This window comes from Microcystis aeruginosa LEGE 91341 (genome assembly GCF_015206885.1).
Lineage (GTDB): Bacteria > Cyanobacteriota > Cyanobacteriia > Cyanobacteriales > Microcystaceae > Microcystis > Microcystis aeruginosa_H.
In genome coordinates this window covers 1-41,106 of record NZ_JADEXY010000018.1, presented here as the reverse complement: position 1 = coordinate 41,106, position 41,106 = coordinate 1, and the positions used below count along the sequence as shown (strand labels likewise).

Annotated in this window: 34 protein-coding genes and 3 pseudogenes; 21 read left to right on the top strand and 16 right to left on the bottom strand. The window is 43.5% G+C overall.

Annotation, left to right across the window (positions count from 1 at the left end):
- Positions 1 to 348: 348 nt before the first annotated feature.
- Both IQ234_RS04875 and IQ234_RS04870 read left to right on the top strand, forming a co-directional pair.
- A complete protein-coding gene (locus IQ234_RS04875; protein ID WP_193956244.1) occupies positions 349 to 1,311 on the top strand; it encodes a protochlorophyllide reductase in 963 nt (320 codons plus the stop codon).
- Positions 1,312 to 2,058: 747 nt separating this feature from the next.
- Positions 2,059 to 3,303: an RNA-guided endonuclease InsQ/TnpB family protein gene (locus IQ234_RS04870; RefSeq protein ID WP_193956243.1), complete on the top strand. Its 1,245-nt coding sequence runs from the start codon at positions 2,059 to 2,061 to the stop codon at positions 3,301 to 3,303.
- Positions 3,304 to 3,485: 182 nt separating this feature from the next.
- Here IQ234_RS04870 and IQ234_RS21530 read toward each other — a convergent pair whose 3' ends face one another.
- The 3 genes from IQ234_RS21530 to IQ234_RS04860 all read right to left on the bottom strand — a co-directional run bounded on the left by IQ234_RS21530 (position 3,486) and on the right by IQ234_RS04860 (position 4,461).
- Positions 3,486 to 3,608, bottom strand: a complete 123-nt coding sequence (locus tag IQ234_RS21530; protein WP_255520648.1) for a hypothetical protein — start codon at positions 3,606 to 3,608, stop codon at positions 3,486 to 3,488.
- 81 nt (positions 3,609 to 3,689) lie between these two features.
- Positions 3,690 to 4,178, bottom strand: coding sequence for a DUF3368 domain-containing protein (locus IQ234_RS21715; protein WP_147069847.1), 489 nt, complete (start codon positions 4,176 to 4,178; stop codon positions 3,690 to 3,692).
- Between the two features lies 1 nt (position 4,179).
- A complete protein-coding gene (locus IQ234_RS04860) occupies positions 4,180 to 4,461 on the bottom strand; it encodes a UPF0175 family protein (RefSeq protein WP_193956242.1) in 282 nt (93 codons plus the stop codon).
- Positions 4,462 to 5,059: 598 nt separating this feature from the next.
- On the opposite strand from IQ234_RS04860, the gene IQ234_RS20970 reads away from it, so the two are divergent.
- From IQ234_RS20970 to IQ234_RS04835, 4 genes and pseudogenes are all read left to right on the top strand, one after another.
- A complete protein-coding gene (locus IQ234_RS20970; protein WP_228008375.1) occupies positions 5,060 to 5,935 on the top strand; it encodes a hypothetical protein in 876 nt (291 codons plus the stop codon).
- 172 nt (positions 5,936 to 6,107) lie between these two features.
- Positions 6,108 to 6,368: a hypothetical protein gene (locus IQ234_RS04845; RefSeq protein ID WP_193956241.1), complete on the top strand. Its 261-nt coding sequence runs from the start codon at positions 6,108 to 6,110 to the stop codon at positions 6,366 to 6,368.
- A 5-nt stretch (positions 6,369 to 6,373) separates the two neighbouring features.
- Positions 6,374 to 6,781: pseudogene (locus IQ234_RS21710) on the top strand (type II toxin-antitoxin system VapC family toxin).
- 43 nt (positions 6,782 to 6,824) lie between these two features.
- On the top strand, positions 6,825 to 6,968 hold the full coding sequence (locus IQ234_RS04835; protein ID WP_193956240.1) for a hypothetical protein: 144 nt from the start codon (positions 6,825 to 6,827) through the stop codon (positions 6,966 to 6,968).
- A gap of 114 nt (positions 6,969 to 7,082) precedes the next feature.
- Here IQ234_RS04835 and gltS read toward each other — a convergent pair whose 3' ends face one another.
- Positions 7,083 to 8,291 (bottom strand): sodium/glutamate symporter, encoded by a 1,209-nt coding sequence (gltS, locus tag IQ234_RS04830; RefSeq protein WP_193956239.1) that lies wholly within the window; start codon positions 8,289 to 8,291, stop codon positions 7,083 to 7,085.
- A gap of 138 nt (positions 8,292 to 8,429) precedes the next feature.
- Complete coding sequence (gene dnaK / locus IQ234_RS04825; protein WP_193956238.1) at positions 8,430 to 10,334, bottom strand: molecular chaperone DnaK; 1,905 nt, start codon at positions 10,332 to 10,334, stop codon at positions 8,430 to 8,432.
- A 360-nt stretch (positions 10,335 to 10,694) separates the two neighbouring features.
- Between dnaK and IQ234_RS04820 the strand changes: the two genes are divergently transcribed.
- Positions 10,695 to 11,876 (top strand): RtcB family protein, encoded by a 1,182-nt coding sequence (locus tag IQ234_RS04820; protein ID WP_193956237.1) that lies wholly within the window; start codon positions 10,695 to 10,697, stop codon positions 11,874 to 11,876.
- An 80-nt stretch (positions 11,877 to 11,956) separates the two neighbouring features.
- Positions 11,957 to 12,568, top strand: a complete 612-nt coding sequence (locus IQ234_RS04815) for a 4Fe-4S single cluster domain-containing protein (protein ID WP_193956236.1) — start codon at positions 11,957 to 11,959, stop codon at positions 12,566 to 12,568.
- A gap of 256 nt (positions 12,569 to 12,824) precedes the next feature.
- Here the strand turns inward: IQ234_RS04815 and IQ234_RS04810 are convergent, their stop codons facing one another.
- Positions 12,825 to 13,589, bottom strand: coding sequence for a YebC/PmpR family DNA-binding transcriptional regulator (locus IQ234_RS04810; RefSeq protein ID WP_193956235.1), 765 nt, complete (start codon positions 13,587 to 13,589; stop codon positions 12,825 to 12,827).
- Between the two features lie 425 nt (positions 13,590 to 14,014).
- Here IQ234_RS04810 and IQ234_RS04805 point away from each other — a divergent pair, with 425 nt between their 5' ends.
- The 6 genes and pseudogenes from IQ234_RS04805 (at position 14,015) to IQ234_RS04780 (ending at position 20,205) form a co-directional block, all read left to right on the top strand.
- Positions 14,015 to 14,500, top strand: coding sequence for a pentapeptide repeat-containing protein (locus IQ234_RS04805; protein ID WP_110578537.1), 486 nt, complete (start codon positions 14,015 to 14,017; stop codon positions 14,498 to 14,500).
- A gap of 171 nt (positions 14,501 to 14,671) precedes the next feature.
- On the top strand, positions 14,672 to 16,603 hold the full coding sequence (locus IQ234_RS04800; RefSeq protein WP_193956234.1) for a transglycosylase domain-containing protein: 1,932 nt from the start codon (positions 14,672 to 14,674) through the stop codon (positions 16,601 to 16,603).
- Positions 16,604 to 16,845: 242 nt separating this feature from the next.
- A complete protein-coding gene (locus IQ234_RS04795) occupies positions 16,846 to 17,799 on the top strand; it encodes a DUF4365 domain-containing protein (RefSeq protein ID WP_193956233.1) in 954 nt (317 codons plus the stop codon).
- 93 nt (positions 17,800 to 17,892) lie between these two features.
- Positions 17,893 to 18,336 (top strand): annotated as a pseudogene (locus tag IQ234_RS04790) (transposase family protein); the annotation flags it as partial.
- 411 nt (positions 18,337 to 18,747) lie between these two features.
- Positions 18,748 to 19,323 carry a Uma2 family endonuclease gene (locus tag IQ234_RS04785; RefSeq protein ID WP_061431414.1) on the top strand — a complete coding sequence of 192 codons (576 nt, stop codon included), beginning with the start codon at positions 18,748 to 18,750 and terminating at the stop codon, positions 19,321 to 19,323.
- A gap of 72 nt (positions 19,324 to 19,395) precedes the next feature.
- A complete protein-coding gene (locus tag IQ234_RS04780; RefSeq protein ID WP_193956232.1) occupies positions 19,396 to 20,205 on the top strand; it encodes a DNA adenine methylase in 810 nt (269 codons plus the stop codon).
- A 527-nt stretch (positions 20,206 to 20,732) separates the two neighbouring features.
- Here IQ234_RS04780 and IQ234_RS04775 read toward each other — a convergent pair.
- The 7 genes and pseudogenes from IQ234_RS04775 to IQ234_RS04745 all read right to left on the bottom strand — a co-directional run bounded on the left by IQ234_RS04775 (position 20,733) and on the right by IQ234_RS04745 (position 28,855).
- Positions 20,733 to 22,401: pseudogene (locus IQ234_RS04775) on the bottom strand (family 2A encapsulin nanocompartment cargo protein cysteine desulfurase).
- Positions 22,394 to 23,326 (bottom strand): family 2A encapsulin nanocompartment shell protein, encoded by a 933-nt coding sequence (locus IQ234_RS04770; RefSeq protein WP_193956231.1) that lies wholly within the window; start codon positions 23,324 to 23,326, stop codon positions 22,394 to 22,396. Before IQ234_RS04770 ends, IQ234_RS04775 begins: the two are co-directional and overlap by 8 nt.
- A 76-nt stretch (positions 23,327 to 23,402) precedes the next feature.
- Positions 23,403 to 24,362 carry a serine O-acetyltransferase EpsC gene (epsC, locus tag IQ234_RS04765; RefSeq protein WP_193956230.1) on the bottom strand — a complete coding sequence of 320 codons (960 nt, stop codon included), beginning with the start codon at positions 24,360 to 24,362 and terminating at the stop codon, positions 23,403 to 23,405.
- 349 nt (positions 24,363 to 24,711) lie between these two features.
- A complete protein-coding gene (gene cysK, locus IQ234_RS04760) occupies positions 24,712 to 25,692 on the bottom strand; it encodes a cysteine synthase A (protein ID WP_193956229.1) in 981 nt (326 codons plus the stop codon).
- A 335-nt stretch (positions 25,693 to 26,027) separates the two neighbouring features.
- The gene (locus IQ234_RS04755; protein ID WP_193956228.1) at positions 26,028 to 26,180 is read right to left on the bottom strand and encodes a hypothetical protein; all 153 of its coding nucleotides are present in this window, start codon (positions 26,178 to 26,180) and stop codon (positions 26,028 to 26,030) included.
- Positions 26,181 to 26,328: 148 nt separating this feature from the next.
- On the bottom strand, positions 26,329 to 27,186 hold the full coding sequence (locus IQ234_RS04750; RefSeq protein ID WP_193956227.1) for a glycosyltransferase: 858 nt from the start codon (positions 27,184 to 27,186) through the stop codon (positions 26,329 to 26,331).
- Between the two features lie 64 nt (positions 27,187 to 27,250).
- Complete coding sequence (locus IQ234_RS04745) at positions 27,251 to 28,855, bottom strand: glycosyltransferase 87 family protein (protein ID WP_193956226.1); 1,605 nt, start codon at positions 28,853 to 28,855, stop codon at positions 27,251 to 27,253.
- Between the two features lie 240 nt (positions 28,856 to 29,095).
- On the opposite strand from IQ234_RS04745, the gene IQ234_RS04740 reads away from it, so the two are divergent.
- Entirely contained in the window at positions 29,096 to 30,748 is a 1,653-nt protein-coding gene (locus IQ234_RS04740; RefSeq protein WP_193956225.1) for an ArnT family glycosyltransferase, read from the top strand.
- Between the two features lie 2 nt (positions 30,749 to 30,750).
- Positions 30,751 to 31,716 (top strand): glycosyltransferase family 2 protein, encoded by a 966-nt coding sequence (locus tag IQ234_RS04735; protein ID WP_193956224.1) that lies wholly within the window; start codon positions 30,751 to 30,753, stop codon positions 31,714 to 31,716.
- A 44-nt stretch (positions 31,717 to 31,760) separates the two neighbouring features.
- On the opposite strand, the gene IQ234_RS04730 is transcribed toward IQ234_RS04735, so the two are convergent.
- A complete protein-coding gene (locus tag IQ234_RS04730; protein ID WP_110578522.1) occupies positions 31,761 to 32,126 on the bottom strand; it encodes a DUF1815 family protein in 366 nt (121 codons plus the stop codon).
- A gap of 612 nt (positions 32,127 to 32,738) precedes the next feature.
- Between IQ234_RS04730 and rpe the strand changes: the two genes are divergently transcribed.
- Positions 32,739 to 33,446, top strand: a complete 708-nt coding sequence (rpe, locus tag IQ234_RS04725) for a ribulose-phosphate 3-epimerase (protein WP_193956223.1) — start codon at positions 32,739 to 32,741, stop codon at positions 33,444 to 33,446.
- Between the two features lie 48 nt (positions 33,447 to 33,494).
- On the opposite strand, the gene hisN is transcribed toward rpe, so the two are convergent.
- Positions 33,495 to 34,301 carry a histidinol-phosphatase gene (hisN, locus tag IQ234_RS04720; RefSeq protein WP_193956222.1) on the bottom strand — a complete coding sequence of 269 codons (807 nt, stop codon included), beginning with the start codon at positions 34,299 to 34,301 and terminating at the stop codon, positions 33,495 to 33,497.
- 555 nt (positions 34,302 to 34,856) lie between these two features.
- On the opposite strand from hisN, the gene IQ234_RS04715 reads away from it, so the two are divergent.
- The 3 genes from IQ234_RS04715 to hypF are packed head-to-tail and all read left to right on the top strand — an operon-like array spanning position 34,857 to position 38,393.
- Positions 34,857 to 35,351 (top strand): hypothetical protein, encoded by a 495-nt coding sequence (locus tag IQ234_RS04715; protein WP_193956221.1) that lies wholly within the window; start codon positions 34,857 to 34,859, stop codon positions 35,349 to 35,351.
- Between the two features lie 52 nt (positions 35,352 to 35,403).
- Positions 35,404 to 36,078, top strand: a complete 675-nt coding sequence (locus tag IQ234_RS04710; protein WP_193956220.1) for an ATP-dependent Zn protease — start codon at positions 35,404 to 35,406, stop codon at positions 36,076 to 36,078.
- Between the two features lie 50 nt (positions 36,079 to 36,128).
- Positions 36,129 to 38,393: a carbamoyltransferase HypF gene (gene hypF, locus IQ234_RS04705; RefSeq protein WP_193956219.1), complete on the top strand. Its 2,265-nt coding sequence runs from the start codon at positions 36,129 to 36,131 to the stop codon at positions 38,391 to 38,393.
- Positions 38,394 to 38,481: 88 nt separating this feature from the next.
- Here hypF and IQ234_RS04700 read toward each other — a convergent pair whose 3' ends face one another.
- Positions 38,482 to 38,775 (bottom strand): hypothetical protein, encoded by a 294-nt coding sequence (locus IQ234_RS04700; protein WP_193956218.1) that lies wholly within the window; start codon positions 38,773 to 38,775, stop codon positions 38,482 to 38,484.
- A gap of 365 nt (positions 38,776 to 39,140) precedes the next feature.
- Between IQ234_RS04700 and IQ234_RS04695 the strand changes: the two genes are divergently transcribed.
- Positions 39,141 to 40,871 carry a diflavin flavoprotein gene (locus IQ234_RS04695; protein ID WP_193956217.1) on the top strand — a complete coding sequence of 577 codons (1,731 nt, stop codon included), beginning with the start codon at positions 39,141 to 39,143 and terminating at the stop codon, positions 40,869 to 40,871.
- Positions 40,872 to 41,106 lie beyond the last annotated feature (235 nt).

Here is a 41,106-nt window from a genome sequence, read left to right as displayed (position 1 = left end):
GTGGGAAAGTGGGGAGTGGGGAAGTGGGGAGTGGGAAGAATAAATAAAAATAATCTCCTGACTCCTATCTCCTGACTCCTATCTCCTGACTCCTGACTCCTGACTCCTATCTCCTGACTCCTATCTCCTGACTCCTATCTCCTATCTCCTATCTCCTATCTCCTATCTCCTGACTCCTGACTCCTGACTCCTGACTCCTATCTCCTATCTCCTGATAAGTGAACACTCACTAAAATTTGAAGTTATGTAAAGGGAAGCCTGGGGTCAGGTAAGACAACCGATAAAATTTATAGTCGGAATCCCTTGGATATTCCCTAGACCAGAGCGATTAACGAAAACTATCAAAAAATGGTACAAGATCAAAAACCCACGGTGATCATTACTGGGACAACTTCTGGAGTCGGTCTCTACGCCGCTAAATCCCTTGCTCAAAGAGGTTGGTTTGTGGTTATGGCCTGTCGGGATATCCCGAAAATGGAACAGGCGGCCAAGGAATTAAACATTCCCCGGGATAACTACTGTATTGAATTTATCGACCTCGGTTCCCTCGATAGCGTCCGGCGCTTCGTCAAAAATTTCCGGGCCTTGGGCAGACCCCTAACCGCTTTAGTCTGCAATGCCGCTATCTATCTGCCTTTGCTCAAAGAACCCTTAAGAAGTCCCGACGGTTATGAATTGAGCATGGCCACCAATCATTTAGGTCATTTCCTGCTCTCAAATTTGCTCTTGGAAGACCTAAAAAATTCCCCTTCTCCCGACCGGCGTTTAGTCATTCTCGGCACTGTCACCCATAATCCCGATGAATTAGGCGGTAAAATTCCTCCTCGTCCCGATTTGGGTGATTTAGAAGGGTTTGCCAAGGGTTTCAAAGAGCCGATTACTATGGCCGACGGCAAAAAATTTGAATCGGTCAAAGCCTACAAAGATAGTAAGGTGTGTAATGTTCTCACCATGCGGGAACTGCACAAACGCTATCACGAATCCACGGGAATCACTTTTACTTCCCTCTATCCTGGTTGTGTGGCCGATACACCCCTTTTCCGCAATCATTACCCCTTTTTCCAGCAGTTTTTCCCTTGGTTCCAGAAAAATATCACCAGTGGCTATGTTTCCCAAGAATTAGCCGGGGAAAGAGTCGCCATCGTGGTGGCTGACCCCGAATACCGTCAATCCGGCGCTTACTGGAGTTGGGGCAACCGTCAGAAAAAAGAGGGTAAATCCTTTGTACAAAGGGTTTCTCCTCAAGCTCGTGACGAGGAAAGAGGCGAAAAAATGTGGGAATACAGCGCTAAATTAGTTGGATTAGCCTAATTTCTGATTTTGAGATTAAAAAGGGACACAAGGTAACTTGTGTCCTTGTGGAAACGGGGAGCGCTGGGACAGGGAGAAACAGTCCATAACTGGGTTTTTAAAGTTTGATTGGCAGTTAATGATACTACTAAAAACCGATTTGTTATTATTCCGATTTGACTGCAAGCTTTTAATGCAGGTGCGGCTTATCGAAAATTTGGGTTAAAACCCCGTCGTTTTACGACGGCTTTTCCTGATTTTTGATGTAGCACTTAAGAACTTCCAGTGGCGCACCTCTCAGTTATCAGTTATCAGTTATCAGTGGGTAAGTTATCAGTTATCAGATGTGAGTTATCAGGGTTCTTCGTTATTTGGTATGGTTCGATAGGGGAGCATAAATCGACTAAATCCTTATCTGGCAAAAGACTTAATTGATTAGTTCGCTCTAGAGCAAAAACAATTGACAAAAATCGCTAAATGCCTTTCTATATAAGGGTTACATCCCTTATAACCCCCGTCCATTGCATAACACAAACCGAAGAGCCGTTATCAGTTATCAGTGGGTAAGTTATCAGTTATCAGATGTGATTTTTTAAGTGTGCAGTATTAAATAGAATTTTCCTACTGTCTTTTTACTGTTTACTGATCACTGATTACTGATCACTGATTACTGATCACTGATTGTAGAGTGTCTTTCTTTTCGTAGATGACTTGATATAATTAGCAGACCTAGTTACAATAGAATGCAGACGCACATATTTTAACCCAATGAAAGCGAGGTATCAATACCGTATTTACCCAACAGACCAACAAAAGAGGCTTTTGTCTCAGTTGTTCGGGTGTGTGCGCGTTGTCTGGAACGATACCTTGGCTCACTGTCAAGAACTCTATCGACAAGGGGAGAAAAAGCCAAAATATACTGAGTTATCTAAAAGACTAACTCAAGTCAAAAAAACAGAAGAAAGACGGTGGTTAACTGAGGTTTCTTCTATCCCTTTACAGCAGTCTTTGAGAGACTTAGAGACTGCTTACTCTAACTTCTTTGCATCTTGCAAGGGAGAGAGAAAAGGAAGAAAAGTCAAACCTCCTAAATTTAAGAAGCGTAAATCTAAGCAATCAGCAAGATTTACTGACAATGGTTTTACCGTTAACCAGCACTGCGTTACTTTAGCGAAAATCGGCGATCTAAGAATAGTTTGGAGTCGTCCATTACCTTCTAAGCCTTCTAGTGTCACCGTGATTAAAGATGCAGCAGATCGCTATTTTCTCAGCTTTGTTGTCGAGATTCAGTCCGAAATACTTCCTAATAAAGGGGAGTCCGTGGGAATCGATCTAGGGATTGCTACTTTTGCGACTCTCTCAACAGGGGAAAAGATAGACGCACCGAAACCGTTAAAGAAACAATTAAAACGGCTAAGAAAGGCACAGAAAAACCTTTCTAGAAAACAGAAAGGAAGTAAACGACGGGAAAAAACTAGGAAACGAGTAGCTAAAATCCACGCAAAGATTAAAGACGCTCGCACTGATTTCTTGCATAAACTATCTACTAGAGTTGTTCGTGAAAATCAAACGATAATTTTAGAGGATTTAAACACATCGGGAATGGTTAAAAATCGCAAGTTATCCCGTGCTATATCAGATTTAGGATGGCGTTCTTTCCGAGATATGCTATCGGCAAAATCTGATAAATATGGGCGTAATTTTCTGATAATTTCTCGATGGGAGCCAACGTCTCAGCGATGTTCCTGTTGTGGGAATATCGGCGGTAAGAAAGCATTAAATATCCGTGAGTGGGAATGTCTTTTCTGTGGGACTTTCCATGATCGAGACGTGAACGCCGCAATTAATATCAAGGTCGCCGGTGGGCAATCGGAGACCTCAAAAAACGGACGTGGAGGAAAGTGTAAGACTTCTGTTAAAGAAGCATCATCCCGTGAAGCGTCAACCCAGCGGTCGGTCGTTCAATTAAGTTTGTTTGATCTGCCGGGAATCACCGTCCGGCCCCGGCGGTGAGGATGTCAACCAACCCACATTCCGCACCCTAGTCGTTGAAATCAAAAGTTGCTCTAGCCCTTGTATAGTAAGGCTTTTAGCGATTACTAAGAATTATGAAGTGTCACACTCTATTCAGCGATCGCCAGCTTAATGAGAGTTTCTCTCAATAATTTGGTATCAGAGCTATCAGATTTTTAGGGCTAATTGTGCATCTGCTGGGCAAACAAAGTGGTATCATGCCAAGATTTTTCGAGATTTTCAATAAAATCTACTGGGTTAATTTTCCATTGGGTCGGTTGGTCTGGTCTAATAAGATATTCCATTAAAAACTTCTCCTTTAATTAATGTTTTTAGGGTACATGAGTGATGATGTTTACGTCCCTTTATCAGCAATTATTGAATAATTACAATGATTCTTGTGCGGTAGATAAAACCTCTTGATATAGTCTTGGATTAATACGTTTACCCTGAGTAATTAACGCCTCTAAAACTTCCTGAACGCTAGTAATTAATCCTAGTTGTTTGGCGACTAATAAGATACCTAATGTACCAGTAATTTTTAGATTTCGAGATAAAGCAACTCGCCTAGCTTCTAAATCATCAATCAATAATTGATCGGCTTCTAATTCTTCAGCTAAAATCATAGCAGCACATTCACCCCAACCTAAATTAGTTATCGTTTTCAAAGTAGAGACTTTTTCTGAACTGCTAATTGTTCGTCTCTCTATCCAGTCTGCTAATTGAACTAAATTAACTGCTGGATGAGTTCCTGTTGTTACCTCATGGTAAACTTCTTGAGGAATAATAATTTTCCCGTAAATATCATGAAGTAAATTAAGTTTTCCAACTTTTGCTAATTCACTTAAAGGGGTAGTATCAGAGACAATAATCACGTTACTTTTTATATCTCTCTAAAATTTGGAGAGTCTCAGCCACTTCTTGTTGTAATTCTTCTTGGGTTTGCATAGGGAATGAACAAATATTATAGTGATCCATTAAATCAGAAAGTTTATGGCGATCTATCTCTAATAATTCTGCGACACGTCCCGCACTAATATCACCATGACGAAGTAAAGTCATAACATAGGCTTCTTTAGCTTTTTTCTCAGCTTCCAGATGATGAATTTCTGGAACTTTAGGTAAAGTTAGAGTGAATTTAATTTCTGTTGTCGTCATTTAAGATTTATTTTGAGTAGCCTATAATTATTTATAACACTTATTTACCGCGACCGATGCCGATAATAACCCCTTAACCCTACAATATCACCGCAGGTAATCCTAACCTCGATGGCGACGGTATCTCCGCCTTTACCATCAATAATAGCGGCCAAATTGCCATGGCTGACTCCGATGACAAGGCTGTAGTCATCTCTCTAACCTAACTGATCACAAAATAACTTGATTATCTGGCTAACTTGACAAAAGTTTATCAAAATATAGCCTTAGCAACATAAATCGGCTTATTCCTGGGTAAATCCTTGCAGGAGTGGCATTATACCAGATATTGTCTCTCTGCTCGATTTATTTAATAAGCTCTGCTGATGAATGAAAAAAAAAAAAAAAAACGGGACTTATGATTATTCGCCTCTACAATCTAAGCATTATCCCTAACCAGTGCTAAATTTTCTGACATCCAAGCTTGATTAATAGTTTTGGTGTCTTTAGAGGCAGTTTTCTCGACTATTCGCTTACTTATCAACTTTATCTAACTCGAACTAAGTTTCGGGTGGATTCCCTATTGACTCTGTACCATCTTTTTCACACGAGGTATATCATGGCTATCATCTACGTTAAATCTGGTGCGACTGGTAATGGTTCCGCTTGGAATAATGCTTATGGCAGTTTAGCAAGTGCGCTAACTGCGGCACTTGCTGGCGATGAGATTTGGGTGTCTGCGGGTACTTATAAACCGACGACGGGGACTGACAGGAATGCAACTTTCACCCTAAAAAATAATGTCGGGATTTATGGGGGATTTGCCGGAACAGAAACTGCTGTTGATTCGGTTTTTAGTCGAAATTATGCTAACCGAGGTAGTGGTGGCGCGGTTTTCAATAAATTGATGAAACTGTGTAAGAAAATCAGTAACGTTTTAGGCTTGATTTCTGGAGTTACCCTTGCAACTGCTGGAATGCTTCTTGTTAATTCTAATCCTGCTTCGGCTTCCCAGTTATGGAATTGGTATTTTTATGGAAGGATTCAGGGAAACATTTACGCGGGGGGCTCTGGAACTTTTACGACGGATGATGGTGACTTTAATGGCGTATACCTCATCACTGGCATAACTGGAAGTGTTTATGATGGATTCGCACGCAATATAACTTCTCTTGACTACTCAGGACAATATAAACTTCAGTCCTCACATCCTCAAACTTCAGGTTTTCGCTTCTTTACTCAAATTGGATGTTATTGTACACACTCGGTATTCTGGGATCCCAATGCAGGTACCCTTAATGAACAATATGTATTCTACAACGGAAACCCATATTATCAAGCAACGCGAGTAGCTTTTTATGCTATTAACGTCTCCCCTCCCCCACCACTCCCGCCACCGATTTCTGTTCCCGAACCTAGTAACCTTATTGGTTTTATCACTCTTAGTGGTTTAATGCTAGGCAATGCGGTTAAAAAAGCGCGGAAGTCGGGCTAGTTTTCCTCGCAGGAGGATATGGCTTTAAACGGGTGATTTCTCGGTTATTGAATCGGTAAACTTTGATTGAGGATGAATTTGGGACGTAAGCGACGGATTTTACGTCTTTGTGTTATAATTCAAAGGCAGGCTAGAATTTTAGTAAGACAACGTTAATCTCTAAGGTTTATCAATGACTCAAATATTGCTCGAAATTCCTGATGAATTAATATCTCGTTTACAAGAACAAAAATCCTCGGTTCAAGAGATTGTCATCAAAGCCTTGGAAAATTATCTTCAAACTAAATTACCAGATATTACTAAAACTCGCACTTGGGAACTTTGCGGAAGTTTAGAAATTAACCAACCTGAACCTAAATATATTATCGGACAAGATAATCATGGTCAAGTTGTTACTAACTACGCTGAAAACATTGATGAAACTCTCTATTAAAATTTGTGACTAAAGAAATTTTTGTCGATACTTCTGCTTTAATTGCTTTTTTTATTAAATCTGAAACTTATCACGAAACCGCTCAAAATTATTGCCTAGAAAATCCTCATAATGGTTGGATTATTCTAGAATCAGTATTTGATGAAACGGTTACTTAGATCCAGAGTAAGGTTTCCAGTAAAGCCTCAATTCAAGTAGGTCAAATACTAAGAGAAGATCATCATTATATTAATCTATCAGATAGTGACGATCTGGCAACATGGGAGGCTTTCTGTAAATACAATGATAAAAAATGGAGTTACACAGATTGTTCTATTTTAGTTATGGCTCATCGCTTGCAAATATTCGAGGTATTCGCTTTTGATGATCATATTCGTCAAATGGCAGGATTAGGAATTATTTGTGTACCATAAACCAATAAAAATACAACCTCGCTAATGTTAACCCCGTTCCCTTATGGGAGCATTCTTGAGACGACTAGCACTTAACGCTCTTAACCAAGAATCGAGTTACCGACGTAGTCTGGCACAAAAAAGTAAACGGGCGGCCATGGATAATAACAATATGATAGCTGTGCTGAAAGCCTTTTGTCAAGCCTAATTGAAATGCTCTTACCCTGGCTGTATTATTCCGATTTGACTGCAAGCTTTCGCCAATCTTGTCGAAAAAGATTAGTCAACTTTCCTCAATAATTACTTGATTTGGCGAAAATTTTTAAGTAAGAAAATTCAAAAATTGCTGGATGATAAAAGCATTAAACAAATCAATAAAAAATGCCCCCACCAAAGGAACAATAATAAATGCCTGGGGAGAAGCCCCAAAATGTTCCGTCACCGCCGTCATATTGGCGATCGCTGTGGGAGTTGCCCCTAGAGTTAAACCCAAATAACCGGCGCAAACTACTGAGGCATGATAGTTTTTTCCCATTAAGGGAAAGACCAGTAAAACAGTATAAATAATACTGAGTGAGAACTGCACTAATAACAGGATAGCAATCGGTCCGGCCAAATCAATCAATGTCCATAATTGTAAACTCATCAAGGACATAGATAGGAACAAACCGAGACTAACATCAGAAATTAAGGCTAAAGAGGGCGTATTAGCAGGCCAACGAAAGCGTTTCAATAGCAAAGGTACGGTATTAGTCAGGATAATTCCTGCCAATAAACAGCTGACAAAATCTGGTAATTTTAAACCGAGGGTAGTTACCCAGTAGTTAATCTGAATACCCAAACCGATAGTTAAACTAATCACCAAGATTGAATGGAGCATTGTATTGTAATCGATATTGACATTTCTCTGGCTTTGTTTAATTCCCACTGTTAAATCTTGATCTTGATTATTGGCTCGCAGTCGATTTTTCGTAATTAACCATCGAGCCACCGGTCCGCCGATAATTCCCCCTAAAACTAGCCCAAAAGTAGCACTAGCTACACCGATTTCTGCTGCTTTGACGATGTCATAATTATCACGAAAAATAGGAGCCCAAGCAATGGCAGTCCCGTGACCCCCACTCAAAGAAACGGAACCAGCAATCAAACCGATGGGTAAATCCAATCCCATCACTTTTGCCACTCCTAGACCGGCTAAATTTTGTAGAATGAGATAAACCACGGCAGTTATCAATAAAATTAGCAAGGGTTTCCCCCCTTGCAGCAGGGTTTTTAGTTTTGAGGACAGACCGATAGTAGTAAAAAAAACGATTAACAGGGCATCCCGAACATTAAGGGTAAATTCAATTTGCCATTTAAAAACAGCAAAAAATAGACCGAAAAATAAGGAAGCCAAGACACCACCAGCAACGGCATCAGGAATGTTATGGTATTGTAGAAATTTGATATTTTTGGTTAAATACTTACCGAGATAGAGGACTAGAATAGCAATAATAATTGTCTGGCGTTCGCTAAATTGGTAAATTTCCATTTTCTTAATCTTAGTCCTCCAAGATGGTTCACTTAAGTTTAGTCCTAATTTTCGGTGACAGACTTATCTTTAAGAAAGCTGCAACAAAAAAAGGACACAAGTTACCTTGTGTCCTTCCCGAAGCTAAGAACTTAATTTTTATTTAGCGTCGGAGAATTCCGCATCGATGACATCATCGCCACCACCAGCACCACCAGAGGGGCCATTGTCATCATTGCCACCGGGGGGATTGCTAGAGGCTCCTTGCTGATACACACTGCTGCCGATCGCGTAGAGGGCTTGTTGTAATTCCGGTAGGATGGTTTTGATCTTACCATCATCGTCTTGAGCGATCGCTTCTTTCAGGTCTTTAATCAACCCTTGGGCTTTATTTTTCTCAGATGGAGGAACCTTATCGCCTAACTCTTCCAACTGCTTCTCAGCTTGATAAACCAAGGAATCAGCTTGATTTTTGCGTTCAATACGTTCGCGACGTTCCTTATCCACCGAGGCGTTCGATTCTGCCTCATTTACCATGCGTTCCACTTCATTTTGGGGCAAGGTAGAAGCGCCGGTGATGCTGATCGATTGTTCTTTTCCTGTACCTTTATCCTTAGCGGTGACATTGAGAATACCGTTAGCATCGATGTCGAAAACCACTTCGATTTGAGGCACACCACGAGGAGCGGGAGGGATGCCATCGAGTCGGAAAGTTCCCAAACTCTTGTTATCTTTGGCCATTTCCCGTTCCCCTTGCAGGACGTGGATTTCCACGTTAGTTTGTCCATCCACTGCTGTGGAGAAAACTTCCGATTTTTTGGTGGGAATAGTGGTGTTGCGGGTAATAATCCGCGTCATCACACCGCCGAGGGTTTCCACACCCAAAGACAGGGGCGAAACATCAAGCAGAAGAATATCTTTGACTTCACCGGCGAGAACACCACCTTGAATGGCAGCACCGACGGCTACCACTTCATCGGGGTTAACGCTTTGGTTAGGATCTTTGCCCAGAACTTTTTTAACTAATTCCTGGACGGCGGGAATCCGGGTTGAACCACCGACGAGAACCACTTCATCGAGGGCAGATTTATCGATTTTGGCATCACGGATGGCATTTTCGACGGGAATCCGACAGCGATCGATTAAATCGGCGCAAATTTCCTCAAATTTAGCTCTAGTTAAAGTGGTATCTAGGTGTTTTGGTCCTTCGGCGGTAGCGGTGATGAAGGGCAGGTTAATTTCCGCTTGGGTAACGCTAGAAAGTTCAATTTTGGCTTTTTCTGCCGCTTCTGTGAGACGTTGCAGGGCTTGTTTATCTTGACGGAGATCTATTCCTTCAACTTTTTTGAATTCTCCGGCTAGATAATCAACGATTTTTTTATCGAAGTCATCACCACCGAGATGAGTATCTCCAGAGGTGGCGAGAACTTCAAAAACACCATCACCCACTTCTAGAACCGATACGTCAAAGGTTCCCCCACCCAAGTCAAAAACGAGAATGGTTTCGTTAGCTTTTTTGTCTAATCCGTAGGCAAGAGAAGCGGCGGTGGGTTCGTTGATAATGCGGAGAACTTCAACCCCAGCAATTCTCCCGGCATCTTTGGTGGCTTGACGTTGGGAGTCATTAAAATAAGCGGGTACGGTGATGACTGCTTGGGTAACGGTTTCGCCGAGGTATTTACTGGCATCTTCCACCAGTTTCCGCAGTACCTGGGCGGAAATTTCTTCGGGGGCGAATTGTTTGCCCTGGGCGGGACAGTCTAATTTAACGTTGCCGTTGCCGTCCTGGAGAGTTTTGTAGGATACTTCTGTGGCTTCGTTGGTGACTTCGTTGAATTTCCGGCCGATGAAGCGTTTGACGGAATAAAAGGTATTTTGCGGGTTCATTACCGCTTGACGTTTGGCGATTTGTCCTACTAAGCGATCGCCACTTTTGGCGTAGGCGACGACTGAGGGCGTGGTTCTAAACCCTTCGGCGTTGGCGATAACGGTGGGTTTACCCCCTTCCATAACCGCGACGCAGGAGTTAGTCGTCCCTAAGTCAATTCCAACTACTTTTCCCATAATCTTTGTGCTGCTCCGATACAACTTATAGTGACTTCTAGAATCGGAACTGTACTCGGTTTTTAGGCGATACCCACCCCTATCAGTTCCTTCGTTATCTCTATAGTGCAAAATAACCCCGCTTTCTCGATAGTGTAGGTATCCGAACCTTTTTGGTAGTATTGCAGTAGTCGGTAAACCTGCGGTGAAAGTGAAAAATTCTCCCGGGGGGCAGTCAGAGCGAGTAATTTAGATAGTCAACAGCTTATCCTCTGGTGCTAAAACACGATCGCCGATAACAATTTATCTAAATTTATCGCAGAATCTCAATTGCGTTATTTTGGTTGTATCGGCTTTTTATTTGATTATTTCATAAAAAATATGACTTACGAAACTCTGGAACTTTCCACCCCGACACCGATTTTATCTTGGGCTGGCCATGAATTGGGACCACAAGAAACCCAAATGGCCAAAAATGTCGCTTCCCTACCTTTTGTTTATAAACACATTTCTTTAATGCCAGATGTTCATTTGGGTAAAGGTGCCTTAGTCGGTTCGGTGATTGCCACCAAAGATGCCGTAATTCCTGCCGCTGTCGGAGTCGATATCGGTTGCGGCATGGCTGCCCTAAAAATGCCTTTCACTGGTGAACAATTGCAGGGAAAACTCAAAAAAATTCGCCTCGATGTGGAAGAAAATATTCCCGTCGGTTTTGCTGAAAATAAAGAAGTAGATCGGGAAGTGACCAAATGGCCAAAATGGGCGGAATTTAAACAGATTCATCGAGGGGTACAAAACCTAGAGAAAAAAGCCCTTAAACAAATGGGTTCTCTGGGGGGTGGTAATCACTTTATCGAAATTTGTTTAGATACAGAAAATCAAGTTTGGTTAATGCTCCATTCCGGTTCTAGAGGTATTGGTAATCAACTGGCCCAATGTCATATTAATACCGCCAAAGAGTTAGCCAAACTAGCAGAATGTAAATTACCCGACCTCGATCTGGCCTACTTTGTCGCCGGTACAGAAGAATTTACCGCCTACTGGCATGACTTACAATGGGCCCAGGAATATGCCCGTTATAATCGGGAAATTATGATGGCTAGATTTAAACGCATTGTTGAAAAACATCTAGCGGGAGGCAAACCAACTAAACCCGTCTTAGTAGTTAATTGTCATCACAATTATGCCGAAAAGGAAATTCATTTTGGGGAGGAGGTTTATGTCACCCGCAAAGGAGCCGTCCGCGCCAGAGAAACCGATTATGGTATTATCCCCGGTTCCATGGGAGCGCAATCTTATATTGTTAAAGGCAAAGGAGAACATAATAGCTTCTGTTCCTGTTCCCACGGGGCTGGGCGCTTGATGTCGAGAAATCTGGCTAAAAAAACCTTTACTCTTGATGATTTAATCGCCCAAACCCAAGGGGTTGAATGCCGCAAAGATGAGGGGGTTATTGATGAGATTCCGGGGGCCTATAAACCGATCCAACAGGTGATGAATCAACAGGCGGATCTAGTGGAAATTGTCGCCACTCTCAAGCAGGTGATGTGTGTCAAAGGTTAAAAATCATGGCCAGAGCGATCGATTTTTGTCGTTTTTTCTCTAGCATGAAAAAGATAGGAATCGATCGAGGATTATAAGCGATGAGTCTGACTATTGCTGCCGAATTAGCACAAATTCCCGCCCATCATCTCAATATCATGGGCTATGTGGATGAATCCGCTGTTAACGGTCCCGGTTGTCGGGCCGTGGTCTGGGTACAGGGTTGTTCTCGCGAGTGTCGGGGTTGTTTTAATCAAGCTTCCTGGTCCTTCGAGATCAATCAATTAATTACTGTTGAGTCTCTAGCTGCCAAAATTTTGGCTAATCCCCGCAATAGCGGCCTAACTTTCTCCGGGGGTGAACCTTTTTGGCAAGCAAAAGCCTTGACAGAATTAGCTAAATATGTTAAGGAAAAAGGCTTAAATGTGATGTCCTTCACGGGATTTACGATCGAACAATTGCGCTCAACCCAAGCACCGCCCCACTCTCAAGAATTATTGGCCCAGTTAGATATTTTGGTGGATGGGGCCTATATGGAATCCCTCGCTATTCATTCCTCCGATTCTCCCGTTTCTTCTAGCAATCAACGGATTCACCTCCTCAATCCCGCTCTGGAAGATCAGATTAATTGGGCATCGGATCAAGTAGAAATTCATATTCTCAAAGACGGAACCCGAATTTTTACGGGATTTTGGGGACAGATTATCTCTTGATCAGGCCCAGAATCAGTAATCAGTGATCAGTAAGGGACTTGCGTGGGAATAATATCCCAATCGATCGGAGGGCGCAAGCTTTGCGCCCCTACAGTAACGGATTTTGTTCACAATGTAGGGGCGAACTGCGTTCGCCCAAAAGGTACATTATCAAAGCGCAAGTCCCTAATCAAGATTGTCCAACTACTTACTCTCACTTCATAACCCTCACTGAAAACTCAAATCTGATCAGTGATCACTGCCTAGGAATTTAGGATCACAGATCCCCTAACATCAATTCCTCGACTAAATCAAAATTAGCCGTTACCGATTGCACATCATCAAGGGATTCTAGGGTGTCGATTAACTTGAATAAAAAACGGGCCTGGTCTCGATCGCTTACTTCTAGGGTATTAGTGGGAATCCAGCGTAATTCTGCTTCTTTGACCTTAAATCCCGCTGCTTGCAGAACCTTATTCAATCTCTCCAGGTTAGACACCTCAGTAAAAACTTCTGCTCCTTGACCTTCCTCCTCGCTGTCAAAAAACTCGTAGGATTGGGCCTGGCCCTCTAGGGAAGCTTCTAAAAGCTGATCCTCATCAATAGTTCCCTCAAGGCGAATTACCCCCTTATGGTCAAACATCCAGCCCACACAGCCCGTTTCACCTAAATTACCGCCATTTTTGCTAAAAGCCGCCCGCAGATCCGCCGCCGTGCGATTGCGATTATCGGTCAGTGCTTCGATCAGGATCGCCACACCCCCGGGACCATAACCCTCGTAGCGAATTTCCTCAAAAGCTGAGTCATTTTCCCAAGTTCCCGCCCCTTTAGCGATCGCTCTTTCGATATTGTCATTAGGAATACCGGCCGCCTTGGCTTTTTCGATCGCCGTGCGTAGCTGAAAATTGCCCGCCGGATCGGGAACACCGTTACGCGTAGCCACGATAATGGCCCGGGATAACTGGGTGAAAGTTTGCCCTTTTTTGGCATCAACCCGGGCTTTTTGTCGTTTAATATTTGCCCATTTACTATGACCAGCCATATCTATCTAAGATATCCAACATCAAAAATCTAGCAGATCGATCGCTCTTGGTAAATCCGGGGATAATTGTCAACGAGTGCCGGGTAATAGACCTCTTGTGAAAACTAAAAATTGTTGTTAGGGTTAGGAGTCAGTAGCCAGTAGCCAGTAGCCAGGAGCCGGTCGTCAGGAGCCGGTCGTCAGGAGAATTAAGAATGAATAATAATTAAATAAATGGTCTATTTACAGATTTTAGGCAGTTTAATTCTTATTTTTGCCGTTTTTGAACCATCAAAAATTAATTATGCAAGAGGTCTAATGATAATAAATCCTGTGCAGAAACTATAGGGGGGCGGCCAGTTCGAGCATTTGTACTAAAATTCCCGATATGCGGTTTAAATCCAGTACAGCTTATTATAGAAAAGGTTGATTGATCAGGTGGCAATATGGCGCAATTTTCTCGCAAAACTCTACTAACCTTGTTTGCTAGTATATTAGTATTATTATCTTTCTTGGCTCCAGCCCAAGCGCTAAGTTATAATAACCGTAATTTGACCGATAACGACTTTGCGGGGCAGGATTTGCGCGATTCCACCTTCGATCACTCTAATCTGCGCGGTAGTAACTTCAGTCATGCCAATCTGGAAGGAGTGCGCTTTTTTTCTGCCAACTTGGAGGGGGCCGACTTTAGCGATGCCAATATGAGAAACGTGGATTTAGAATCGGCCCGTTTAACCAGAGCCAACTTTACCAATGCCGTTCTCGAAGGAGCTTTTGCCACTAACATTTTAATCAAAGGTGCAATTATCGACGGGGCCGATTTTACCGATGCAATTATTCGCTCTGATGTGGAAAAATATCTTTGTGAGATAGCCACAGGAACTAACCCCATAACTGGCAGAAATACCCGCGATACCCTGTTTTGTCCCTGATATGTAACTATGCTGCTCCTAATCCCCCTGCCATGGCCGATCGAAACTAGAGCCAGATCGGCCATAATTGCTGTAAGCTAGTATTCGATTTTTTAACAAAACCTTTAGAATAGACTTTCAAGCCAGTTCGATCGATCAGTACCCTCTTGGAAAAAGGAAATTGTAACCATCGTGTCCACCAGTACCCTCGGCAATCAAGATAAAGAGCAGCAGTCCAGTAGTTCCCCCGATAGCTTTTTCCAAGGAGTCTCCAGAGTCGCAGGGGGAACCGCTCTCGGCCTTTTGATGGTATCCACGGCCGTGGTGACGGGGGCTGTGGTAGGATTAGCGATTAGTTACCGCAATCTACCCGATGTGAGGATTTTACGCGGTTACGTTCCCACAGAAACCAGTTATATCTACGATGTTAAAGGCAGACCCCTGACCGGCTTACACGGGGAAGCGAATCGGGAAGTGGTGGAACTCGATCAAATCTCTCCCAATCTAAAACGCGCAGTGATGGCGATCGAAGATAGCCATTTTTATCACCATCGTGGTATTAATCCTAATAGTATCGGTCGGGCAGTAGTCGCTAACTGGAAAAGTGGCGGTGTGGTGGAAGGTGCATCTACCATCACCATGCAGTTAGTCAAAAATATCTTTCTTTCCCATGCTCGCACCGTTAGCCGTAAATTAGCCGAAGCAGTCCTAGCAGTACGAGTAGAACAGGTTTTTAGCAAAAATGACATTCTGGAAATGTACCTCAATAATATCTATTGGGGTCATAATAATTATGGAGTCCAAACCGCCGCTAAAAGTTATTTTAATAAACCCGCCTCCGAGTTAAATTTAGCAGAATCGGCGATGATGGCCGGATTAATCCAAGCGCCGGAAGTTTATAGTCCTTTTAATAATTATAAAACCGCCAAGGAAAGACAGGCACTGGTTCTCAGTCGGATGCGTAGCTTAGGTTGGATTACCCCCGCACAGGAGGAGGCCGCTTTAAAGGAACCGCTGAAACTGGGTAAACCCACCGCTTGGCAAGAAAGTAAATTACCCTACGTTACCGATGCAGTGGTGGCAGAATTGCGGCAAAAATTTGGCAAAGAAACCCTAACTAAAGGGGGAATGCGGATTCAAACCACAATCGATCTCGACTTTCAAAACATGGCCGAGTCCACCATTCAAAAGGCCTATAATAGCTTGCGTGGTCGCGGTATTCGCACCAAAGACCTACAAATTTCTCTAGTTGCGGTGGATCCGCGCACCCATTTCGTCAAGGCGCTCGTTGGTGGCGTTGATTACAATAAAAGTCAATTAAACCGGGCCATTCAATCCCGTCGTCAACCGGGGTCAGCTTTTAAACCTTTCGTTTATTATACTGCCTTCGCTAGTGGTCGTTTTACCCCCGAAACGGTGGTTAATGATGCTCCCGTCCGTTTTCGCGAGGCCGGCGGCTTCTATAGCCCAAAAAACTACGGTGGCGGCTTTTCTGGTCCGGTTTCCCTGCGTAGCGCTCTGATGCAGTCTCTGAATATTCCCGCGGTTATTCTTGGTCGTCGTGTCGGGTTGAATAAAGTCATTGAAGTCTGTCGTCTGCTGGGTTTCGAGAGTCCTTTAATTGCCGTCACCTCTTTACCTTTGGGATCCGTAGATGTGACCCCTCTGGAAATGGCGGGGGCCTACGCTACTTTTGCCAGTAATGGCTGGCATTCCGAGCCTACCTTTATCATGCGTGTTACTGATAGCCGGGGTAACGTCATGCTCGATAATACACCCAAACCGAAGCTAGTTTTAGACCCCTGGGCTACCGCTTCCCTCAATTCTGTCCTACAGGGAGTTATTCAGGGGGGAACAGCTACTTCGGCCCAAATCGGTCGTCCGGCAGCGGGAAAAACCGGTACTACCGATAACGAGAAAAATGTCTGGTTTGTCGGTTATGTTCCCCAATTAGCCACCGCAGTGTGGATTGGAGATGACCGAAACCGCACTTTAGGTAAAGGTATCACCGGTGGTGGTTTTGCCGCTCCCATTTGGCGCGATTTCATGGCACAAGCGCTGAAGAATGAACGGGTAGAATATTTTCCCTCTCCCTCCAAATTCCGCAAACCAACGGTTAAGTAGATGGTTAATCTAATTGGTTATGCTGGCGAACATTTTCGTGAAATAGTATGAACTTTGTTAGTCGTTGATCGCCATTGGAAGTACAATGAAGTTGTCAGTCCAATCACCCTAAATCGTGATTTTAGACGGAAACTGTCAGTCTAATAAATAGTTAGGCTGCTAAATCAGCATTGATGTTCATTACCTGCCGTCCCTCTCAATTGAAGCTGAGTTAAAATTGTAGGAAAATCTCAAGTGCCACAATGACCAGGTTACCTAAACGTACTAATTCTCAAAAGATCGGTGTCACTGCTGCCGATCTACTCAGTTCTTTTTTTGTTGAATTCTGCAACGTTATTCCTGTCCCTCAAGAGAGAGATTTAGGTATCGACTTCATTTGTGAAATTATGCAGGGGGGACACCCAACTGGAAAGTTGTTTAATATTCAATGTAAAGGGAAAGAAGAAGCCAAATTAGAAAGTAATTTAATTACAGTTCCCATTAAAGTTGCAACCCTCAATTATTGGTTACTTCAACCAAATCCAACATTCCTGATTGTCGTTGATTGTCAAAACAGTTGTTTCTATTGGTCTTTTCCGCAGGATTTTCTCCGTTCACATAATAAAAATTGGCAGGAACAACAAACAGTCTCAATTCCAGTTCCTATCCAAAATCAGTTTGAGAAAGCTATAAACATATTACCTAGCCAAATTGTTTCAATAGTTAATTCACACGCCACTGTTGCTTCTAAAAACGGTGATTATCTCGGAACATTGACACTTGGAGATGCCATAAATAGAGCAGCTATTGATTATGGCTTATATGTGCTGAGTTCACCCTTCCATCGCCCTTTTCAGTATATGGGGATGTCTATCGCAGATGCGGCAAGGGCAGTTGGCGGTAAACCCAATAAAGTAGGCAACATTATCATTGACTCCGAGCAAGCTAATATGCTGTTAGAGGCAGAAGGAAATTTTATTAATTATGTAGATATTGAACTAAAAAAAACTGCACCTTGGAGTCAGATCCGACCGTTCGATTCTGAGGTGATTTTAGGAATACTTAGTATTAACCCATCTGAGCTAGAACTAGCTCGTACACAAACACACTTCCACACTTATTACGACCACAAGAGAAAGTTAAAGATCAGTGTATCTTGTCAGTATGATGGCGCACCACTATCTGTAGGATTTAGCAGCAAGTATTATGGGACATAAAATAAATAACCTGTTTTGTTGCATTTCGTCCCAACTAATTAGTAGGTTCTATGTGAGCATGGTATAATGGCAATACAGAACCGGAGGTGAGTTATGTGGATAAATTTTGATCAACTCCTCGATTTACCAAATGTAACAGTGGTCAATTATCAAAAAATTGATCAGACAATTTTCCTAAAGCTTGCTCTTTTAAATGAAACAATTGAATGTCCGAATTGCCATCAAATCTTGGACAGAATCAATCAGACAGAGTATAATCTAGTCAGAGATTTATCAATATTAGGCAATCCGGTATATTTAGAAGTGCCACGCCGCCAGTTTCATTGTCAAAAGTGCCAAAAGTATATTGGCGAAAGATTGAGTTTTATGAGATTAAGACAGCATCATACAATCCGCTATGAATCGATGATTTATGAGAGAGTAAAAAATTCTAGTATCGAAGAAATAAGTCGAGAAGAAGGGTTAGGATTGGAAGAAGTTGGGTTAATATTTAATCACTTTGCTAAAGAACTAGAAAAGAAAGAGTGGGAAGCGCCATAACCAAGGTGAGAGCATCTGAAAAGCTATTGACAATTGGCCAATTTTGTGATCTCTGTGGGTATTTCCAGTGATACCAGTCAGTCAGAATAGTGGTTCTTCGGTTTGTGTTATGCAATGGACTGGGGTTATAAGAGATGTAACCCTTATTTAGAAAGGCATTTGGCGATTTTTGTCAATTGTTTTTAATCTAGAGCGAACTCATCAATTAAGTCTCTTGCCAGAGAAGGATTTAGTCAATTTATGCCCCCCTATCGAACCATAACAAGTAACGAAGAGCCAGAATAGTTAAGAAATCGACCCATTTGATTGAGATGGCCAATTCTCCTCAAATATACCTGAATCGTCGGTAAGCAACCCAGATAAAGTTCATTTATAATAAAGTCACAAAAAAAACCTTTGCTTGAACCGATGACGACTTCCTTGACTGAGAGTCTCACCCTTGAAGATTTCCTCAAATTGCCATATTTGGAGGATTCTCCAGCATGGGAATACTTGCATGGAGTCGCAATTCAGAAACCCATGCCTAAGACTCGACACTCTATCCTGCAAAAACGTCTTTTAGCTGCGGTTGACAGCCACACTGTTGATTATACAGCCTTACCTGAGTTGCGATGTACCTTCGGCGAGCGTTCGATCGTTCCTGATGTGGCGGTAATTGCATGGAATCGAATTAACCTCAATCAAGCAGGTGAACCAGAGGACGACTTTAGGGAAGCACCTGATTGGACTATCGAAATTCTTTCACCGGATCAAAAGGTAAACCGTGTAATTGACAACATTCTACACTGTTTAAAACATGGCAGTAAATTAGGATGGATGCTTGATCCAGATGATTATTCTGTTTTAATGTTTACTCCCCAACAAGAGCCGGAAGTTTGCAGAGGGGATCACCAGCTTAAGGTAATTGCAGGGGTTCAGTTGACACTGACTCCACAACAAATCTTTGCCTGGTTAAAAGTTAGTCAAGCTAGACAAAGTAAGTAGAAGTCTGGGGAGAAACACGAGGACTAACTTGGTCGTTAGAAGAAATTCAATAACAAACGGATTTAGTATAAAATGTCAAAAATTAAAAGTCCCTTGCGTTATCCGGGGGGGAAATCCCGGGCGATTAAGCAAATTCTGCCGCAAATTCCTGTGAATATTAGGGAATATCGAGAACCTTTTTTTGGTGGTGGTTCAGTGTTTTTTGCTGTTAAACAACTCTTTGAGCAACAAATAAAAACCTATTGGATTAATGACTTAAATTATGATTTGTATTGTTTCTGGCAATGCGCTCAAGAAAATATTGAGTTATTGGTAGCAAAAATAACAGAAATTAAACAGAAATATGATAGCGGACGAGAATTATTTCAAGATTTGACAAGGGAAGATTTAAAGTTAACCGACTTTGAGAAAGCAGTGCGTTTTTTTATCTTAAATCGGATTACTTTTTCGGGAACAGTCGATTCGGGGGGGTATTCTCAAGCGGCTTTTACCAGTAGATTTACTGATTCATCAATGGCTAGATTAACTCAAATTGCGCCGTTATTAGCATCGGTAAAAATTACTAATCAAGACTACGAAGAATTATTATTTGCTGAGGGAAAAGAAGTTTTTATCTTTCTCGATCCCCCCTACTATACTGCCACAAAATCCCGTTTGTACGGTGTAAGAGGTAATTTACATACCAGCTTCGATCATCAACGTTTTGCCGATAATATGCGTCAATGTCAGGCTAAATGGTTAATTACCTACGATGATTGTCCAGAGATACGAAAACTCTTTAATTTTGCCCATATTATCGAGTGGAATCTTCAGTATGGCATGAATAATTATAAACAAGGAGCGGCAGCATCTGGTAGAGAATTAATGATCAAAAATTATTAGTGCCAGATTGTAGTTGAGTATTTATCAGCCTTCCTAGGAAAGTCAGACAAATCCGTTTTTAATAAGATAATTAGGGTCTGCTGAAAAAGTTTTTCCTGGGGGTAGGAGTCAGGAGTCAGGAGTCAGGAGTCAGGAGTCAGTAGCCGGTCGTTTCAGGCTTTGTTGCCCTTGTTTTTTGTACCAAGCGATGTACTACAAGAAGGATAATGCAAGGTTTTTGAAAGTCCCAATCCTATTTTCGCAGCATGAACATCGGACTTTAACAGGTCAAAAGCCTTATTTTAAAAGGGTTTTACCATTATTCAGCAAGCCCTAATTAACTCCCAATCCAACTTGAAAAACCCGCTCTCCACCCTCCTATACATTTTAAATAGGTGGCAGTTTATAGCGGTGTGCAGTCGTATGAGGTACAGTGTCACGAGCTATAAACCATGCTAGGCAAAGCTTGGTTTGTATCTCACTCAAGCGCTTACCGCTATAGGGGAACTGGAATAGGTGTACAAGCTGCCCCACCCATGACCGTCAGTTTATTGGTGTTGCAGACGTTCCAACGCGGCCACCAGCGCATCCACTTCGGCCTTAGTATTGTAGAAAGCCAAGGAAGGGCGCACCGTTGCCTCTAGACCAAAGCGTCGCAGAATGGGTTGAGCGCAGTGATGGCCTGCCCGCACGGCAATCCCTTCCCGATTCAGGGCCTGTCCAATCACTTCCACATCAAATCCCTCCAGCACAAAGGAAAGCACGGCAGCCTTATCGGCTGCCGTCCCAATCAAACGCAAGCCCGGGATGGTTGTCAGTCCCGCAGTGGCGTACTCCAGAAGTTCATGCTCGTAATTGGCAATGGTGGTCAAACCAATCTGCTGAACATAATCCAAGGCCGTCCCTAAGCCAACGGCATCGGCAATATTGCCCGTTCCGGCCTCAAAACGAGTGGGAGCCGCCTGATACACGGTGCGCTCAAACGTCACATCCACGATCATGTTGCCGCCGCTTTGCCAGGGAACCGTGGCATTCAACAGGTCTTCTTGACCATAAAGTACCCCGATCCCTGTGGGACCAAAGACTTTATGTCCGGAAAAGACGAACCAATCACACCCTAATTGTTGAACATCGATCGGAATGTGGGAAACCGATTGAGCGCCATCTAACAAGACTTTGGCCCCGACCCGATGGGCTAAGTCAATGATTTGTTTAGCCGGGGTAATGGTTCCCAAGGCATTGGAAACATGGGAAAAAGCCACCAGTTTTGTGCGGGAGTTGAGTAATTGTTGGTACTCTGCCAGTAAAATCTGCCCGTGGTCATCGACGGGGACAACCCGCAATTTTGCTCCCGTTTGGGCGGCTAGTTGCTGCCAAGGCACAATATTGGCATGGTGTTCTAGATGGGTGAGGACAATCTCATCCCCCGCTTGTAGGGTTTGTTGTCCCCAGCTTTTTGCCACCAGATTAATGCCTTCCGTTGTTCCCCGCACGAAAATGATTTCGTTGACAGAGGAGGCATTGAGAAAACGGCGTACCGTTTCTCTGGCCGCTTCGTAAGCATCCGGGTCGCGAGCCGCTAATTCATGGGCGGCACGATGCACATTGGAATTTTCATGGCTGTAGAAATGAACGAGGCGATCGATGACTGCTTGGGGCTTTTGAGTTGTTGCGGCATTGTCGAACCAGATCAAGGGTTTGCCATTCACCCGTTCTTGCAGGATGGGAAAATCCAGGCGAATGGTATCAACATCAAAGAAGCTAGGTCGTTGAACGCTTCGCCCGCTTGCCTGGGGGACAAAAAGGGGATCGATCGCTGGGACTTGAACAAGCTGGCCCGGTTTGGCCACTACCGCCGGAAGGTCGGGGATTTTTGTTTCTAACTCTTCGATGAAGTAGAAAGAGGGGGTGGCTAAGGGTACAGTAAAGGGTTTACCCTGAGCTACGTCGAAGGGAACTGTAGGCCGTTCGCCCACAGCAGCCGGGGAGGTGGCTGCCGTGGATGGCACCAGATCATCCCGGTCTGTACTCAACCCCTTGGCCCGCGACGCTCCAAGGTCGTGCCGTTGTAGTTCTTGAATTATCGTCTGGGCGAGATGCTCAAGAAGATCAGGTTGGAATAAGGGTTTAAGAGAAATGTTCTCGACCTCAGTTAGGGCAGTGGTGGGCGGGGAATTCCCCCCCGCCTTTTCACCGGATCAGTTCAGGGTTAGTCATAGTCGTAGATGTGGTATTGGTTGACATCAACGTTCTCCAGTACGGCCGCCGCGTCGTCGGTCAACACTGCCAACGAACAGTAGAGGGAGACCAGGTAAGAGGAGATCGCCTTGCGACTAATCCCCATAAATCGCACCGACAAGCCAACTCCCTGTTGACCGGGTAAATTGGGCTGATAAAGACCGACTACCCCTTGACGGCTTTCTCCTACCCGCAATAACAAAATATTGGTTTTGCCTTGCTCATTCACGGCCAACTTATCGGAAGGAATCAAAGGCACGCCCCGCCAAGTAATAAACTGAGACCCGAATAATGACACCGTAGCAGGGGGTACACCCCGTCGGGTTGCTTCTCGGCCAAAGGCGGCGATCGCTTTAGGATGGGCGAGGAAAAATGCCGGTTCCTTCCACACCTTGACCAGCAACTCATCCAAATCGTCCGGCGTGGGCGCACCATTGCGAGGTTGTACTTTCTGGGAATCAACAATATTGTTCAGCAATCCATACTCATGGTTGTTGATCAACTCATTTTCTTGACGTTCCTTCAGGGTTTCGATCGTCAGCCGCAATTGTTCATGGATCTGATCGTGGGGACTGCTGTAGAGATCGGACACGCGAGTGTGAACATCCAGTACCGTATTCACCGCACTCAAGAAATACTCCCGGGGGGTCTCTTCGTAATCCACAAAGGTTTCGGGCAGCTCCCGCTCGTCTCGTTCAGAGCAGGCCACCTCAACCCGGGAAGCATCCCTGACTTTATTGAGACGATAAATCCCCGCCTCAACGGGTAGCCAATGCAAGAGGCGAACGAACCACCGGGGTGAAATGGTCAATAACTGAGGAACGGTCTTCGTGGCATTGGCTAACTGCCGAGCGGCAGCATCTCCCAAAGCCAGTTGCAATTCATGATCTTGGCTATACGTCATCGAGTTAAATCCTCCAATTTAAGAAAAAGTAACAAAGCGACTGTCATGGCCGAACATTTACAGCCCGGACAGCCCCTCAAATTCCAGAGCCGTCATCAAACATTTCCTGTCGTAGTTGCGCCTGGGAGATAAAACCCCCCGGCGGCACACTGCGGGTTAACCAAACATTTCCACCGATGGTGGCACCCCGACCGATAGTTACCCGACCGAGAATCGTTGCACCTGAGTAAATCACCACATCATCTTCAATAATCGGATGACGGGCTTGACCTTTGATTAAACTGCCCGATTCGTCCCGGGGAAAACTTTTCGCCCCGAGCGTGACCGCTTGGTAAAGGCGCACGCGGTCGCCAATCACCGTGGTGGCCCCAATCACCACCCCCGTCCCATGATCGATAAAGAAACTATTGCCAATCGAGGCGCCGGGGTGAATGTCAATCCCCGTTAAGGAATGACCAATTTCACTGATAATCCGCGCCAACAGGGGCGATTCCAACCGATACAGGGCATGGGCAATGCGGTGATAAGTGATGGCCGTTACTCCGGGATAACAAAACAACACTTCATCTAAATTTCTGGCCGCCGGATCACCTCGATAGGCCGCCGTGATATCGGTTTCCAGTAGAGCTTTCAGATGGGGTAATTGAGTGGCAAAGGCTTGTACCGTCCCTTGGGCGTGTGTCTCAATCTGGTCTGCCTCTAAGTGCAACTGTGACCCCAGCAACCACTGTTCGCGACAAACCTGATGATGCAGCAGTTGCAAGACTTCATTGAGGGTATGACCGATAAAATAGCGGCTGGATGTTTCGCCTAAATCGGGATTGCCAAAGTGATAGGGAAAAAGAACGGCACGCAGTCGATCAACAATCCGAAATAAGGCCTCACGGGAGGGCAAGGGGAAATGGTTTCGTGATTGATACCAACTGTGGAACGACTCGCCACGAGGTTTGGACAATTGAGCGATAATCTCATCGAGATCCAAGGACAGGGTCGGTTGGGAGAGAGCGCTGGAACTGCTCGGATACTTGCTCGTCATGGGAAATTTTGGGTCTGAAACCCCGCCGTAGAACGGCGGCTTTACGTTAGAATTAAAAGGCCAGTCTCGAAAACCAAGTGGACGGCGCAGCACCTTGAAAACTCGGCTTAGGGGGTTCCGACCAGAAAAGCTTGGCCGGGTAAAAAGTCGCGCGCAACAAGTACAAGAAGCTATAGGCGGTCAACGTACCGTGGGACACACGGAATCGGGCTTCTGAAATGGGGCGAAAGTCTGTGGACTCTGTGTAAGACAGTACATGGTTTTTTAACTGTGGTATGCGACGGTGGTGGAAGCAGAAACTTAAATCGTGAGGTTTAGGAATCGCCGCACTTTTAGGGCGGCGAGGATGTCAAGCCACTAACCCTTGCTCATTAAATACCCCTTGGAACAGGATGGAACTCAAGTACCGTTCTCCGGAATCTGGCAAAATCACGACAATGGTTTTGCCTTGGTGTTCGGGTTGTTGTCCCAAACGAGCGGCGACGGCAGCGGCGGCACCGCAGGAAATGCCGGAGATAATCCCTTCTTCCTTAGCCAATCTTTGGGCATAAAGAATGGCCTCTTCGTTGGAAACGGTTTCAATCCCATCCACGAGGGATAAATCCAGAACTTCGGGAATAAACCCCGCCCCAATGCCCTGAATTTTGTGAGGGCCGGACTTTAGGGGCTGACCTGCCCTAGCTTGGGATAGTATCGGGCTGGCTTCTGGCTCCACCGCTATCGATAAAATCGGTTTTCCTTGGGTTTTTTTGATGTAGCGCGAAACTCCCGTAATGGTTCCGCCCGTTCCCACACCCGACACGAGAATATCGATCGCCCCATCTGTGTCCTGCCAAATTTCGGGGCCGGTGGTTTCCTCATGGATGCGGGGATTGGCAGCATTGCGGAACTGTTGCAACAACACATAGCGATCGGGATTAGATGCGGCAATTTCTTCTGCCTTTGCCACCGCTCCGGTCATGCCTTTAGTCCCTTCTGTTAACACCAAATTGGCTCCATAGGCGAGCAACAGTTTGCGCCGCTCTAAGCTCATGGTTTCAGGCATGGTCAGGGTCAGGGGAATCCCCTTAGCGGCGGCTACAAAGGCCAGGGCGATGCCTGTATTGCCACTGGTGGGTTCCACCAGTTCTTTGCCCGGCCCCAATAGTCCCCGTTGTTCCGCATCCCAGATCATGGCCGCACCAATACGACATTTGACCGAATAGGCTGGATTACGACCTTCAATCTTGGCCAGAACCGTGGCGTGATTGTTGCCAACGATTCGATTAAGGCGCACTAGAGGAGTCCGCCCGATCGACAAACTGTTATCCGCGAACCATTTCTTACTCACAAAATGGCAACTCCATGATTAAAATACGACAGTTCACCAGATTGGCTCATCTTGAATTCATTTAAAATTCATTTTGAATCCATTTAAGATTCATCCTAACCTATGCACTATCAACCTCTGGTCAAGCTAAACAAATCTTTACAATCAAGCGGGGTCGGCCGCTGTGGCTGAAGAATCAAGGGATAGGAGAGGGGGAATTGGAGATAAGCCACTCCCCCCTTTCCCATAGCTTTTAAACAGAATTTATAGCGTTTCCTAAGCTAGTGAGGTACGCCTATTTTTCTTCTCTTTTTCCTTTTGCTCTTTGCCTAAAACCCATAAGTACCGAAGCAAAATTAATTTCCTAGTCGAGACAGGAGACAGGTTTTGCGGGTTGGGGTTTTGGGGTTTTGGGGTTTTAGTTCAATTTCCCCACTTCTCCCCGCAACGGCTCGACTGAGCGTCGCCGAACGTCGCGCACGAAGTGGTCTCCCCAATTCATAATTCATAATTCCCACTCCCCCCACACCCTGCCCCCACGAAAAACTTTTTGTCGCAAACCCTAATTAATTGTGCTTAGATACTTAACTTTTGTACCTCAGCAGACTGAAAAACGCTATAGTATGAATACTGCCTGAAGCGGCAAAAATAAGGGTTTTAACCTAGACGCAGTTTAGTGATAATTCTTTGACAATAGAGTTGAATTCCTTCTAACTTAGCTAGGGAGAATTTTGGTTTAATGGGAAGGATCAGTAAAGACATAAAACTCATCCGCAGCAAGCGATAAACAAGGAGAGTTAAAGTCGTATGTTTTTCGAGACTGAGAAGATAACCATAGATATTATGGGTTAGTCTTAGATAACCATAGCGACGGGTAATAGAAGATGGTTCATGAATGATTTTAATCTGATTGGTAACAACAACTAAATAGCCTTGATTTGCGTATCTTCGGGAAAAATCAAAGTCTTCGTAGTAGAGAAAGTAATCGGGATCAAAATGGGGACAAGTGGAAAAATTAGAGAAGTTAATTAATAAACTGCATCCCGTCACCCAGTCAGGAATAAGATAGGGTTTATCTCCATAGTCTAAGGATTCCTCTACCACGTTAATTGTGCCGATTTTAGCATTAAATTTTCCCCAACCAAACCAGATTTTACCATCCGGTTCGTAAATTTCTGTACCAGCGATGGCAACTTCGGGATATTGCTGAAAAAATTTGCTTGCTTTCTCCAGAGAGTCTGGTAATAAGTAAGCGTCGGGATTAACTAACCAAGCGATAGCTTCTCTGTCTTGTTGATAAATCCAATTAAGTCCTAGATTACATCCTTTCCCAAATCCTAAATTTTCCCCCGCTTCAATAATATTGACTCTTTCCGCTGCTAAAGATTGGATATTTTTATCTTCAGTGGAATTGTTAACAATGATAAGAGTAGCAGATAAGTTATCGTTGAGGGAAGCGATTAAACGCTTAATTAATTCCGCGCAATTGTAGTTAACCGTCAATAGATAAATCATTACAGATGAAAGGTAGGAGTCACTGGTAATTAATAATTGTTAGAGAATAACTTTCCCGTGAGAATTACTTCTTCTGAAGACGACAGAGATGATACTTTTCAATTTTACTGGGAAAGGGTTGACAACTTTGGAAGTCAATAACGAGATTTTCCTTGGCTAAATCCTCCACTATATCAGGGGATTTTTTATTAAAGTCTGTCTGAAGAATGTAGAGAGATTCTGGGGGAGTATTAGCAATAAATGTCTCGGCATTTTTTCGCATTAAAGTTCCCTCACTGACTCCCATATTTCCTCGCAATCGCACAAAACGAGTCGAAGCGGGAAAATGGGGAACTAGATAACCCGTTCCTTCATCTCCCCACATAACAATCGTGGAATTTTCGTAGGGTTTTAATGCTTGACTATCGATACCAAAATAATTATCTGACCATCCCATTCTCCACCAGTCTAAGGGTTTTACTGTAGCAGCAATTAAGGTAAAAATAGCGATAGAGATTATAAAAACTGTCCTTTTATGAGGATAAATATAGGCAATAATCAGGATAATTAAAACTGGTGTGATTAACTCTAAAACCATCAAGTAACGATAGATAGAAAAACCCTTTAACCAGATCAGATAGGCACTGCAATAAAAAGGTAATAAAAATCCGAGAATGGGCAAATGGACTAAATTATTTTTTTGCTCTAGAGAACGGCGAGAGGTGTACTGATAAATAATCACTCCCAGAAGAATAACAATTAAAACATAGGCAATAGAAAAACGAGTCTCTTTAAATTTTACCTCAGCCACTAGGGTTTGTTCCTGCACAAAATAAAAGGGATAAAATAAAAATTGCCAAACATCTTTCGGTAAAAAGCGTGCATCTTGCAGGTTAAAATCCGTTTCGATGTAGGGAGATTGAAAAATTTTGTTAAAAAAGGGAAAAAGGGGATTAGCAAAATTAGTCCACATCAGGATTATCCAATAACCCATCGTCAGGGAAAATCCCACAGCCATAGATAGAATCAAGGTCAGAAGATTACGCAGCTTTTCCCTGATGGTATTGGTTAAAAAACTAATCGCCACGATTAAACTGATACTATACAGTGCCGTGGTCAATTTTAGTCCTGTTGCTAGTCCTAAAAGCAATCCTGCGAAAATTATAGTTTTAAGCTTAACTGGTTGATTACGACCAAGACAAGCAATAATTAAAAATAATCCTGCCAAAACAAAAACACTGCTGGTACTATCACCGATACTGGTTCCCAACTCTGATAGAAATGCTGCCCCAAAAATACTGGTAATTGCTGCTGCTACGCTTAAAGTTATCTTGTATCTTTCGGAAACTTTATCGAAGGAGTGATAAGTGATTAAATGAACTAACCACTGATTTAATCCATGGAAACCTCCCAAGAAAAAACCGACCACCACAGGAGGTAGTTTTAGGTAATGGATAGCAACGAAAAAAGGAACATCCATCAAAGGATTAAAGAAAGTTTGTATCTGTGCTGGGAGGACATCATACTTAAAACGTCCCGTTAACAACATATAGGGATTATAAAAATGATAATTGCGTAAATCCCAGCTAACATCTTGACCTAAGATAACTGAGATAATTCCTAGTGCGATAAAATAAACTACTGCCCAGAGGAGGGGATGAGTCAGGTTGAACCGTTTTAATAATGCCATAATTTAATCAATAATTCTGGTGAATTTGACGAGAAAAATAACCAGTTTTTGTGCCATTAGACTAATTAGTAGCTCTGGGACGAGTCGGCCTTTTAGCTGATAGCTTTTTACTTGATATACCATGTTTGAGTAACAAATACAAACAGAAACTTTTAACTCCCAAAAACGTCTTTCGGCAAGTTGACCAAATTTTGATATACTAAGGTGATAAAATTGCCCACCATGCTGACTCGATCGCCAATGAAGTCTAGAAAAGGGTTAATCTCAGTCAAGCAAGCTTATCTAAAAATTCTATCGGTCATCCTAGTTCTGGCGATAATTGGTTTATCGGTAGTCGGAAACTATGGTATCACTTGGGACGAACCGATCGAAGTGGATATGGTCAATCATAATCTCGAATATATCCGAGAAAACAAGCCCATATCAGAAATGTCCCGTCATTACGGCTTTTATTTTAACTATATCTCCCAACTCATCTACGAAACCAAAGAAAAATCTTTCCCTGCTACCCCCAATCTTCCCCCCAATCCCACTGATAAGGATAAATGGCTATCGAGGATCTGGCAAATAACCCGGGTTAAGCACGTCGTCACCTTTCTTTTTTCCCTGATTACCTATCTATCGGTGGTGGGAATCGTCGCTATCCTAGCAGGAATCGAATCCGCTTGGTTAGGTGCGCTAATTTTAGCCCTATTTCCCGCTTTTTGGGGTCATAGCTTCTTTAATCCCAAAGATATCCCCTTTGCAGCCATGTTCACCCTCGGAACCTTCGCTGGTTCCCTATTGCTGGATAAATATTTTCAGTCCGAAAATCAGGCTATTAAACTAGGATTTAACCGTTTAACCGTTTATTCTTGCCTCTACGGGATTCTTGCTGGTTTAATCACCGGAATTCGCATCGGTGGCTTTTTTATCCTCTTTTATCTCATCTTCGCTCATCTAGTGGCCCGTTGGGATATCAAAACCCTTCCCAAAACCGTCTGGCGTTTTCTGCCCCTATACGCAGTTATTATACTTTTTTGGGCAATAACCACCTATATTGTCCATCCCGCCGCTTGGAGAAACCCGATTACTTGGTTTATCGAAGCGATAACCCTCATGTCAAAGTATAACATCTGGGATAATACGGTTCTCTTTAACGGTCAAAATATCCCCGGTCGTTCCCTGCCTTGGTACTATCTACCCCGGCTATTTTCCCTCACTACCCCCGTCCTCCTGCAAATCGCCACAATCGTCGGTGTAATTTGGATTTTGACAAAAATGACCAAATTAACGCCAAGCCAGCGTGCTTGCGCCATAATCACCCTAATGCAAGCGTTTTTACTGCCTACCGTTGCTATACTGCGTCAATCCACTCTCTACGACGGCATCCGTCACTTTTTATTTGTCATTCCCGCCCTAGCAGCGATCGCATCTACGGCCATTATTTGGACATATCATAAACTCAAGCGAAAGTCAATAAAAATCTTTCTAACGACCCTGCTAATCCTCAACTTTAGCGTCATTGTCTATGACATGATTAGCCTGCATCCCTACGAATACACCTACTATAATCGCGCCTACGGAGGCTTAAAAGTGGTCCAAGGTCAACAGGAAACCGATTACTGGGGATTAAGTCTCAAGGAGGGGATGGAATGGCTTAATCAAAATGCCGGCGCTAACTCTACCATTGTCGTTGCCGGTCCGATGTTTGCGGCGGAAATGGTAGAGAATCACCAACGAAACTTTACGATGATCTATCGAGATGACTTTGCTTGGGGAAAAGCTCCCGACCCCGATTATTACATGGGTTTATCCCGATACGATTATTTCCAAGCTTTCCCCCATTGTCCCATTGTTCACGCCGTCCAACGCCAGGACACCCCCCTAACCATCATTAAACGTTGTCGTTAGCCATGATCGAAATGACCGCTATTCCGCCGATTTCCTTGCAAAACTACCGTATCGCTGCGATTATTCCCTGTCACAACGAAGAACTAACGATCGCTAAAGTTGTCTCCCAATTCCAAACTTTTTTACCAGAAGCGGCAATTTATGTCTATAACAACCGCTCTAGCGATGATACCGTGACCGAGGCCCTGAAAGCGGGGGCGATCGTGCGTCAGGAAACCCAACCGGGAAAAGGCAATGTTGTCCGGCGGATGTTTGCCGATATCGAAGCGGATATCTATATTCTCATCGATGGTGATGATACCTACGAAATTGCGGCAGTACGTCGCTTAATTGAACGAATGCTGCAGGAACAGTTAGATATGGTTGTCGGTGCGCGTCGGGAAGCGGTAAAATCCTCCCAGGCTTATCGTCCGGGTCATCGCGCCGGTAATCTATTTTTAACGGGATTCGTTAAATTTCTGTTTGGAGCGCGTTTAATCGATATGCTCTCCGGTTATCGTGTCTTTTCTCGTCGTTTCGTCAAATCTTTTCCCGCTTTGTCCAATGGTTTCGAGATTGAAACCGAGTTAACTATCCACGCTTTAGAATTAAAAATTCCCTTCGCTGAAGAACCAACCCTCTACGGGGAACGTCCCGAGGGTTCCCAAAGTAAGTTAAAAACCTTTCAAGATGGCTGGCGGGTATTGGGAACCGCTATCCTACTTTTTAAAGAAATTCGTCCTTTTCTCTTTTTTAGCCTTGTCTCGCTAATTTTGGCGGTTATTTCCCTCCTCTTAGCGATTCCCGTCCTATTTGAATACCTCGAAACTGGCTTAGTACCACGTTTTCCCACCGCTATTTTATCGGCCTCGATCATGCTTTTAGCCTTTTTAAGTTTGACCTCTGGCATGATCCTCGATTCCGTCTCCCGGGGACGAAAAGAGATGAAACGAATGGCCTATCTAGCTAACAGTTGGCTGAAAGTTTAGGGAAAAAAGTTCCCTAAACATACAAGTTTAGGTCACATCTCTGGTTAAACCGTCTCTAACCGTTGCAGCACTGAGGAGGGTTTTTTGTCAACAAATTCCGCCGGCGGAATTTGATATTTAATCAGATTGGCTAATTCTTGTAGTTGGCTGATGGCTTCCGCGCCTTCGAGTTTCATTAACTCTCGATCATCGCGCATTTCTGTCCAGGTGATGCCGTAATCGGACACGAGAAACCGAATTAGATGGGTTTCACCCAATCCCACCATAAAAGATGCGCTATTCAGTTGACCGCCACAGGTGTAGCAGGATGCTAGATAACCTTGATTTTCTAGTGCGATCGCTAAAGCCTGTAAATCCATGACTAAGTCTTTGACCAGTTGGCGATGCTGTTCTGCAAGTCGTTTAAACACAATTTTCCTCCTGATAACACTCCCCAATTATAAAACCTTAACACTTTTTTAAGATTCTTTTTTGAGAAAATAAGGTAAGCGAACTAAGTTTTCTTACGGATGGTAAGTAACAAAATGTAAAGAACCCGAAACCTAGGGTAGCGTGAATTCCTGAGATAGCCAAGTATATATAGCGGTTCTCGCACCTGTGCGGCACACTTAAACCTTTGCTGATTAAGCTGTTCAGGATCGGGAATGTACCTCTTGTGAATCAGAAACGCTATATAACCACAAAGCCACCAGTTTATCCATCTTTCCACCCCCTCGATCTCAACTATTCCCATCATGCCTATTTTTAAAGTTTATGATCCAGTTTCGACAAAAAAGTTCGTAAATCTAGATTGACAATTACATATACCTATGCTTCTATGCCGGATGCGGAGGGGGGGAGTGGGAATTATGAATTATAAATTATGAATTATGAATTATGAATTGGGGAGATAGAAGAAAAAAGCTGTCTCCTGTCTCGGAGTCTCCTGACTCCTGATTACTGATCACTGATTACTGATCACTGATCACTGATTGCTGATAAGATTGTTACGAAAATATAAACACGAAATTCTATAGTTAGCCATGACCCAAAACGGAAGCTCGAAGTCGATCATTGTCTCTCCCTCGATCCTATCGGCGGATTTTAGTAAATTAGGAGCCGATATCGAGGCTGTGGATAAGGCAGGAGCCGATTGGATTCACGTTGATGTGATGGATGGTCGTTTTGTCCCGAATATCACCATTGGACCCCTGATTGTCTCCGCTATTCGTCCCTATACGAAAAAACCTTTAGATGTGCATTTAATGATCGTGGAACCGGAAAAATATGTGGCTGACTTTGCGAAAGCGGGTGCTGACATTATTTCTGTTCACGCTGAACATAATGCTTCTCCCCACCTCCATCGTACTCTTTGCCAAATTCGCGAACTCGGTAAACAAGCGGGTGTGGTATTAAATCCCTCCACTCCCTTAGATTTAATCGAATATGTGCTGCATTTGTGCGATTTAGTCCTAATTATGAGCGTTAACCCCGGTTTTGGTGGCCAGAGTTTTATCCCGGAAGTTGTCCCCAAAATCCGTCAATTACGTCAAATCTGCGATGAAAAAGGCTTGGATCCCTGGATTGAAGTGGATGGCGGCTTAAAACCGGCTAATACTTGGCAAGTTCTCGAAGCGGGTGCTAATGCGATCGTAGCAGGTTCGGCGGTATTTAATGCCCCTGATTACGCAGCGGCGATCGAAGGTATCCGTAACAGCAAACGTCCCCAACCTCAATTAGCCACCGTTTAATTGTCGCAGGGGTGGGTTAGCTGTTGATTAATTATCTTAGTATTGGCACTAACCCACTCTGCTGATTTGTTCTAAAACCTGCTCCCATAAACCCGAATTAGAGACGGCTAAAACTTCGCTAGAATCAGTTTGTAGGGGATTACCCGACCAATCGCTAATTATTCCGCCCGCACCTTCAATAATCGGGATTAAAGCGCAAAAATCGTAGTATTTCAGGTCTGATTCCAGGATTACCATCGGCATGGCAGTGCAGCCAGTGGCTAACATCATATAGTTATAACAATCACCCCCAAAAGCGGTGCGTTTACAGACGCTTTGCATCTGACGAGCGATCGCTTGCTGTCGTTCTGTGATAAACATTAAGGGAGTGGTGGAGGCTAAACAGGCATTTTTTAAGGCAAGTTCTCGATCTTGACAGTAGGGATTAACAATCATCTGGTTATTATAAAGACTCGCTTTTCCCTTCACTCCTAACCAGCGATCGCCTAAAATCGGTTGATCGACAATTCCTAAAATCGGTTGATTTTCTGCCACTAGGCCGATTAAAGTCCCAAAAATCGGTAATCCCTTGACAAAAGAGGATGTGCCATCGATCGGATCCAATACCCAATAACGACCACTTTCGGAGGGAATATTGGCTCCTTCTTCCCTAATAACGCCATCTTCAGGCAATTCTCGCCGAATAATCGCCACCATCGCCTCCTCAGCTTCTTGATCGGCGATTGTTACTATTGAGGAAACTTGATCGAGTTTGGTTTCGGTTTCTAGATGAGGCTGCCGAAAATAGCGCCGGATAATCTCTCCAGAAGCGTCCGCTAATTGATGAGCTAGTTGGATAGTGCGATCGATATTCATGAGCAGAAACAATACAGCAGAATTTAGAAGACAGGAGACAGGAGACAGGAGTAGGGAAGTGGGGAAGTGGGGGATTTAGCGGAAATTTCCCGATCACCCTAAATCCCTATTGCCTCTTGGATAGTGCGATCAATATTCATCAATAAAAGTTATCCATAGAGGAAAACAATAATATTTATTTATGGTAAAGGGGAGATGGGGAATTATGAATTATAAATTATGAATTATGAATTATCAGTGGGGAGATGGGGGAAGTGGGGGAAATTTGTCTATTACCCTAAATCCCTATTGCCTCTTGGATAGTGCGATCAATATTCATCAATAAAAGTTATCCATACAGGAAAACGATAATATTTATTTATGTTAAAGGGGAAGTGGGGAAGTGGGGAAGTGGGGGATTTAGCGGAAATTTCCCGATCACCCTAAATCCCTATTGCTGTGTCGAACCTAGAACTATCAATGGGTAACAGCTTGATTTTGACTCCATAATTAAGTTAGTCAACGATCGATTTAATCTCAAGACGAGAAAAAATTAATCTATTAGGAGTTTAGCTGATGACGGCTTTTACGGAAAATGACCTAAAAAGGTTAGAAGATTTGATTATCAATGGACAAAAAGCGATCGAAACTCGTTTAACCTCTTTGGAGAGTGGACAAAAAGCGATCGAAACTCGTTTAACCTCTTTGGAGAGTGGACAAAAAGCGATCGAAACTCGTTTAACCTCTCTGGAGAGTGGACAAAAAGCGATCGAAACTCGTTTAACCTCTCTGGAGAGTGGACAAAAAGCGATCGAGAATAGCATCGGAGAGATCAAAAGAGAAATTCAAGTCCTAGAGATAGGACAGACGGAAATCAAGGGAGAAATCAGGACTTTAGACGCAAAAATCACGGGTTTAAATGAAAGAGTGCAACTCATAGAGGCATCCGTGGGAAAAATTCCCGATTTAGCCGAAAAAATTGGGGAAGTAAAAAACTGGAAACAGATCGGTATATCGATTGTGACTGCTTTTGTGGGTGGGGTAATTGGTTGGTTGATTCGGGGAAAATAAAACTAGTCCATGTAACATAGTATTAAGCATTTGTATATTTTTATTAATTTTTATGGAACAGACAGCCTTAAATCTGATCGCGATTACCGTTTTTTCGATCACTCTTTCCGTATTTGTCACTCCTTTGCTGTCTATTTCGCCTTTTGTCCCCGCTTTGGCTACTTTTAGCCTCTTGGGATTAGTTACCGTCGATACTCTCACCTTTAATAACCGGGGCGTGACTTTACTACTGGATGCTCTTTCTCCCAGTAAACACCGTCAAAGAGTTATCTACCACGAAGCTGGACATTTTCTCACCGCTTATATTTTGGGTATTCCGATCGCCAGTTATAGTTTGACCGCTTGGGAAGCCTTTCGTCAAGGCCAGGAGGGAGTCGGCGGTGTTCAATTTGACCTAGCAGATTTAGAGCAAAAAGTCAAGAACTTTACCGATTTTCCCGCTTTTTTAGAGCGAATTTCTACGGTGTGGATGGCGGGAATTGCTGCCGAAACCTTAGTTTATGGTAAAGCGACAGGGGGAGAAAGTGATCGATTTTATCTGCAATCGGCCTTAAAATTAGCGGGGGTTCCTGAGAATAATTATGCTCAAAAAGAGCGCTGGAGTTTATTACAGGCAAAAACTCTTTTAGAAAAACAACAGACTGCCTATCAAGCTTTAGTGATAGCTATGGAAAAAAGGGCAAGTGTGGAAGAATGCTGTCAGGTGATTAGTGAAAGTTTAGTATAACGGGAAAAGTAATCAGGGATAGATTTGATGATTTCTCCGTTAAATTATTTATGAATAATCAGAACAGTCAATCCGATCAGCGATTAGCTTTAATTGTGCGCGGAGCAGTACAAGGGGTCGGTTTTCGTCCTTTTGTTTATCGATTAGCAACGGAATTAAACCTAACTGGTTGGGTGAATAATACAGCAGCCGGAGTTTTTATTGAAGTCGAGGGCGATCAAGAAAAACTAGAAACTTTTTTGACTCGATTATCTTTAGAAAAACCCCCTCGATCGCTAATTGAAAATATTGAGACTCAATGGTTAAATCCTGTCGGTTATCAAAACTTTAGCATACGCCAGAGCATCGGCGGTGAAAAAAATACAATTGTTCTGCCGGATTTAGCCACTTGTCCCGATTGTTTAGCCGATATTTTTGACCCGAATAATCGTCGTTATCGCTATCCTTTTACTAACTGCACTAACTGCGGCCCTCGCTACAGTATTATCGAGAGTTTACCCTATGATCGCAGTGCCACAACTATGAGGGGTTTTAATCAGTGTCCCGAATGTCAAAGGGAATACGAAAACCCTCTAGATCGCCGTTTTCATGCCCAACCGAATGCCTGTCCTCGTTGCGGACCCCAAATCAGTCTTTTAGACAGTCAAGGAACTGTATTAGCGGAAAAATATCAAGCTTTAATCGCCACTGCTAGAGCAATTAAACAGGGAAAAATTATAGCGATCAAAGGGTTAGGAGGATTTCACCTAGTTGTCGATGCAAGAAATACGGAAGCAGTGCAAAAATTGCGACAACGTAAACAGCGACTGGATAAACCTTTTGCCGTGATGTATCCTAATCTTGAGTTAGTGAAAAAACATGGTTATGTATCTTCTTTAGAATCGCAATTATTGCAGTCTCCTGCATCGGCAATTGTCCTGATTAAACAAAGAAAAAATTATCTTTCTCCTTCGGTTTCTCCGGGTAATCCCTATCTAGGAGTCATGTTACCCTATACTCCCCTACACCATCTTTTATTAGCAGAATTAGGCTTTCCTATTGTAGCAACCAGTGGTAATCTAGCCGATGAACCTATCTGTATTGAGGAAAAAGAAGCTTTAGAAAAATTAGGAACCATCGCCGATTTATTTCTAGTTCACAATCGTCCCATAGTTCGACCAGTGGATGACTCTATTATCAGGGAAATGGCAGGAAAAGCGATGATTTTGCGGCGAGCGCGGGGATATGCTCCCTTTCCCGTTAAAGTTAATGAGGGAGATTTTCCCCCGATTTTGGCCGTGGGAAGTTATTTTAAAAATACCGTGGCTATCTACCAAAAAAATCAAGTTTTTATCAGTCAACATATCGGCGATTTAGATACAGTTAATGCTGTTAATCATTTTGAAAATATCCTCGATAGTTTAAAAAAATTATACGATTTTGCACCCGAAATTATTGCCTGTGATGCTCATCCTGAATATCTAGCGACGAAGTATGCTTATAGCTTAAATTTACCCGTTATTCCCATTCAACACCATTACGCTCACGTTTTATCCTGCATGGCAGAACATCAGCTACAACCTCCAGTTTTAGGGGTTGCTTGGGATGGAACAGGATACGGTTTAGACGGCACAATTTGGGGGGGAGAATTTATCCATATCACTGCCGATTCTTGGCAGCGAGTCGCCCATTTTAAACCCTGGCCATTACCCGGAGGAGAAAAAGCGGTTAAAGAACCCAGACGAGTGGCTTTAGGATTACTAGAAGTTATGGAAAATACCGATAGGATAAAATCAGCTTTTAGTGAACAGGAATGGTCTATTTTTAGGCAAATGTTAACAAAAAAAATTAATTGTCCTTTAACTTCTAGTGTCGGGCGTTTGTTTGATGGTGTGGCGGCGATTCTAGGTTTATGTTATCAATTAAGTTTTGAGGGACAGGCAGCAATGCAGCTAGAATTTGCCCTTGAGAGCATTAAAACGGAGGAATATTATCATTTTTCTTTGTCCGCCGACTCCCCCATAGTTATTGATTGGAATCAGATAATTTTAGGAGTTGTTGAGGATTTAGAAAAACAAGGACAAATCGGCATAATTGCCGCTAAATTTCATAATAGTTTATGTGAGATTATTGTAGAAATTGCTCAGAAAATAGGTAGAGAAAAAATTCTGCTGACGGGAGGCTGTTTTCAAAATCGTTATCTGACGGAAAGAACAATTAATCGCCTACAAGCTTCGGGATTTCAACCCTACTGGCAGCAAACTGTTCCCACTAATGATGGTGGTATTAGCCTCGGTCAAATTATCGGAGCTTTTTCTAAACTTAAACAGTTTTAGATAGGATAAAATTAACTTCTTGGTTAGGATAGGCAAGAGGTAGTTATAAACCACAGAGACAGAAATAACAGAGAGAGACGATTTTTTTCTAGACTGTTAAACGATGCCACTCAACGATTTTATTGCCTACTTTCAAAATAATTGCTTGACCTAAACCCAGTTCTTGTGTCACATTAACTAGATGGGCGAAATTTTGATGAGTGATTGCTAGTCCCTGCAAACAGGCTAGAAAATCGAGACAGAGAACCGTAGAAAATTCCCAAGTTTGTCGGTAAACACGGCAATTGTCCGGTAAAAAAGCCACAAGAGTGCGAAAATGACTCAAAGCGGCTTTCTCAAAATTGGCGCTAGTGCAGTCAAAAGACGAGTGCTGATGGCTCATAAAAACTTTGCCTGATAGGGAAAGAGCAGGGTTTCCCTCAGACTAGCACTTCCCTTCTGGGGATCACCTTCCCTTTAGAATTTCTCAATAGACTGGCAAATCCCCCCAGAGGGGTATCCTTACCCGCGAACAAATTGCTAGAAGCTAGGTTTCTTCCCGGAGATGGTGTACTTTAGATATTGATGTCCTTCTGGCTGGCAAGATAACCTGTAAATTTTCCCACTCGTCCCCAGCGATAAAAGGCTGTATTTAGTCAAAAATCAAGTGTTGACTTTGATGCCAAACTTGCCTAGTAAAAAATGATGACAGCCTCAAGTTGCCGCTTAACTAATTTACTACTTAACTGATAACTGGTAACTAAGATTATGAATAATGCAATTGTCAAACCGAGAGATGTACAAGTAGCACCGATTGCCGTGGATACTTTTGTCTTTCGTTCCCGCACTTGGGACCGGTTAAAATTCGAGATCGAATACGGATTACAAAAGGGAACTACGGCCAATAGTTATCTGATTAAAGGTGAAAAGGTCGCTCTTTTTGATCCGCCAGGGGAATCATTTTCGTCCATATTTTTAGAGGCTTTAACTAAAAGAATCGATCCGAAAACTATTGATTATATTATTCTCGGTCACGTTAACCCCAATCGTGCCGTCACCCTCAAGGCACTTTTAGAAATCGCGCCTCAAGTCACTTTTGTTTGTTCCAATCCGGGGGCAATTTCCCTGAAAAAAATTCTCGAAACCGAAGCATTAAATCTGTTGGTTGTCAAGGGGGAAGAAATATTAAATTTAGGAGCAAACCATCAATTAGAATTTATCCCCACTCCTAACCCCAGATTTCCCGATCAACTCTGTACCTACGACAGTAAAACCGATATTCTCTACACCGATAAATTGTTCGGAGCGCACGTTTGTGGCGACCAAATTTTTGATGAGGGTTGGAGCGTTTATAACGAAGATCGGCGTTATTATTTTGATTGTCTCATGGCTCCCTATGCCAGCCAAATTAGCAACGCTTTGGAGAAATTAGCCGCTAAATCGCCCTTATTTTATGCTGTTGGTCACGGTCCTCTGGTGCGTTACGCGATGCACGAATTGACCCTTTCCTATCAACAATGGTTAGCAGTACAAAAGTCCCAAGAGTTGACAATCGCCCTGATTTATGCTAGTGCCTACGGCAACACCGCCACCCTCGCTCAAGCGATCGCCATGGGGATCACGAAAGCGGGAGTAGCAGTGACGGCGATTAATGCCGAGTCCGCTGAACCGGACGAGATCAAAACGGCGATCGAAAAAAGTGTCGGTTTTATCTTTGGTTCCCCCACTTTGGGAGGACACGCACCGACTCCCATCCAAACTGCCTTGGGGATTACCCTAGCAAATGGCGATAAAAGCAAGCTGGTGGGAGTTTTTGGCTCCTACGGTTGGAGTGGGGAAGCGGTCGATATTTTAGAAGGTAAATTCCGGGATGGTGGTTATCGCTTCGGTTTTGAGCCAATTCGGGTTAAATTTAAACCCACGGAGGCAATTTTAAAGACCTGTGAGGAAGCGGGAACCGATTTCGCTCAAGCAGTCAAAAAAGCTCGCAAAAGCAGACAACCGAAAACTAATGTTAACCAATCCCAAAGCGATCGGCGATCGCAGGCTCTGGGCCGTTTGGTGGGTTCTCTCTGTATCGTCACCTGCGAATTGGGAGAATTGCGCGGCGCCATGTTAGCCTCTTGGGTGTCACAAGCGACGTTCACACCCCCCGGATTGACTATTGCCGTGGCGAAAGAACGAGCGATCGAGTCTCTGCTTTATACCGGTACGCCTTTTGTCCTTAATATCCTCCAAGAAGGTCAACATTTGGCTTTAATGAAGCATTTTCTTAAACCTTTTACTCCAGGAGAAGATCGTTTCGCTAATATCGAAACCACTAAAGCTGAGAACGGTGGGCCGATTCTGGCCGAAGCGCTCGCTTATCTGGAATGTCGGGTGGAACAACGAATGGAGTGCGGTGATCATTGGCTGCTTTATGCGATCGCAGAAAAAGGCAAGGTTTTACACCAGGGTTTAACCGCCATCCATCATCGCAAATCCGGCAGTTATTATTAATTTGTCGTTATGATCATTTCAGGGGGTGTTTTCAGGCAGGATAACTCACCCTGATTGGTCTAAAAATAGACCTCTTGCAAAAATCAAAAATCTTCCGTTAGGTGAGGAGTAAGGAGGGGTGCATCTCATTTTTGCAAATCTACCAAGTTGGGATTTTTACGGGGACACTCTCGGCTAAAATCGGGCATTACTTCCGATTTTATTACTCAATCCAAGCCTTTGGGGGGTTCTACCC

Bases quoted from the DNA above. Each gene is read 5' to 3' on its own strand.
- IQ234_RS04795 (WP_193956233.1), top strand. From the start codon at position 16,846: ATGACCAGGTTACCTAAACGTACTAATTCTCAAAAGATCGGTGTCACT.
- IQ234_RS20970 (WP_228008375.1), top strand. From the start codon at position 5,060: ATGGCTATCATCTACGTTAAATCTGGTGCGACTGGTAATGGTTCCGCT.
- IQ234_RS04715 (WP_193956221.1), top strand. From the start codon at position 34,857: ATGACGGCTTTTACGGAAAATGACCTAAAAAGGTTAGAAGATTTGATT.
- IQ234_RS04875 (WP_193956244.1), top strand. From the start codon at position 349: ATGGTACAAGATCAAAAACCCACGGTGATCATTACTGGGACAACTTCT.
- rpe (WP_193956223.1), top strand. From the start codon at position 32,739: ATGACCCAAAACGGAAGCTCGAAGTCGATCATTGTCTCTCCCTCGATC.
- IQ234_RS04785 (WP_061431414.1), top strand. From the start codon at position 18,748: ATGACGACTTCCTTGACTGAGAGTCTCACCCTTGAAGATTTCCTCAAA.
- gltS (WP_193956239.1), bottom strand. From the start codon at position 8,291: ATGGAAATTTACCAATTTAGCGAACGCCAGACAATTATTATTGCTATT.
- IQ234_RS04805 (WP_110578537.1), top strand. From the start codon at position 14,015: ATGGCGCAATTTTCTCGCAAAACTCTACTAACCTTGTTTGCTAGTATA.
- IQ234_RS04755 (WP_193956228.1), bottom strand. From the start codon at position 26,180: ATGAATTATGAATTGGGGAGACCACTTCGTGCGCGACGTTCGGCGACG.
- IQ234_RS04810 (WP_193956235.1), bottom strand. From the start codon at position 13,589: ATGGCTGGTCATAGTAAATGGGCAAATATTAAACGACAAAAAGCCCGG.
- IQ234_RS04750 (WP_193956227.1), bottom strand. From the start codon at position 27,186: ATGATTTATCTATTGACGGTTAACTACAATTGCGCGGAATTAATTAAG.
- hisN (WP_193956222.1), bottom strand. From the start codon at position 34,301: ATGAATATCGATCGCACTATCCAACTAGCTCATCAATTAGCGGACGCT.
- IQ234_RS21530 (WP_255520648.1), bottom strand. From the start codon at position 3,608: ATGGAATATCTTATTAGACCAGACCAACCGACCCAATGGAAAATTAAC.
- IQ234_RS04700 (WP_193956218.1), bottom strand. From the start codon at position 38,775: ATGAGCCATCAGCACTCGTCTTTTGACTGCACTAGCGCCAATTTTGAG.
- IQ234_RS04835 (WP_193956240.1), top strand. From the start codon at position 6,825: ATGGGAGCATTCTTGAGACGACTAGCACTTAACGCTCTTAACCAAGAA.
- IQ234_RS04780 (WP_193956232.1), top strand. From the start codon at position 19,396: ATGTCAAAAATTAAAAGTCCCTTGCGTTATCCGGGGGGGAAATCCCGG.
- IQ234_RS04695 (WP_193956217.1), top strand. From the start codon at position 39,141: ATGAATAATGCAATTGTCAAACCGAGAGATGTACAAGTAGCACCGATT.
- IQ234_RS04820 (WP_193956237.1), top strand. From the start codon at position 10,695: ATGACTTACGAAACTCTGGAACTTTCCACCCCGACACCGATTTTATCT.
- IQ234_RS04770 (WP_193956231.1), bottom strand. From the start codon at position 23,326: ATGACGTATAGCCAAGATCATGAATTGCAACTGGCTTTGGGAGATGCT.
- IQ234_RS04710 (WP_193956220.1), top strand. From the start codon at position 35,404: ATGGAACAGACAGCCTTAAATCTGATCGCGATTACCGTTTTTTCGATC.
- IQ234_RS04845 (WP_193956241.1), top strand. From the start codon at position 6,108: ATGACTCAAATATTGCTCGAAATTCCTGATGAATTAATATCTCGTTTA.
- IQ234_RS04815 (WP_193956236.1), top strand. From the start codon at position 11,957: ATGAGTCTGACTATTGCTGCCGAATTAGCACAAATTCCCGCCCATCAT.
- epsC (WP_193956230.1), bottom strand. From the start codon at position 24,362: ATGACGAGCAAGTATCCGAGCAGTTCCAGCGCTCTCTCCCAACCGACC.
- hypF (WP_193956219.1), top strand. From the start codon at position 36,129: ATGAATAATCAGAACAGTCAATCCGATCAGCGATTAGCTTTAATTGTG.
- IQ234_RS04870 (WP_193956243.1), top strand. From the start codon at position 2,059: ATGAAAGCGAGGTATCAATACCGTATTTACCCAACAGACCAACAAAAG.
- IQ234_RS04735 (WP_193956224.1), top strand. From the start codon at position 30,751: ATGATCGAAATGACCGCTATTCCGCCGATTTCCTTGCAAAACTACCGT.
- IQ234_RS04745 (WP_193956226.1), bottom strand. From the start codon at position 28,855: ATGGCATTATTAAAACGGTTCAACCTGACTCATCCCCTCCTCTGGGCA.
- IQ234_RS04860 (WP_193956242.1), bottom strand. From the start codon at position 4,461: ATGACGACAACAGAAATTAAATTCACTCTAACTTTACCTAAAGTTCCA.
- dnaK (WP_193956238.1), bottom strand. From the start codon at position 10,334: ATGGGAAAAGTAGTTGGAATTGACTTAGGGACGACTAACTCCTGCGTC.
- IQ234_RS04740 (WP_193956225.1), top strand. From the start codon at position 29,096: ATGAAGTCTAGAAAAGGGTTAATCTCAGTCAAGCAAGCTTATCTAAAA.